The sequence below is a fragment of the Clostridiales bacterium genome, assembly GCA_018333995.1.
GTDB lineage: Bacteria > Actinomycetota > Coriobacteriia > Anaerosomatales > SLCP01 > JAGXSG01.
In genome coordinates this window covers 1-57671 of record JAGXSG010000003.1, presented here as the reverse complement: position 1 = coordinate 57671, position 57671 = coordinate 1, and the positions used below count along the sequence as shown (strand labels likewise).

General features: G+C 65.1%; 50 protein-coding genes and 1 tRNA gene (1 of these 51 running past the window's edge). 41 read left to right on the top strand and 10 right to left on the bottom strand.

Annotation, left to right across the window (positions count from 1 at the left end):
- Positions 1–2336, top strand: partial view of a cell wall-binding repeat-containing protein gene (locus KGZ40_00955; protein MBS3956092.1) — the 3' portion only. It extends 166 nt beyond the left edge of the window; 2336 of the gene's 2502 nt are visible here — the last part of the coding sequence; the start codon falls outside the window, past its left edge; it ends in the stop codon at positions 2334–2336.
- 6 nt (positions 2337–2342) lie between these two features.
- On the opposite strand, the gene KGZ40_00950 is transcribed toward KGZ40_00955, so the two are convergent.
- The 4 genes from KGZ40_00950 to KGZ40_00935 form a co-directional block, all read right to left on the bottom strand.
- Entirely contained in the window at positions 2343–3140 is a 798-nt protein-coding gene (locus tag KGZ40_00950; GenBank protein ID MBS3956091.1) for a tetratricopeptide repeat protein, read from the bottom strand.
- Between the two features lie 71 nt (positions 3141–3211).
- A complete protein-coding gene (locus KGZ40_00945) occupies positions 3212–4438 on the bottom strand; it encodes a NapC/NirT family cytochrome c (GenBank protein MBS3956090.1) in 1227 nt (408 codons plus the stop codon).
- A 13-nt stretch (positions 4439–4451) separates the two neighbouring features.
- Complete coding sequence (locus KGZ40_00940; protein MBS3956089.1) at positions 4452–5456, bottom strand: hypothetical protein; 1005 nt, start codon at positions 5454–5456, stop codon at positions 4452–4454.
- Entirely contained in the window at positions 5449–6177 is a 729-nt protein-coding gene (locus KGZ40_00935; GenBank protein MBS3956088.1) for a hypothetical protein, read from the bottom strand. Before KGZ40_00935 ends, KGZ40_00940 begins: the two co-directional genes overlap by 8 nt.
- Before the next feature lie 205 nt (positions 6178–6382).
- Here KGZ40_00935 and KGZ40_00930 point away from each other — a divergent pair, with 205 nt between their 5' ends.
- The 29 genes from KGZ40_00930 (at position 6383) to KGZ40_00790 (ending at position 38006) form a co-directional block, all read left to right on the top strand.
- A complete protein-coding gene (locus tag KGZ40_00930; GenBank protein ID MBS3956087.1) occupies positions 6383–7297 on the top strand; it encodes a branched-chain amino acid transaminase in 915 nt (304 codons plus the stop codon).
- 17 nt (positions 7298–7314) lie between these two features.
- On the top strand, positions 7315–8901 hold the full coding sequence (gene cimA, locus KGZ40_00925) for a citramalate synthase (protein MBS3956086.1): 1587 nt from the start codon (positions 7315–7317) through the stop codon (positions 8899–8901).
- Between the two features lie 40 nt (positions 8902–8941).
- Positions 8942–9697 (top strand): fumarylacetoacetate hydrolase family protein, encoded by a 756-nt coding sequence (locus KGZ40_00920; protein MBS3956085.1) that lies wholly within the window; start codon positions 8942–8944, stop codon positions 9695–9697.
- 130 nt (positions 9698–9827) lie between these two features.
- Positions 9828–10127 (top strand): TrpR-like protein YerC/YecD, encoded by a 300-nt coding sequence (locus tag KGZ40_00915; GenBank protein ID MBS3956084.1) that lies wholly within the window; start codon positions 9828–9830, stop codon positions 10125–10127.
- 10 nt (positions 10128–10137) lie between these two features.
- Positions 10138–13578, top strand: coding sequence for a DNA polymerase III subunit alpha (gene dnaE / locus KGZ40_00910; protein MBS3956083.1), 3441 nt, complete (start codon positions 10138–10140; stop codon positions 13576–13578).
- A gap of 133 nt (positions 13579–13711) precedes the next feature.
- Positions 13712–15001 carry an ATP phosphoribosyltransferase regulatory subunit gene (hisZ, locus tag KGZ40_00905; protein MBS3956082.1) on the top strand — a complete coding sequence of 430 codons (1290 nt, stop codon included), beginning with the start codon at positions 13712–13714 and terminating at the stop codon, positions 14999–15001.
- A 32-nt stretch (positions 15002–15033) separates the two neighbouring features.
- Positions 15034–15666 carry an ATP phosphoribosyltransferase gene (locus KGZ40_00900; GenBank protein MBS3956081.1) on the top strand — a complete coding sequence of 211 codons (633 nt, stop codon included), beginning with the start codon at positions 15034–15036 and terminating at the stop codon, positions 15664–15666.
- Between the two features lie 43 nt (positions 15667–15709).
- Complete coding sequence (hisD, locus tag KGZ40_00895; GenBank protein ID MBS3956080.1) at positions 15710–17017, top strand: histidinol dehydrogenase; 1308 nt, start codon at positions 15710–15712, stop codon at positions 17015–17017.
- Positions 17018–17028: 11 nt separating this feature from the next.
- Positions 17029–18159 carry a histidinol-phosphate transaminase gene (gene hisC / locus KGZ40_00890; protein MBS3956079.1) on the top strand — a complete coding sequence of 377 codons (1131 nt, stop codon included), beginning with the start codon at positions 17029–17031 and terminating at the stop codon, positions 18157–18159.
- A complete protein-coding gene (gene hisB, locus KGZ40_00885; protein MBS3956078.1) occupies positions 18156–18749 on the top strand; it encodes an imidazoleglycerol-phosphate dehydratase HisB in 594 nt (197 codons plus the stop codon). Before hisC ends, hisB begins: the two co-directional genes overlap by 4 nt.
- 38 nt (positions 18750–18787) lie before the next feature.
- Positions 18788–19381, top strand: coding sequence for an imidazole glycerol phosphate synthase subunit HisH (hisH, locus tag KGZ40_00880; GenBank protein MBS3956077.1), 594 nt, complete (start codon positions 18788–18790; stop codon positions 19379–19381).
- Between the two features lie 3 nt (positions 19382–19384).
- Positions 19385–20116 (top strand): 1-(5-phosphoribosyl)-5-[(5-phosphoribosylamino)methylideneamino]imidazole-4-carboxamide isomerase, encoded by a 732-nt coding sequence (gene hisA, locus KGZ40_00875; protein ID MBS3956076.1) that lies wholly within the window; start codon positions 19385–19387, stop codon positions 20114–20116.
- A 7-nt stretch (positions 20117–20123) separates the two neighbouring features.
- Positions 20124–20939 carry an imidazole glycerol phosphate synthase subunit HisF gene (hisF, locus tag KGZ40_00870; GenBank protein MBS3956075.1) on the top strand — a complete coding sequence of 272 codons (816 nt, stop codon included), beginning with the start codon at positions 20124–20126 and terminating at the stop codon, positions 20937–20939.
- An 89-nt stretch (positions 20940–21028) separates the two neighbouring features.
- A complete protein-coding gene (gene hisI, locus KGZ40_00865; GenBank protein MBS3956074.1) occupies positions 21029–21292 on the top strand; it encodes a phosphoribosyl-AMP cyclohydrolase in 264 nt (87 codons plus the stop codon).
- Positions 21282–21623, top strand: coding sequence for a phosphoribosyl-ATP diphosphatase (gene hisE / locus KGZ40_00860; protein ID MBS3956073.1), 342 nt, complete (start codon positions 21282–21284; stop codon positions 21621–21623). The genes hisI and hisE overlap by 11 nt, the downstream gene beginning before the upstream one ends.
- A 606-nt stretch (positions 21624–22229) precedes the next feature.
- Complete coding sequence (gene trpE / locus KGZ40_00855) at positions 22230–23720, top strand: anthranilate synthase component I (protein MBS3956072.1); 1491 nt, start codon at positions 22230–22232, stop codon at positions 23718–23720.
- The gene (trpD, locus tag KGZ40_00850) at positions 23717–25468 is read left to right on the top strand and encodes an anthranilate phosphoribosyltransferase (protein MBS3956071.1); all 1752 of its coding nucleotides are present in this window, start codon (positions 23717–23719) and stop codon (positions 25466–25468) included. Before trpE ends, trpD begins: the two co-directional genes overlap by 4 nt.
- Positions 25465–26292, top strand: a complete 828-nt coding sequence (locus KGZ40_00845) for an indole-3-glycerol-phosphate synthase (GenBank protein MBS3956070.1) — start codon at positions 25465–25467, stop codon at positions 26290–26292. The genes trpD and KGZ40_00845 overlap by 4 nt, the downstream gene beginning before the upstream one ends.
- Positions 26293–26320: 28 nt before the next feature.
- The gene (locus KGZ40_00840) at positions 26321–27667 is read left to right on the top strand and encodes a TrpB-like pyridoxal phosphate-dependent enzyme (GenBank protein ID MBS3956069.1); all 1347 of its coding nucleotides are present in this window, start codon (positions 26321–26323) and stop codon (positions 27665–27667) included.
- Between the two features lie 24 nt (positions 27668–27691).
- Positions 27692–28336 (top strand): phosphoribosylanthranilate isomerase, encoded by a 645-nt coding sequence (locus KGZ40_00835; GenBank protein MBS3956068.1) that lies wholly within the window; start codon positions 27692–27694, stop codon positions 28334–28336.
- Positions 28333–29571 carry a tryptophan synthase subunit beta gene (gene trpB / locus KGZ40_00830; GenBank protein MBS3956067.1) on the top strand — a complete coding sequence of 413 codons (1239 nt, stop codon included), beginning with the start codon at positions 28333–28335 and terminating at the stop codon, positions 29569–29571. Before KGZ40_00835 ends, trpB begins: the two co-directional genes overlap by 4 nt.
- Complete coding sequence (gene trpA / locus KGZ40_00825) at positions 29558–30364, top strand: tryptophan synthase subunit alpha (GenBank protein ID MBS3956066.1); 807 nt, start codon at positions 29558–29560, stop codon at positions 30362–30364. The genes trpB and trpA overlap by 14 nt, the downstream gene beginning before the upstream one ends.
- 309 nt (positions 30365–30673) lie before the next feature.
- On the top strand, positions 30674–32257 hold the full coding sequence (locus KGZ40_00820) for an NAD+ synthase (GenBank protein ID MBS3956065.1): 1584 nt from the start codon (positions 30674–30676) through the stop codon (positions 32255–32257).
- Between the two features lie 141 nt (positions 32258–32398).
- A complete protein-coding gene (locus KGZ40_00815) occupies positions 32399–33340 on the top strand; it encodes a hypothetical protein (GenBank protein MBS3956064.1) in 942 nt (313 codons plus the stop codon).
- A gap of 47 nt (positions 33341–33387) precedes the next feature.
- Positions 33388–34269, top strand: coding sequence for an acetyl-CoA carboxylase carboxyltransferase subunit beta (locus KGZ40_00810; GenBank protein ID MBS3956063.1), 882 nt, complete (start codon positions 33388–33390; stop codon positions 34267–34269).
- Entirely contained in the window at positions 34266–35234 is a 969-nt protein-coding gene (locus tag KGZ40_00805) for an acetyl-CoA carboxylase carboxyltransferase subunit alpha (GenBank protein ID MBS3956062.1), read from the top strand. The genes KGZ40_00810 and KGZ40_00805 overlap by 4 nt, the downstream gene beginning before the upstream one ends.
- Positions 35235–35277: 43 nt before the next feature.
- Complete coding sequence (locus tag KGZ40_00800; GenBank protein ID MBS3956061.1) at positions 35278–36516, top strand: 6-phosphofructokinase; 1239 nt, start codon at positions 35278–35280, stop codon at positions 36514–36516.
- A gap of 74 nt (positions 36517–36590) precedes the next feature.
- Entirely contained in the window at positions 36591–37142 is a 552-nt protein-coding gene (locus tag KGZ40_00795; GenBank protein ID MBS3956060.1) for a class II aldolase/adducin family protein, read from the top strand.
- Positions 37143–37211: 69 nt separating this feature from the next.
- Complete coding sequence (locus tag KGZ40_00790; protein ID MBS3956059.1) at positions 37212–38006, top strand: TIGR00730 family Rossman fold protein; 795 nt, start codon at positions 37212–37214, stop codon at positions 38004–38006.
- A gap of 23 nt (positions 38007–38029) precedes the next feature.
- Here KGZ40_00790 and KGZ40_00785 read toward each other — a convergent pair.
- Both KGZ40_00785 and KGZ40_00780 read right to left on the bottom strand, forming a co-directional pair.
- A tRNA-Leu gene (locus KGZ40_00785) sits at positions 38030–38116 on the bottom strand.
- A gap of 53 nt (positions 38117–38169) precedes the next feature.
- The gene (locus KGZ40_00780; GenBank protein MBS3956058.1) at positions 38170–39531 is read right to left on the bottom strand and encodes an HD domain-containing protein; all 1362 of its coding nucleotides are present in this window, start codon (positions 39529–39531) and stop codon (positions 38170–38172) included.
- A gap of 109 nt (positions 39532–39640) precedes the next feature.
- Here KGZ40_00780 and KGZ40_00775 point away from each other — a divergent pair, with 109 nt between their 5' ends.
- The 8 genes from KGZ40_00775 (at position 39641) to KGZ40_00740 (ending at position 49800) form a co-directional block, all read left to right on the top strand.
- Entirely contained in the window at positions 39641–41080 is a 1440-nt protein-coding gene (locus KGZ40_00775) for a histidine kinase N-terminal domain-containing protein (GenBank protein ID MBS3956057.1), read from the top strand.
- Positions 41081–41124: 44 nt separating this feature from the next.
- The gene (locus KGZ40_00770; GenBank protein ID MBS3956056.1) at positions 41125–41658 is read left to right on the top strand and encodes a response regulator; all 534 of its coding nucleotides are present in this window, start codon (positions 41125–41127) and stop codon (positions 41656–41658) included.
- Between the two features lie 84 nt (positions 41659–41742).
- Complete coding sequence (gene mgtE / locus KGZ40_00765) at positions 41743–43080, top strand: magnesium transporter (GenBank protein ID MBS3956055.1); 1338 nt, start codon at positions 41743–41745, stop codon at positions 43078–43080.
- Between the two features lie 243 nt (positions 43081–43323).
- Complete coding sequence (locus KGZ40_00760) at positions 43324–44661, top strand: hypothetical protein (GenBank protein ID MBS3956054.1); 1338 nt, start codon at positions 43324–43326, stop codon at positions 44659–44661.
- Positions 44662–44705: 44 nt separating this feature from the next.
- The gene (locus KGZ40_00755; GenBank protein MBS3956053.1) at positions 44706–45860 is read left to right on the top strand and encodes a glutamine amidotransferase family protein; all 1155 of its coding nucleotides are present in this window, start codon (positions 44706–44708) and stop codon (positions 45858–45860) included.
- A 2-nt stretch (positions 45861–45862) separates the two neighbouring features.
- Positions 45863–47374 (top strand): alpha-hydroxy-acid oxidizing protein, encoded by a 1512-nt coding sequence (locus KGZ40_00750; protein MBS3956052.1) that lies wholly within the window; start codon positions 45863–45865, stop codon positions 47372–47374.
- A gap of 15 nt (positions 47375–47389) precedes the next feature.
- Positions 47390–48211, top strand: a complete 822-nt coding sequence (locus KGZ40_00745) for a hypothetical protein (GenBank protein ID MBS3956051.1) — start codon at positions 47390–47392, stop codon at positions 48209–48211.
- A 437-nt stretch (positions 48212–48648) separates the two neighbouring features.
- A complete protein-coding gene (locus tag KGZ40_00740; protein ID MBS3956050.1) occupies positions 48649–49800 on the top strand; it encodes a Fic family protein in 1152 nt (383 codons plus the stop codon).
- A 225-nt stretch (positions 49801–50025) separates the two neighbouring features.
- Here the strand turns inward: KGZ40_00740 and KGZ40_00735 are convergent, their stop codons facing one another.
- Both KGZ40_00735 and KGZ40_00730 read right to left on the bottom strand, forming a co-directional pair.
- Positions 50026–50367 carry a nucleotide pyrophosphohydrolase gene (locus tag KGZ40_00735; GenBank protein ID MBS3956049.1) on the bottom strand — a complete coding sequence of 114 codons (342 nt, stop codon included), beginning with the start codon at positions 50365–50367 and terminating at the stop codon, positions 50026–50028.
- A gap of 5 nt (positions 50368–50372) precedes the next feature.
- A complete protein-coding gene (locus tag KGZ40_00730; protein MBS3956048.1) occupies positions 50373–52340 on the bottom strand; it encodes a DUF2075 domain-containing protein in 1968 nt (655 codons plus the stop codon).
- Between the two features lie 147 nt (positions 52341–52487).
- Here KGZ40_00730 and KGZ40_00725 point away from each other — a divergent pair, with 147 nt between their 5' ends.
- From KGZ40_00725 to KGZ40_00715, 3 genes are all read left to right on the top strand, one after another.
- Entirely contained in the window at positions 52488–53423 is a 936-nt protein-coding gene (locus KGZ40_00725; protein ID MBS3956047.1) for an HNH endonuclease, read from the top strand.
- 115 nt (positions 53424–53538) lie between these two features.
- Entirely contained in the window at positions 53539–54957 is a 1419-nt protein-coding gene (locus KGZ40_00720) for a hypothetical protein (GenBank protein ID MBS3956046.1), read from the top strand.
- 97 nt (positions 54958–55054) lie between these two features.
- On the top strand, positions 55055–55504 hold the full coding sequence (locus tag KGZ40_00715) for an ATP-binding protein (GenBank protein ID MBS3956045.1): 450 nt from the start codon (positions 55055–55057) through the stop codon (positions 55502–55504).
- Positions 55505–55513: 9 nt separating this feature from the next.
- Here the strand turns inward: KGZ40_00715 and KGZ40_00710 are convergent, their stop codons facing one another.
- On the bottom strand, positions 55514–56605 hold the full coding sequence (locus tag KGZ40_00710) for a helix-turn-helix domain-containing protein (GenBank protein MBS3956044.1): 1092 nt from the start codon (positions 56603–56605) through the stop codon (positions 55514–55516).
- The gene (locus KGZ40_00705; protein MBS3956043.1) at positions 56595–56930 is read right to left on the bottom strand and encodes a hypothetical protein; all 336 of its coding nucleotides are present in this window, start codon (positions 56928–56930) and stop codon (positions 56595–56597) included. The genes KGZ40_00710 and KGZ40_00705 overlap by 11 nt, the downstream gene beginning before the upstream one ends.
- Positions 56931–57671 lie beyond the last annotated feature (741 nt).

Genomic DNA, 57671 nt, shown 5'->3' with positions numbered 1-57671 from the left:
CACTTGCTGTCACGTCTGCGGGCACGGTTGTCGCGTGGGGCTCGAACGATTCAGGGCAGGCGGTGGTTCCATCCGGATTGAGTGGTGTGATCGCCGTGGCGGCTGGCGGTTCGCACTCGCTCGCGCTCACGTCCGCGGGCACCGTCGTAGTGTGGGGCGCGAACGATTCGGCGCAGGCAACGGTCCCTCCGGGCCTTAGCGGCGTGATCGCCGTGGCGGCTGGCGGTGAGCACTCACTCGCGTTGAGATCAAACGGCACGGTAGTCGCGTGGGGTGCAAACGATTCACGTCAGTCGAGTGTTCCAGCGGGTCTTAGCGGTGTTGTGGCGGTAGCGGCTGGAGACAAACACTCTCTGGCCCTCAGGTCAAACGGCACCGTTGTCGCGTGGGGCGACAACAGACATGGACAGTCAAGCGTCCCAAGCAATCTGGTCGGCATAGTCTCGGTCGCGTGCGGACACAGCCACTCGCTCGCTCTGAGATCAAATGGAACGGTCATAGCGTGGGGTTTGTCGGAAAACGGGCAGACAAGCGTGCCATCAACTCTGAGCGGAGTGGTCGCCATCGATGGCGGGGCCCGCTACTCGCTCGCGCTCACTGAGTCTGGCACGGTTTTCGCCTGGGGAGGTCGCTGGCGGAACCCTCACACGGGTGTCACGCAGACCGACCCGGCAGCGATCGTGCCTGCTGCGCTCGGTCCGGTTAACGCGGTAGCCGCTGGTGCGATGCACTCACTGGCGTTGAGGAGCGACGCAACGCGTGTGGGGTGGGGTGATAACAGCTCGGCGCAGGCGTTTGGGCTCGTGTCCGCAGATCCGCCGACCCTGACTCGCAACGTGCCGCTCGACACGGTTTTCTCACTCACGTTCAGCTCACACATTCACAGCGGGCCGCGTTTCACGGACGTGGTCTTGAGAAACCGCTCTGGCGTGCCTGTTTCGATCACGGTGTCGCTCGCCGGTGACACCCTGACGGTGGATCCGGTCCGTCCGCTTCTAACAGATGAGATATATACCCTCTCGGTACCCGTTGGCTCGATTACCGACACGTTCGGTCTGCGCCACTTTGGCACTCTTTTCGATTACCACACGCCCGACACTCTCGCCCCACTCGTGGTTTCCTCCACACCGGCGAACGGCGCGAACGCTGTTCGTCCCGACACGCCGGTAATACTTTCCTTTAACGAGATGATCGTGCAGGGGGCGAACTTTAACGTTATCACTTTGTCAACGGCGCAGGGCGATCGGATCGATTGCCGCGTCGACCTCCATAGCGAAGGCAGGGTAGTCGTTTTGCCCCGCGCACAGCTAGACCCTCGCACCAGCTACACGCTCAATCTCCCGCAAGGCGCGGTGAACGACATGTCAGGCAACGTGTTTGCCGCCGCACACACCATGAGCTTTACCACTGGAGTGCGTGTCGTGCGCATCGCAGGCACAGACAGGGTCAGGACCGCCATCGAGATATCGAAGAGCGGGTTTACCACAGCGCCAACCGTCGTGCTTGCGACTTCACAGAACTTCCCTGACGCGCTTGCCGCCGCGCCGCTCGCACGCGCGCTGGGGGCACCGATTCTCCTCGTGCCAGCCACGACCTCACTTCCCGCCCACCTTATGGCTGAGATCACCCGGCTGGGTGCCACACGTGCGGTGATCGTGGGCGGCACGGGAGTAGTGTCTGCCGGGGTGGCAGGCCAGCTTTCCAACGCGGGCATCACTGTCACGAGGATCGCCGGTGAAAACCGCTACGACACCGCCGCCCGGATCGCGCTCGAGCTTGCCCGCGTACGGGGAGTGAGCGGGTTTGCGACCGCCTATGTTGCCACCGGAGAGAACTTCCCCGATGCGCTCGCAGCGGGCGGGGTAGCGGCGGCGAGGGGCGTGCCCGTTCTCTTGACCCGCCGCGATACGCTTCCCGCACAGACTAGCGGGGCTCTTTCGACGCTCGGAGTGACAGAGACGATCGTGCTTGGCGGAACCGGGGTCATCACGGAGGAGGTCGAGGCTCTTCTGACGTCGCCCGTCAGGATTGCCGGAATCAACAGATATGCGACTGGTATTGCTGTAGTGGAGCACGCGCTTGCGAGCGCTGGTTTCACAACGAGTGCGGTATACATCGCGACAGGGCGCAACTATCCTGACGCTCTTGCTGCCGGTGCCGTCATCGCGGCGGCCAGGCACCCGCTCGTCCTCGTGCCAGACACCATCCCAGTTCCCTCGGTGGTCACCGGGTTTCTCGGGTCGCGTTTTTCCACGATCAACCAACTCAACGTGCTCGGTGGGACGGGGCCGGTTCCTGAAGTTGTGGCCACAGAACTTCGCCTCGCCGCGCAGTAGGGGGTTTTAAGGCCCGGTGTGCGTGGTCTGCGCTGGCGGTGAGTCCGGTTCGTCTTGCTGTGGGGTCGCGAATCCAGGGCCGTAGGCGTATCTCTGATCGAGTTCTGCCGCCGCCCGGAAATCCAGCGACGCGTCGTAATCGCGGCCAGCCTCCAGGTACATTGCCGCCCGGTTGGCGTAAGCGGTGGCATACGATTCATCGAGTTCGATCGCTTTTGAGAAATCAGCGAGCGCTTCCGTGCGAGCTTGGCCTATCCGGGCTCGCAGGATCTGGCCCCGGTTGTTGTAGGCCACTGCGGAAGCGGGGTCGAGCTCGATTGCCTTGCCGCAGTCAGCGATGGCAAGTTCGAGGTCACCTTTCTCCTGCAGAGCGAACCCCCGGTTGGTGTACGCTGCGCTGTCACCGGGGTTGATTTCGATCGCTCGCGTATAGTCCGCGATTGCTCCTTCCACATCACCGTCCCGGTGACGGAGTATCCCCCGGTTGTTGTAGGCCAGACCGTTGTCCGGATCGAGGTCTATCGCCCTCGAGTAGTCCTCTGCTGCCTCAGCCAACATGCCGGTGTTGTGAAACGCGACGCCGCGCTTGTAGTAGGTAGCAGCGTTACCGGGATCGAATTCGAGAGCCTTCGAGTAATCCTCGGCCGCTTTGTCGAACTGCTCAAGCTCCGCGTAGGCGAGTCCTCGCTTGAAATATGCGTGCGGGTTCGCGGGATCCAGAATCACCGCTTTCGTGTACTCCTCGATCGCCGCGCCAAACGCGCCTTCTTCGAAGTGCGCGTCACCGTTCATCAGGTGTTCCATTGTTTACTCCTCTTCTGCTGGTTTCTGGCCGGTCTGTCTGGTGATCTCGAACGTCTGGACACGCTCCATCGTTACTGTTGCGGTACGGGAAACAGGTCTGGGTCCCGGTAATCGGGGACGATGAACGGCCGCTGCATCACGGCGGGAGGAGCGGTTGTGGCCGACCGGTACTCGTGACATGCCGATGTGCACTTTCTCGCGGTATGACAGAAACCGACGCAGCTTGCGGCCTCAAAGCGGCGATGAGACCAGTACACGTCTTCGTCGCGGCCGTGGACTTGGATTCGATGGCACCGTCCGCAAAACTCGTCACCCTGGGTGAACGGGCCCGCCGCTGAGTAGTGGCAACGCCAGCACACCTGCTTGTTGGTGAACGCCGCCGCCCTGCCGTGGCTTACCACCTGGCGATCCGCTATCCAGTCGGGGGGATGGGGCATGGTCACTCCGTGGCATGGCAGGCACTCTCTGCTCTCGTCATGGCAGCCGTAGCAGTAATTCCACGCGATGTCGATCGCATGCTGCGCGGGGAAGGTCCTCTCGGCGGGGCGAGCGCCGTCGCCCACGTCCCTCGTGTGGCAGACCGCGCACTCCGCTCTGGCCTGCACGCCGTCATGGCAGTGCATGCAAATCGACATCTGCGGTTCGCGCGCGGGCGTCACCACGCCAGGATGTCCGACCTGGTTGTGGCAGTCGACACAGCGGGAGTCACCCGTGGCGATCTGCGCGTGGTTCACACGGATGTAGCCCACCGTGATCGTGCCGTCTGTCACGGCGCGGTGGCACCTCAGACACGACGCGTCGACTACGCGTCCGTCCATCAGCTCGTTGCGAGGAGGCTCTTGGACCTCGAGGTACTCGCGCACCCAGCGCGAGAAATCGATCTTCTGGCTCACGTACCCGCTCAGTCCCGGCTCCATGTGGCACTTCACGCACCTGACCGTCTGGTGCGCGGTCTCATCGAGCGCCCGGCGCTCCCTGCCCTCTGAGTGGCAGTTGAGGCAGTTGGTCTCGGCCTCCGTGTAGTACGTGATGGGAATCATCAGCGTGACAAAGAAGACCAGCAGCACGAACCGGCTGATCCAGCGCTCTCTGCGCGTGGCGGCGACGCGTATCCATGTGACCTTGTTGCGTTTGCGGCTGACGAGCATGTAGATGGAAAAACCGAGCGCCGCCAGGAACGCGAGGAACACGAGCAGGATAAGCAGTACGAGCAGCGTCACCGTCGGATTGGCGGCGGGCGACACGACCGCCTGCTGCAAATCGAGCAGCAGGATGTCGAGGGCGTCACGCCAGGTCATGTCGCTGAGCTGCCTATTCAAGTCCCAGCCGATCTCTCAGAGTGGAGAGGATGTCTGGCGGGATGCCAGGATGCACGTGCTGGGTGTGGCACGCGGTGCACGTGGTGTCTTGGTGACACCGAAGACACCGCTCCTCCGTGCCGGGTGACGTCTCTAGGTGGCCGCGCAAAAATCCTTCCGGATGGGGCATCTCGACTTGGTGGCACGCAAAGCAGAACTGCTCGTTGTCGTGACAATCGAAGCACACCTGCCGGGCTTCCGGCGCGAGTACGGCGTTACCGTGGCGGGCGAGATAGCCGGAAGGATGCGGCAGTTCGACGCCGTGACACCTCGCACAGTACGAGGGGACGTGGCAGATGTTGCACGTGGCGAGCTCGCCCATGCCGTGTAGCGAGCGCCAGTTGGCGCCGTGCGTGAGCCGCCACTCGCTCACGTAGTGCGGACGGGCCTCCCGTTCTTCCGTATGGCAGCTCTCGCAACGGGCGTTTTCAAGCGTGTTGTGGCACGAGAGGCACACGAACATGTCCGGGCGGCGTTCCGCGGCACCTGAAAGCGCGTGACCGGTTGTCGAGTGGCAGTCGGTGCACTGATACCCGCCAGCGATCTTTTGCTGGTGGCTGATGCGGACTCCGGTGGGGGCTGAGAACGTGGAGGCGATCTCCATCGTGTGACAACCGGCGCAGGTGGCGTTGGTGACCACGGTGCCCCCGCTGGGCCTGAAAAGTATCTGGGAGGTGACCATGCGCGCGTACCGGACTCGGAAATCGAGCCGGTCTGCCAGCGTGGTCCCGCTGTGACACGCGTTGCACGAGAGATCAGAGTGAGCGGCCGCTTGATGTGACGCGCGCGTGTCTGAGTGGCATCCTCGGCACGTGATGGTCAGGGGTGCCGCGCTCATGGTGGTGAACCCATAGATGACCGCGGCCAGCACGGCCGCTTTCACCACGAAGACAGCGCGGTCCTCGAGCGCGTGGCGCTTGCGTCTACGCTCTCGTGCGCGCTCGTCTAAGCTACTCACCGGCGGATCCCTGGTGGAGATGATCGATGACTTTCGTTGAGAGCGCTTGACCGTGGACCCTCAGCTGGTCGCGGTGGTCGACCGGTACGCCGCCGCGCGAGTACGTCGCGTAGGTGATGAGGGAGAGCGTCCCCTTCTGGTGGCCCACAAAGTAGCGGGCGCGGTTTGAGTCGTAGCCCATGTACGCGAGCGCGGCGCTCTCTCCTACAACCGTGACGACGGCTTCAAGCGGGAAACCGGCTGCGGTTCGCTCCACATGAAGCCGGGCGTTTTCTTCAGAGTCCCACAAGGTGAGGAGAGCGTACACGTTGAGGGGCGAGGCGAGTTGCAGGTGCATGTCTTCTGGCTCGTAGACGGCTTCCGCCTGAAGGCCGCCGCCGTACGGCGTGTCTTGGTATGCCCTGGTGGCGTAGCCGGTCAGCGAAACGGGGAGCAGCGTGAAGAGCGGCTCTTCAGGTGGCTCGACACGGGCCGTGTCCGCTGGCAGGTTGGCGACCGGACGGGTGCCGGACTCCGCGGCGATGCGTGAGTCCTCGAATGCGAATGACACCAAGAAGAGCAGGAACGCAAGGACCGCGAGCGTGCTGAGCGCGATCAGGGTGCGGCGCCGTTTGTCCTCGCGCTCGAGCGCGAGCTGACGCTCGGACTTCGCGGGCTGCGGCTCGTGCTGCGGTCCGGGGACGTGCCCCGCCTCTGTGGGGCGCTCCGAATCTGGCTGCATGGTGAGTGATATCACATCCAAGGGTCACAGAGGCGGGCATGATGGGTTCGCTTCGCAGTTGATGAAAAGTATATCAAACCGCCCGCCGTTCTCTGGCAGCTGGCGGGAGACAGCCGTCGGGAGCCGTCGGAAGGCCCCTTACATCGAGCGCCCCCGCTCGCGTACACTGATACGCACACTCGTTGACGCGGAGAGGGGTGCGCAGATGACACTGCCCAAAGTCGACAAGATTTGGATGGATGGCACGCTCGTCGATTGGGACGCGGCGCAGGTGCACGTCCTCACTCACGCGCTCCACTACGGTTCCGGCGTCTTTGAGGGTATCCGGTGCTACGCGACTCCTGACGGACCAGCGGTCTTCCGGCTTACCGAGCACATGGAGCGCTTCGAGCGCAGCGCCCGGATGCTGCTCATGACACTCGGCTACTCGGTCGAACAGACGGTCGAAGCCGTGCTCGAGACCATCCGGATCAACCGTCTGAGCTCTTGTTATATTCGCCCGATCGCGTTTCGGGGGTACGGGGTCATGGGTCTTGACCCGATGCCCGCTCCGGTCAACGTGGTAATCGCCGCGTGGCCGTGGGACACCTACCTCGGCGAAGACGCGCTCGCAAACGGCGTTGCGGTAGGGGTCTCCAGCTGGCGTCAGCGCGGGATCAACTCGACTCCGCCGGCGGTCAAGGCAACCGGCCAGTACATCAACTCTTCGCTCGCGCGCGTGGAGGCGAACCGTCACGGTTACGCCGAGGCGATCCTGCTTAACGAAGAGGGCAGAGTGTGCGAGGGTACGGGCGAGAACCTCTTCATCGTCAAGAAGGGCGTGATCCACACGCCGCCCGTCTCAGATGGCATCCTTGAGGGCATCACCCGCGACAGCATCATGACGCTCGCGCGTGACAAGGGCATCGAGGTCCGTGAGACGTCGCTCGTGCGCACGGACCTCTACACGTGCGACGAGATGTTCATGACAGGATCGGCCGCGGAGGTCGTGCCGGTTCACTCGGTCGACGGACGTGAGATTGGAAAGCCCGGTCCGATCACCCTCGGTCTGCAGGAGAGCTTCTTCCGTGTGGCCAAGGGCGAGGACGCGGCGTATGAAGCGTGGCTCACCCGCGTGTGAGGCCAGGGAGGGCAGCGATCGTGGTCACCCTTTACGACACGACACTAAGAGACGGGACCCAGCGCGAGGGGCTCTCGCTTTCCGTCGACGACAAGCTCCGCATCGTGCAAAAGCTCGACACGCTCGGCATACACTATGTCGAAGGCGGCTTCCCGGGATCCAACCCAAAAGACGCCGAGTTCTTCGAGCGGGCGCGCGAGCTTGAGTTGGAGACAGCGGCCGTGTCAGCTTTTGGCTCGACGTGCCGCAAGTACACCGCGCCCGAGGACGACGAGGGTCTATCCGCGTTGCTCGCAACCGGATGCTCGGCGCTCTGCGTCTTTGGCAAGGCGTGGGACCTCCACGTCACCGAGACGCTCCAAACAACGCTCGAGGAAAACGTGCGGATGGTGCGCGACTCGGTCGCCTACCTCAAGGCGGCGGGCCGTACCGTCTTCTTCGACGCCGAGCACTTCTTCGACGGCTACGCGCACAACGCCGACTACGCGATCGAGGTCGTGCGCGCCGCGGCTGCGGCGGGCGCTGACGCGGTCGTGCTGTGCGACACCAACGGCGGCACCCTGCCGCACGAGGTTTTGCGGGCGACGGGAGTGGTGGCCCTTGAGGTCGACGCCCCGCTCGGCATACACGCGCACAACGACGGTGGATGCGCGGTGGCGAACTCCCTGCTCGCCATCGAGGCCGGATGTACGCACGTGCAGGGGACGATCAACGGCTACGGCGAGCGTGCGGGTAACGCGGACCTGACGGCGATCATCCCCGCGCTCGTGCTCAAGATGGATCGCCCGTGCATCTCGCGTGATCAACTCAAGCTTATCACCGAGGTGGCGCACTTTGTCGCCGAGACCGCCAACGTCGCCCCCGACCCGCACCAGCCCTACGTGGGCGCGAGCGCGTTCGCGCACAAGGGAGGCGTGCACGCGAGCGCGGCCGCGCGGCTGCCGGAAGCCTACGAACACGTTGGCCCGGCGGCGGTGGGCAACCTCGCTCGCGTGGTCGTGAGCGAGCTCGCCGGTCGCGCATCGCTCACGATGAAGGCGGCAGAACTCGGCATCGATCTGACCGGGGAACCGGCGGTCACCGGAGCGGTGCTCGACAGCGTCAAGGAACTCGAGCACAAGGGGTACTCCTTCGAGACCGCCGACGCGAGTCTTGAGATCATGCTCAAGAAAGGCATCGGCTCGTACGAGCCCTCGTTTACGCTGGAGTCGTTTCGCTGCATCATGGAGAAGCGCGAAGACGGGCGCGTCATGACCGAGGCGACGATCAAGTTGCACGTCGCCGGTCACCGCTACATCGCCACCGCCGAGGGTAACGGCCCCGTCAACGCGCTCGACAAGGCGCTGCGCATCGCGATAGGCCGCTTCTACCCGCGCCTCGACGAGTTCGAGCTCACCGACTTCAAGGTCCGTGTGCTCGACGAGAAGAAGGGCACCCGTGCCGTGACGCGCGTCCTCATCGAGACATCGGACGGGGAGAAGAGTTGGGGAACGGTGGGGGTCTCGGAGAACATCATCGAGGCGTCGTGGGAGGCGCTTGTCGACTCGGTCGAGCACGGACTCGCACATCCTCGGCAGGAAACCCGGGTTCTCGATGGAAGTTAGCTCCCAAGAGGATCCCGTCGAGCGGGTCAAGAGGTGTGGCATGAGGGTCGTTCGGTTGCTTGCGGATGGCGACTGCCGCTGGGGGCTTGCCGACAACACCACGGTGACACTCATCTCAGACGAACCGTTTGCCCGGTGGGAGCGTGAGGCGAGCATCGCGCTTGCCTCCGCGGAGCTGATCGCGCCGGTTGCTCCCACCAAGGTAGTGTGCGTGGGCGTGAACTACCGGGCGCACGCCGAGGAGCTCGGCCACGTGGTGCCCGACGAGCCCGTGTTGTTTCTCAAGCCCCCAACGGCCGTGAGCGGTCCCGGCTGCGCTATCCGGATTCCGCCGGGAGTGGGGCGCGTCGATTACGAGGCGGAGCTTGGCGTTGTCATCGGCAGGCGCACGCGCCACGCCACACTCGAGGATGCGGCCGCGAACATTTTAGGCTACGTGTGCGCCAACGACGTCACCGCCCGCGACCTTCAGCGCACGGACGGCCAGTGGACGCGCGCCAAGAGCTTCGACGGGTTTTGCCCGCTCGGCCCGTGGATCGAGACGGACGCCGATCCAGCCGACCTGCTTGTCGAGTCGTACGTCAACGGCGAGCGGCGCCAGTCGTCGCGAACGAGCGACATGATCTTTAGCGTCCACGAGATCGTGAGCTTTGTGAGCGGCGTGATGACGCTCGTGCCCGGCGATGTGATCCTGACCGGCACGCCCGCGGGCGTAGGGCCGCTCGCTTCAGGCGACACCGTCGAGGTGCGCATCGAGGGCGTGGGGAGTCTCGTCAACCCGGTTGTGCTGGGCTGATCGCAACCCCGTGCCGCCCGTCTCGCGCGAACAGCCGTTCGGCTATCCACAGGCCCCAAATGTCGGCGCTCCGTGCTATGCTGACCACATCATCTTGTGTTCACCATCGACGGGGGAGCGACACACCGACATGCCCGCGGACCGCTTGAGAACGCCGGAGGTCGACGAGTTGCTCCAAGCGTTCCTCGCGCTCGAAAACGCGGAGGAAACATACGCGTTCCTGCAAGATGTGGCCACAATCAAGGAGATCCAGGACATGGCTCAGCGCTTCCACGTGGCCGCGTTGCTCGCCTCAGGCGAGCACTACAACCACATCCGGGACGTGACGGGTGCCTCGGCCACCACCATCAGCCGGGTGAGCAAGGCGCTGAACTACGGGGCTGACGGATACCGGACCGTACTCGCCCGTCTTCACACCGAAAAGCGGTGACCGCCTCGCTATGTCCTTTGTCCACCTTCACACTCATACCGAGTATTCGCTTCTCGACGGAGCGGCGCGCGTCAACGACCTTGTAAGGGCCGCTGCGGCGTACGGAATGCCCGCGCTCGCCATCACCGACCACGGCGGGATGTACGGCGCGGTTGAGTTCTACCGCGCCGCGAAGGAGGTGGGCGTCAAGCCGGTCATCGGCTGCGAGATCTACTTCACCAAGGGCTCGCGGTTCACCCGCGAAGGCAAGCCCGACCTCTACCACCTGCTTCTTCTCGCCAAGAACGCGACTGGCTACCGCAACCTGATGGCGCTCGTGAGCGAGGCGTCGGTTGGCGGCTTCTACTACAAGCCTCAGGTAGACCTTGAGTTGCTAGAACGGTACGCCGAGGGCCTCATCGGGACAAGCGCGTGCATGAGCGGCATCGTGAGCAAGTCCTTCGAGCTGGGCATGGCTGAGGAGGCTCGCGAGTGGGCGATGCGCTACGCGCGCGTCTTTGCGGATGGGGATTTCTACCTGGAGATCCAAGACCAGGGACTTGCCGCCGACAACGGCGTGACTCAAGCCCAGATCACTCGCGAGACCGCTTCTCTCGCCGCCGAGCTCGGGCTGCCGCTCGTCGCCACCAACGACGTCCACTACACCGCCAAAGAGCACGCTGCGGCTCAAGACCTGCTGCTTTGCATCGGGACCGGCTCGACGCTCGACGCGAAGGGGCGCATGAAGTTCTCGTGCGATGAGTTCTACCTCAAGTCGCCCGGTGAGATGGCCGAGATCATGGCGGCGTACCCGGAAGCGATAGCCAACACGGTAGAGATCGCGAATCGATGCGACGTCGAGATCGAATTTGACCGGCTCGTCTTCCCGCGTTTCGAGGTTCCTGGCACGCACTCGGAAGAGTCGTTCCTTGAGGCCGAGTGCCTCGTGGGCCTCGTGCGCCGCTACGGCGACCCCGTGCCGCCCGAGGCGATGGAGCGCCTTAAGCGCGAGCTTGCGGTCATCAACGGCAAGGGGTATGCCGCGTACTTCCTCATCGTCGCTGACTTTGTGCGGTGGGCAAAGGAGTGCGGGATTGGCGTGGGGCCGGGGCGCGGAAGCGCGGCTGGTTCGATCATCGCCTACGCCCTCGGCGTCACGAGTCTCGATCCCATCGAGCACGGACTGCTCTTCGAGCGCTTCTTGAACCCCGAGCGTGCCGAGATGCCCGATATCGACATCGACTTCGATGACGAGCGCCGCGGCGAGGTCATCGACTACGTCCGCGACAAGTACGGCGAGGACAAGGTCGCGCAGATCATCACGTTTGGCACGATGAAGGCGCGGGCAGCGGTACGCGACGCGGGCCGTGTGCTCGGCTATCCCTACGGGGTGCCCGACAGGATCTCGAAGATGATCGTAGATGACCTCAAAGCGACCATCGACTCCTCGCTCGCGCAAAACCCGGAGTTCAGGGAGGATTACGGCTCTAACCCCGACACCAAGCGCATCGTGGACGCCGCGCGCTCGCTGGAAGGGATCGTGCGTGGCGAGGGCGTGCACGCCGCGGGCGTCGTCATCTGCCGCGACCCGCTCTTCTGGCACACGCCGGTCAAGCGCGACACCAAAGGCGACGCGGTGGTCACGCAGTACGACGGCAACGTCATCGCGGATCTCGGCCTGCTCAAGATGGACTTCCTCGGCCTGCGTACCCTCACCGTCATCGCGCAGGCGGTGCGAAACATCGCCGAAAATCATGGCACCACGATCAAGCCTGACGAGATACCGCTCGACGATGAGCCAACCTTCGAGATGCTCCGCCAGGGAGACACCGTGGGCGTGTTCCAGGTCGAGTCGCCGGGCATGCGGGCGCTGTTGCGCGACATGAAGCCCACCTCATTCGCCGACATTGTCGCGCTGCTGGCGCTGTACCGTCCCGGGCCGCTTGGCTCAGGCATGGTCAAGGACTTCGTCAACCGCAAGCACGGACGCGCGGAGGTCACCTACTACGACGACCGCCTCAAACCGGTTCTCGAGGAGACGTACGGAACTGTCGTCTACCAAGAGCAGGTCATGCGCATCTCCATGGAGATGAGCGGTTTTTCGGCGGCGAAAGCGGACAAGCTGCGCAAGGCGATGGGCAAGAAGGACAAGAAGGTGCTCGACGCGCTCAAAGCCGACTGGGTCGACGGCGCGCGTGCGCAAGGCTACGACCCCAAGCTTGCCGCCCGGATGTGGGAGGACATCGAGAAGTTCGCCGAGTACGCGTTTAACAAGAGCCACTCGGCCGCCTACGGCCTCATCACGATGCAGACCGCCTACCTCAAGGCGCACTATCCTACCGAGTACATGGCGGCGGTGCTCACCTCGTACGCCGGCAAGACCGACAAGATCGTCAAGTACGTCGCGGAGTGCAACCGCGCCGGCATGCGCGTGCTCCCGCCCGACGTCAACTCGTCGGGCCTCGACTTCACCGCCGTGCCGGAGGGCATCCGGTTTGGCCTCGCTGGCATCCGCGGTGTGGGCGCGGGGGTCGTCGAGTGCATCATCGCCGCCCGTGAGGAGGGCGGGGCGTTCACCTCGCTTACAGACTTCTGCACGCGTGTCGACCTGACCGCGCTCAACAAAAAGGCGCTCGACGCGCTCATCAAGGCGGGGGCGTTTGACTCGACAGGTTATACGCGCAAGCACCTCACCTCACTGATGGACGCGTGCGTTGATTCGGCCCTCAGGCGGCAGCGCGATCAGGCGGCCGGACAGGTCTCGATGTTTGACATGTTCACCGCCGAGGAGAGCTCGGGCTTCTCCGATCACGCGCCGCCGCCCAACGGCGACGAGTGGGACAAGAAGCTGCTGCTCGCGTTCGAGAAAGAGATGCTCGGCATATACGTCTCGGACCACCCGCTGCGCGAGATCGCCGACGCGATCGCGCATGCGCGCACGATGAGTCTCGGCGAGATCGACGAGGCGCCAGACGGCGCGACGGGATGGTTCGCTGGCATCGTGACTGGAGTTGCGCGCAAGCCCACCAAGCGAGGCGGAATGATGGCGATACTGACCTTCGAGGACCTCGAAGGGTTCACCGAGGCGGTGCTCTTCCCGCAGGTCCTTGAGAGGGCGGGGATTGTGGCGTCGGTCGACGCGGTCTTGCGGCTCAAGGCAAAGATCGAGAACTCAGATCGCGGTGTGAAGCTCATCGTGCACGAGGTCCAGCCCTTCGACGGGGCCGCGTTCGCGCCCCCTCCGTCCACGGTGGTCGTGCGGGCCTCGGAGGACGTGCTGCAAAACGGGCGCGCGGATCGGCTTCGGCGCATCGTGGAGATGTACCCCGGCCGAGACGCGCTCCTTCTCGAGGTCTGCTGCAATGGCGTGACCAAGACGTTCCAGATGCCCGCCGGGATCGATGCCGGCGCCTCCGGGCTCCACGCTGAACTGATCGAACTCTTTGGGGCGGCGGCGATCAGCGAGCGGTAGTGGGAGGAGGGCGCTGGCGCGAGTATCTGTGCGCGGACACCTGGGCGCTACATCGCTCTAGCACTACAGCACTCTACTGTGATAGAGTGTCGCCCGAGACCGCACACGGCAACTGACGCCGGGAGGAGGAATCGTGCAGCCAATCACACCACGGGGATTTCGCGACGTGCTCCCGCAGGAGGCGGCGGAACGCGCCGTCATCGCCGACACTCTCTCGGGCGTGTTCGACGCATGGAGCTACGGTCGAGTCGAAACACCGGTCGCCGAAGAGTACGAGGTGCTCGCGGCGGGTACCGGCTCGAGCCTGGAAGGACGAGCGTTTCGCCTCTTTGACACTGACGGTGTTCTTCTGTCGCTGCGCCCTGAGATGACGGTGCCGATCGCGCGGCTCGTCTCCTCCCGTCTGCGCGACACGCCCGGGCCGCACCGCCTGAGCTACGTCGCAGACGTCTTTCGCGAGCACGTTTCGCTGCGCGGACAGGCTCGGCAGTTCACCCAGGCCGGAGTCGAGCTCGTGGGAGCGGCTGGTCCCGCCGCGGACGCAGAAGTCCTCACCATGCTCGCCGAGTCTCTCGACGCGACCGGCGCGCTCCGCTACACGATCGCGCTGGGTACGGTCGCGGTCTTGCGCGCCCTCCTCGAGGCGTCCGGCGGGGATGCGCAGTGGCGCTCGGCCGTCCTTGCGGCGGCCCACGAGCGCAATCTCGTGGAGATCGAGCGCCTGGCGGTGAGCGGGGGCATCGAACCCGCTGTGGCCGAGGCCATCCGGACCGTGCCGCGTATCCGGGGTGGCATGGAAGCGATCGAGCGGTGCCGCGCGGTTGCCGGGGAGTGCGGCTGCACCGAGGCGCTCGACGAACTTGGCACTCTGTGGGAGCTTCTCGAGTCGACGGGGGCCGCCGCGCGCGTGACCGTTGATTTTGGAGTGATGCGCTCCTTTGACTACTACACCGGCGTCGTTTTCGAAGTCTTGGCGCCCGGGCTCGGGCTCGCGATAGGCGGGGGTGGCCGCTACGACGCGGTCCTGTCGGTCTACGGCACGCCCGCTCCGGCCGCCGGGTTCGCGCTTGGCATCGAGCGGCTCCACATCGCGCTTGCCGAGCAGGGAGTGAGCATCCCGGTGCGCGGACTCGACACGCTCGTGTGCGGCACCGTTCCCGCCGAGGTCTTCGCGGCGGCGGCGCGGCTGCGCGCTACGGGATTGCGTGTGCGTATCGCCCCGGGGATGTCCGCGCCCGACGCTGTGTGCGCCGCGCGCGCGGCCGGCGCGCGCGAGGTGGTGCTCGCCGAGGGCGGCGAGATCGTGCGCCTCGACGCCGATGCCGATGCCGACGCCGACGCCGACGCCGATGGCGACGGCGCGTGCGCCGAGGTGTTGCCCGCACCGGCTAGCACCCCCGCGCCCGGCGGAGGTGCGCGATGATCGCCAGGAGCGCCGCGCAGCGCTCAGGCCGCATGTGCTTCGCCGTCCCCAAGGGTGCGCTCTTCGACGATTCGCTCCGCGTGCTGAGATCTGCGGGTGTCGACGTCGGGCGGCTTGCCGAAGCGGGCCGCCAGCTCATCGTGACGGCGGGCGAGATCGAGTTCGTGATCGCGAAACCCACCGACATCCCGGCCTACGTCGCCTATGGCGGGGTCGACGTCGGGATCGTTGGCAAGGACACGCTCGTTGAAGCCGGTCTCGCGCTCGTCGAGATGCTCGATCTGGGCTTCGGCGAGTGCAGGTTCGTTGTCGCGGAGCCGTGCGATTCGGAAGCTGAGGTTGCCAGACACTACCGTCACCTCGGCGTCATCCGAGTCGCGACCAAATACCCGCGCATCACCGAGCGGCACTTCGCCGCGAAGGGTGTGCAGGTAGAGATCGTCAAGCTTCACGGCAACATCGAGATCGCACCGCTGATCGGGCTCGCCGATCAGATCGTCGACATCACCGCCACCGGCACGACCCTGCGCGAGAACAACCTGCGTATCGTCGAAGACGTGCTTCCTTCGACCGCGCGCTTTGTCGCCAACCCCGCGAGTCTGCGCACCGATTCCGCCCGGATCACCGATCTGGCCGAGCGTCTCGCCGCCGTGGGGCTAGAATAGAGACGGCGCCTGCCGCCCCGACCTGAAAGGGGTACACCCCGACATGTTGCGAACCATAATCCTTGAACGCGGAAAGCGCCTTGCGGAGTCAGATATCGTGCGCTCCGGGGGTCTGGACGCCGAGGTTCTTGGCGTGGCGGCCAGGATCGTCGAGGCGGTCCGTGAGCGCGGCGAGGCGGCTGTGCGAGAGTACACCGAGAAGTTCGACGGCGCCGTCCTCGATACCCTGCTCGTGACACCTGAGGAGATCGACGCCGCCGTCGCAATGGTGGGCCGCGAGTTCCTCGACGCGATCTCGTTTGCGGCGGGCGCGATAGCCGAGTATCACGAGCGCCAGGTCCCGCACTCGTGGTTCACCACACAGGAGGGCGGCATCTTCCTCGGCCAGAAGGTCACGCCCCTTCGACGCGTGGGATGCTACGTACCCGGAGGCCGCGCGTGCTACCCGTCGAGCGTGCTCATGACGGCGATCCCTGCTCGTGTGGCGGGGGTGGACCAGGTTGTGATGGTCGTGCCGCCGGCACCGGACGGCACCGTCAATCCCTACACGCTCGCGGCGGCCGCGGAGGCCGGGGTGGACGAGATCTACAAAGTTGGCGGCGCGCAGGCGGTGGCGGCGCTTGCCTTTGGCACCGAGTCGATCCCGCGGGTCGACAAGATCGTCGGGCCGGGAAACGCCTACGTGACCGCTGCCAAGAAGCTGGTTATGGGAGACGTGGGAATCGACATGCTCGCTGGTCCTAGCGAGATCTGCGTGCTCGCCGACGACACCGCGCTCCCGGCGTTTGTCGCCATCGACCTCATGGCGCAGGCCGAGCACGACCCGCGTGCGGCGACCTACCTCGTCACCACGGAGCCTGACCTTCCCGCGCAAGTCGAAGAGGCGCTCGCCGTGCTGCTCGCCGACTCCCCGCGTCGGGAGGTGACCGAGCGCGCGCTTCGTGACAACGGGCTCGTCGTGGTGTGCCCCGACATCGTGGCGGCGCTCGACACCGTCGACCTGATCGCCCCCGAGCACCTCGAGATCCAGATGGCCGAGGCGTTTGAACTTCTCGGCTCGGTGCGAAACGCCGGCGCGATCTTTCTTGGCCACTTCACGCCTGAGACGATCGGCGACTACGTGGCCGGACCCAGTCACGTGCTTCCTACCGGCGGCACCGCGCGCTTCTCGAGCCCGCTTGGCGTAGAGGACTTTGTCAAGAAATCCTCAGTGCTTTCGTACTCGTACGAAGCGCTTGCGCTCGACGGCCCCACCGCGGCGCTCATCGCCGACGCCGAGGGCCTCGACGCCCACGCTCGCGCGGTGCGCCTCAGGCTTGCCGCGATGCGCGAGATCGCCGAGGAGGGGTAGACGTGAACCGCATCCGACCGGCCAGGCCGGAGCTTGAGCACCTGGTCCCGTACGACGCCAAGGACATCAAGGTCGACGTGTCGCTTGCCGCCAACGAGCATCCGTCGAACCTGCCGGGCGAGATCATCGAGAAGCTCTCGGCGCGCCTCAAAGAGTTTCCCTTCAACCGCTACCCCGATCCGATGGCGAGCAGGTTGCGCGAGCTCATCGCCGAGGCCAACGGTCTCGAGCCCGCAAACGTGCTCGTGGGCAACGGTGGAGACGAGCTCATCTTCGACCTTCTGCTCGCGTGGGGAGGGCCCGGCCGCACGCTGCTCGATATGCCGCCCACCTTCACCATGTACGGTATCGACGCCCAGGTCACGGGTACGAACCTTGTTCGTGTCCCGCGCACGCCGGAGTTCGCCCTTGACGCGGACACGATCCTTGCGCGCCTTGCCCCAGGTGACATCGACGTTGTGATGATCGCGCACCCCAACAACCCCACGGGCAACATCGCGCCGGAGACCGTGCTCATCGACATCTTGAACGCGACCGACGCTCTCGTGCTCGTCGACGAGGCGTACTTCGAGTTCAGCCGTCACACGATGCGCCCGCACATGGAGCGTCACCCCAACCTCGTCATTTTGCGTACGTTTTCCAAGGCGTTTTCGCTCGCGGGCCTGCGCGTCGGGTACCTGCTCGCGCACGAGGACGTGATCCGCGAGCTCACCAAGGTGCGCCAGCCGTACTCGGTCGACGCGTTCGCCCAGTGGGTGGCGGCGACGGTCTTTCGCGAGCGGGTCGTCTTCCAGCAATCTATCCGCGACCTGATGCGGGGCCGCGACACGCTCATGCACGGGCTCACGGCGTTCGAGGAGGTCACGGTCTTTCCCTCCGAGGCAAACTTCGTGCTGTTCAGGGTCGAGCACGCCTCGGCGGTCTGGCGGGACCTGCTGCACAACCACTCTGTGCTTATCCGCGACTTCTCGCGTACGCCGGGACTTGAGGGTTGCCTCCGCGTGACGGTGGGAAGCGACACGGAAAACGAGCGATTCATAGAGGCGGTTGCCGAGATTCTCGCCGGGAGGCGCGCCTCGGCGATCTTAGGGAGCGGCGCGCACGTGCGCCACGGAATGGTAGGGGAGTTGGGCTCAAGATGACGCCAAGGACAGGCTCGATCACACGCACGACCAAAGAGACCGGCGTCACCGTCGCGCTCGACATCGACACGCCCGGCGCATCGAGCGTCGATACGGGCGTGCCGTTCTTCGACCACATGCTCGACGCGCTTGGGCGCCACGGTCTCATGACGCTCTCTGTCGAGGCGGCAGGAGATCTGGCGGTCGACGCGCATCACACCGTGGAAGACGTGGGGATCTGTCTTGGTGCCGCTCTCGCCAAGGCGCTCGGAGACAAGGCGGGTATCCGGCGCTACGGCTCGGCGGCCATCCCAATGGACGAGGCGCTCGTGCTCGCGGCGATTGACATCTCCGGGAGAGGAGGACTCACCTACGACGTCGAGCTGCCGATCGAGTTCATCGGCACGTTTGAGACCTCGCTCGCTCGCGAGTTCTTGGCCGCGTTCGCCGCCAACGCGGGCCTTACGCTGCACGTTCACAAGCTCGCGGGAGACAACGCGCACCACATCGTGGAGGCGGCGTTCAAAGCGGTCGCGCGCGCGCTTGCTGATGCCGTCGAGGTGGATCCGCGCATCGGCGGCACGGTGCCCTCGACCAAAGGGGCGCTGTGAGCGCAGGCGCACCCCGCATCGCCCTCATCGACTACGCGATGGGAAATCTTCGCAGTGTGCTAAAGGGCTTCGAGCACGCTGGAGTTGCTGGCGTCTTTGTCACCGGCGATCCGGCCGAGGTCTCCTCGGCCCACGGAATCGTGTTGCCGGGTGTGGGCGCGTTTCGTGACGCGGCGGCGAACCTTCGCGCCTCTGGAGTGTGGGAACTCATTGCCGAGCGGGTGGCGGCGGGCACGCCGTTTTTGGGGATCTGCCTGGGGATGCAGCTTCTCGCAGATGTGGGCCTCGAAGATGGCGAGCACGAAGGTCTCGGAATCGTGCCGGGACGCTGCGAACGGTTGCCAGGCGGTGTGAAGGTGCCGCACATCGGATGGAACACGGTGAGCTACCCGCGTGAAAGCCGATTGTTCGAGGGGATCGCCGAGGCGAGCGCGTTTTACTTCGTGCACTCATACCACGTCGTTCCGGAAGATACTTCCTGTATTATCGGAGCGAGCGTATACGGAATTCCGTTTGCGGCGGCCGTGGGTTCCGGTGGCACGTATGCGGTGCAGTTCCACCCGGAGAAGTCCTCCGCGGCGGGGCTCGCCGTACTCGCGAATTTTGGCCGGATCGTCTTGGAGGGTGCGTGACACATGCAAATCTTTCCCGCAATCGACGTCCTCGACGGCAGGGCCGTGCGCCTGAGGCAGGGCTGCTACGATCAGGTGACCGTGTACAACGAAGATCCCGTCGCGCAGGCGCGCGAGTGGGCCGAGAGCGGTGCTGAGTGGCTCCACGTCGTCGACCTCGACGGTGCGCGTGACGGAGTGCCCGCCAACATCGAGGTCATCCGCCGTATCGCCGCCGAGGTCGATGTACCGGTCCAGACTGGCGGCGGGATCCGTTCGATGGCGACGTTTGCGGCCCTCATGGATGCCGGCGTCACGCGGTGTGTGCTCGGCACGACCCTCGTGACGAGCCCGGAGTTCGTTGCCGAGGCGTGCGCGGCGTACCCGGAGGCGGTGGTCGCGGGCATAGACGCGCGCGACGGAAAGGTCGCGATCGAGGGGTGGCGTCAGGGCACCGAGCGCGGCGTGCTCGAACTCATCGGCGAGCTTGAACTTCTTGGCGTAAAGCGTGTCGTTTATACAGATATCTCGCGTGACGGCATGCAGGCGGGTGTGAACTACGGCGCGTACCGCGCTCTGGCAAACCAAATCGACATTCCCCTCATCGCTTCCGGCGGCGTCTCAGAACTCGACGACATCCGGGATCTCGCCTCGCTCGGCTCAGTGGTGGAAGGCGTCATCGTGGGCGTGGCGCTCTACGAACGGCGCTTCACGCTGCCAGAAGCGATCGCCGTGGGTTACGGAGTGGAGCCGTGACGCTGCCGTGTTGATGAAGCGCGTCATACCCTGCCTCGACGTGCACGACGGGCGCGTGGTCAAGGGTGTCAACTTCGTTGACCTCGTCGATGCGGGCGATCCCGTTAAACTCGCCGCGTTCTACGACGCGGAGGGTGCCGACGAGCTTGTCTTTCTCGACATCACCGCAAGTCACGAGGAGCGCCCGGCGATGCTCGAGGTCGCTGCGCGAACTGCCGAGGAGGTCTTCATCCCGTACACCGTCGGCGGCGGGATGCGCTCGGCGGCCGACATCCGCGCGATGCTGCTCGCCGGCTCCGACAAGGTCTCGCTCAACTCCGCTGTGGTGCGCGAGCCGGGACTCATCACCCAGACGAGCCGCATCTACGGGTCGCAGTGCATCGTCGTGGCGATCGACGCGCGGCGTGTTCCCGGCGGGCGGGAGCGCTGGGAGGTCTTCATCAATGGCGGGCGCGTTGCGACCGGTCTCGACGCCGTCGAGTGGGCGCGCGAGGCCGAACGTCTCGGTGCCGGGGAGATCCTGCTCACGAGCATGGACCGTGACGGCACCAACGACGGTTACGACATCCCCCTCACGCGCGCAATCACCCGCGCGCTTTCAATCCCCGTCATAGCGAGCGGCGGCGCGGGAGAGCTCGATCACTTCGCCGAGGTCATCGCCGAGGCGGACGCCGACGCGGTGCTCGCGGCGAGCACGTTGCATTTTGGCACGTTCAGGATCACCGACATCAAGCGCCACCTTGCTTCCCACGACATACCGGTACGCAGGGTCGAGGTCGCCGAGGAAGCGCGTTCACCCGTGGAAGGAGTGTGGGTCAGGTGAGTGAGTCCGTCCGCATCGAGGACTTGAAGTTCGACGACAAGGGCCTCATCTGCGCCGTCGTGCAGCAGCACGACACCGATGAGGTGCTCATGGTCGCCTACATGAACGACGAGGCGGTCCGCCGCACGCTCGAGACAGGCCGCACGTGGTTTTGGAGCCGCTCGCGCCAGGAGTACTGGTGCAAGGGTGAGACGTCCGGCAACACCCAGCAGGTCGTCGAGGTGCTCGCCGACTGCGATGCCGACGCGCTCCTTGTGCGCGTCTCCCAGCAGGGCGTGGCGTGCCATACCGGCGAGCGCACATGTTTCTACCGTCCGCTTGCAGCCGAGGGGGACGCTCCCCATGAGCGATGACACCGTCAGCTCCTCTTTTGCCACGCCGAGCCCGGCCGAGCCCCTGCGCATCGGCCCCGTTCTCGAGGAGCTCTTCGCCGTGCTCGAGCAGCGCAAAGCCGAGATGCCCGAGGGCTCCTACACGAGCGCGCTTCTCGCCGGCCCGCAAGAGAAGCTCCTCAAAAAGATCGGTGAGGAGGCCGCCGAGGTGATCATCGCCGCCCGCGACCGCGACACCGAGCAGCTGCGTTACGAGATCGGCGATCTCGTCTACCACCTGCTCGTCGTGATGGTGCGCGAGGGTGTTTCGCCCGACGAGCTTGCGGCCGAGCTCGCGAGCAGGCGGAAGTAGGGGGCGCGCGGAGGAGATACATGAGCGTCCCGGTGCTGCTCGACACCCGCCATGAGCGCATGCCCTACGAGGAGTTGCTCCCGATCGTACACCAGATTAGGCGCGCTCAGGCGGAGCTTCGCTGATCGCTGTGCAGAGGCGTACCGGGCGTGAGTGCAACGTCCGATACTGATTCGGTACGCGAGCGATTTGCACCCCGTTGCGTCACGATGCTACACTCGCGCCTACAATCGGATACGCGCCGATGACGGGGAGTAGTACTCCGGTCAGCACAGTGTAGAGAGTCGGGGATGGTGGAAACCCGGCCTGGGCGACCGGCAGGAATGGACCCCTGAGGCTCCGGAGCAACGGCGGCGACGCCTACTAGTTCCGGCGGACTCCCACCGATACAAGGGACCGGGTATTCGGACGGAGCGCCACCGCGAACGCGGCGCGGTCGTCCACGTACTGTCAGGACAAGTGGTCCCGCCGCACGGTGGCGGGGCAACAAGGGTGGCACCGCGAGATGACCTCTCGTCCCTTGGGGATGAGGGGTCTTTGTGTTCTCTCGGCAGGTTAGGGGCCCCGCATCTCTCAGGTGAAACGTGCCGAGAAGGAGTGCGGGGCATGATCGTGCCGAGCAGAGATGAGTTTGTGCGGTTGGCGGAGGACCACGACGTGGTCCCCGTGGCGCGCGAGGTCTACGCCGACCTCGCGACACCGATCAGCGCGTTCATGGCGCTCGCCGAGGGCGCGGAGCACGCGTTCCTGCTTGAGAGCGTCGTCGGGGGAGAGCGGCTCGGCCGCTACAGCTTCCTGGGTGTGGGCGACCGCGAGGTCGTGAGCGCGCGCGGGAGCGAGGTCGTCGTGGAAAACGGCGGCGTGAGCGGCGAGCAGGCGGATGACCCGCTGCGCGTGGTCGCCCGGAGACTCGACGCGGGACGCGTGGCGCGGGTGCCGGGATTGCCGCTGTTTGTGGGCGGCGCGGTTGGCTACGTTGGCTACGAGGCCGCCACCGCCTTCGAGAAGGTCCCCCGGCACGCGACCGATGAGCTCGGCGTGCCCGATCTCGTCTTCATGATGGCCGACGTCGTCGTGGCGTTCGATCACGCGCGCCGCGTCATGCAGGTGATTGCGCCGGTGAGGCCCGGGGGTGCGCCGGAGGCCGCGTACGACCGCGCGCTCGGCCGCATTAACGGCTACCTCAGGCGCATTGACGAGGGGCCGCGCGGCGCGGAGCTTGGTAGCGTGGGCGTTACCGCCGAGGTCCCGCTCACCGAGCACACGTCGCGCGAGGAGTTTCTCGGCCAGGTCAGGCGCGCCAAGGAGCACATCGCGGCGGGCGACATCTTCCAGGTCGTGCTCTCGCAGCGTTTCAGCGCCCCGTACGACGGCGATGGCGTTGATCTCTATCGCGTGTTGCGCGCGGTGAACCCGAGCCCGTACATGTTCTACCTGCGCACGCGTGACGTGACGCTCGTGGGGTCGAGCCCCGAGCCGCTCGTGCGCGTGGAGGGCAACACGGTACTCACGCGCCCGCTCGCGGGCACGCGCCCACGCGGCGCCGATCTCGCCGAGGATGGCCGCTTGCGCGCCGATCTGCTCGCAGACGAGAAGGAGCGCGCTGAGCACGTCATGCTTGTCGATCTCGGAAGAAACGATCTCGGGCGCGTGAGCGTGCCGGGCAGCGTTTCCGTGGACGAGCTCATGGAGGTCGAGTACTACAGCCACGTGATGCACATTGTCAGCAACGTGACCGGCGAACTCGCGCCGGGCAGGGACGCTGTCGACGCGCTTGAGGCGACGTTCCCGGCGGGGACGGTTTCGGGCGCGCCCAAGGTCCGCGCGATGGAGATCATCGCCGACCTTGAGCCCGCGGCGCGTGGACCGTACGCCGGCACGGTGGGATATTTTGGGCTCGACGGGGCGATGGACATGTGCATCACTATTCGCACGTTCGTGCTCGCTGGCGGGCGCGCCTACCTGCAGTCTGGTGCGGGCATCGTCGCCGACTCCGTCCCAGAGCGCGAGTACGACGAGTGCCTGTACAAGGCGCGTGCGCTCCACAAGGCGCTCAAGTTGGCCGCCGGGATGCGCAGCGAGGGAGGTGCCGCGTGATCCTCGTCATCGACAACTACGACAGCTTCACCTACAACCTCGTGCAGCTTCTCGCGGCGCTCGGCGCTGAGGTCGAGGTGCGCCGCAACGATGAGATCTCCGCAAGAGACGCCCTTGCGCTTGGCCCCGTGGGCATTGTCATCTCGCCCGGTCCCGGCACCCCGGATGACGCGGGTGTTTCTCGCGATGTCGTGCGCGCCGCGGCGGGGGCCGGCGTGCCGCTCCTCGGCGTGTGTCTTGGCCACCAGTGCATCGCCGATGTCTACGGCGGCACTGTGTGCCGAGCGCCGGTGCCGGTTCACGGCAAGACCGACGAGGTGCACCACGACGCCACCGGACTTTTCGTCGGCATCCCGAGCCCGTTCACCGCGACGCGCTACCACTCCCTTTGCGTCGAGGTCGAGTCCCTGCCCGATGCCCTTGAGGTGCACGCGCGCACGTCCGATGGAGTCGTGATGGCGCTCACCCACCGCGAGCTGCCGCTTTATGGCGTGCAGTTCCACCCTGAAAGCGTGCTCACCCCCGAGGGCGCGAAGCTGCTCGCGAACTTCCTCGTGCTCGCGGGTGAGCTTGCCCCCGCCGAGCCCGCCGCGCCCGCCGCGCAGCCCGCCGAGTCCGCGCTTGGGACCGCGAGCGTGGACGCGCCCGCGCCCCCCGCAAGCGCCCCGCGGACCGATACCGCTCGCGCGATCGCCTCGGCCATCGGGGCGGTGAGCTGCGCAGCATCGCTCACCGAGGAGGACGCGTACGCGGTCATGGGCGCCATCATGGACGGCGACGCGACGGACGCGCAGATCAGCGCGCTCATCGTGGGGATGCGCATGAAGGGCGAGACCGCCGATGAGATCGTCGGCTTCGCGCGCGCGATGCGCGACCGCGCCACCGCGGTACGGCCCGTCGTCGAGCGCTACATCGACACGTGCGGGACCGGTGGCGACGGGCTTGCGACCTTCAACATATCGACGACGACCGCGTTTGTGGTTGCTGGCGCGGGCGTGGCGGTCGCCAAGCACGGCAACCGCGCTGTCTCGAGCGCGGCGGGCTCGGCTGATGTCCTTGAAGCTCTCGGTGTCGACGTATCCCTCGACCCGGTGCAGATGGCTCGGTGCGTGGACGAGTGCAACGTGGGCTTCCTGTTCGCGCCCTCGCTACACGCGAGCATGCGGCACGCGGCCGGTCCGCGGCGTGAAATTGGCATCCGCACCGTTTTCAACGTCCTTGGCCCGCTCACCAATCCGGCCGGTGCGCGCCGTCAGCTCCTCGGCGTCTACGATGCGCGTCTCGCGCCGGTCATGGCCGAGGTCGCCGGGCGTCTCGGCGCCGAGCGGGTGCTCGTCGTACACGGGTACCCCGGTCTCGACGAGGTCTCGACGCTCGGCCCGACCACCGTGGCCGAGTATGACGCGGACGCAGGCGGGGTGCGCACCTACGAGGTCACGCCTGAGGAGGTCGGCATCGCACGAGGTACGCTTTCTGGCATCACCGGCGGTGATGCGGCCGCAAACGCGGGCATTCTGCGGTCCGTACTCGAGGGCGCGCACGGACCGCACCGCGACATCGTGCTCATGAACGCCGGAGCGGCGCTGCTTGCCGCCGGCGCGGCAGACGATCTCGCGGCCGGTGTGGTCGCCGCACGCGAGTCGATCGACTCCGGACGGGCGCTCGCGGCCCTCGAGTCGCTCGTGGCTGTTTCGCGGCGGCTCGCCGTCACGGCGGCGCACGGTTCCGGTGCGGGAGGCGTACGGTGAGCGACTTCCTCACAGAGATGATCGCGCGACGCACGGCGCGCATCGCAGCCGAGTACGGCGCGCTGCCTGCAGCCGATCGCGAGCGGCTCGCGTGTTGCGCGCGCGCTCCGCGTCCGTTCGCCGCTGCGCTCACCGAGCGCTCCGATGTCGCCGTGATCGCCGAGGTCAAGAAGGCCTCTCCGAGCGCCGGGCCAATCGCGCCGGAGTGCGAGGCGTCCAAGCAGGCGCTCCACTACACGGACGGAGGAGCGGCCGCCATCAGCGTGCTCACCGAGCCGGAGGTCTTCGCTGGGTCGTTCGCGGACCTCTCGGACGTTGCGGATGCGGTTGAGGTGCCGGTGCTCGCCAAGGACTTCGTGGTCGATCCGGCACAAGTCTTCGCCGCCCGCGGTCACGGCGCGGACGCCGTGCTCCTCATGGTGAGCGTGCTCGGCGAGGAGCGCCTTTGCGACTACCTCGACCTTGCGGCGACGCTGCACCTCGAGGCGCTCGTGGAGGTCGTCGACGAGACCGAGCTCGCCATCGCGCGCAGGTGTGGCGCGACGCTCATCGGCGTGAACGCGCGCGACCTGCGCACCCTTGCGGTCGATCCCGCACGTGCCCGCCGGGTGGTCTCGGCGGCAGCGGAGCTACCCGGCGTCACCGTTGTCGCGGCCAGCGGCACGCGCACGCGAGCAGACGTGGAGGCCGCCGCGGCCGCAGGCGCCCACGCGGTGCTCGTGGGCGAGACGCTCATGCGCGCGCCGTTTCCGGAAGACGTGCTTGAAGAGTTGACGGGTGTCGCACGAGGCGCCGCCCGCGTAGATATGCCAGCCCATACCTGACCGGCACAGCGTGAAGGAGGAGATCGAGATGTCAGACCGCACCAAGTTCGTGCTCGACGAGAAGGACATGCCAACGAGTTGGTACAACATCATCCCTGACCTGCCCGCCCCGCTCGCACCGCCGCTCCACCCGCAGACCGACGAGCCGATTGGCCCCGAGGCGCTCGCCCCGCTCTTTGCGATGGAACTCATCAAGCAGGAGATGTCGCCGGAGCGCTACATCGAGATTCCCGAGGAGGTCCAAGCGGTCTACAAGACGTACCGTCCGAGCCCGCTCAACCGCGCGCTCCAGCTCGAGCGCGACCTCGGCCTTCCCGAGGGGGTGAAGATCTACTACAAGTACGAGGGCGTCTCGCCGGCGGGGAGCCACAAGCCCAACACCGCTATCCCGCAGGCGTTCTACAACAAGCTTGAGGGCATCAAGCGCATCTCGACCGAGACCGGTGCTGGTCAGTGGGGCAGCGCAATGTCGATCGCGTGCGCGCTCTACGACATGGAGTGCACCGTTTACATGGTGGGCATCTCGTATGACCAGAAACCGTACCGTCGCATCCTCATGGAGACCTACGGCGCCGAGGTCATCTCCTCGCCCAGCACCCGCACGAACGCGGGCCGCCATGTGCTCGACGTCGATCCTTCATCGCTCGGGTCGCTCGGCATAGCGATCTCTGAGGCGGTCGAGGACGCAGCGATGCGTGAGGACACCCACTACTGCCTTGGCAGTGTGCTCAACCACGTTTGCCTGCACCAGACGATCATCGGCGAGGAAGCCATTTTGCAGATGGAGATGGCCGGCGTTGAGCCCGACGTCGTGGTGGCGTGCGTGGGCGGCGGTTCCAACTTCGCCGGTATCTCGTTCCCATACTACAAGCGCCGTCTCGACGGAAAGTCGAACGTGCGCCTTGTCGCAGTCGAGCCGAAGGCGTGCCCCACGCTCACCGCGGGCGAGTACCGCTACGACCTCGGCGACGAGGCAGGCATGACGCCCAAGATGCTCATGTACACCCTCGGCCACGATTTCGTGCCCGCTGGCATCCACGCAGGCGGACTGCGTTATCATGGCGATTCGCCACTCGTGTCGATGCTTGCGAAGGAAGGTGCGATCGAAGCGGTCGCCGTTCACCAAAACGCGTGCTTCGAGGCGGCCGTGCGGTTCGCGCGAGCCGAGGGCATCTTGCCCGCGCCGGAATCGAGCCATGCCATCCGCGTGGCGATCGACGAGGCGCTCGCAGCGCGTGAGGCGGGCCAAGACCGCACGATCCTGTTTTGCTTGTCGGGCCACGGCCACTTCGATCTGGCGGCATACGAGGCGTACAACAGCGACAAGCTGCAGGACTACGATTTTGCCAACGGCGCAATGTGCGAGAGCGCGTGAGCGTCGTGCCGGGAAGGGAGTGACGTGCGTAACGTCAGGACACGGGTCAAGATCTGCGGTCTTACCACGCCGCAAGACGCGGCGAGAGCTGTGCGCGCCGGGGCTGACGCCGTTGGCGTAGTGCTCACGGATTCGCTCCGGCAGGTCACGATCTCCCAGGCTGAGGCGGTGTTCGCGGTCGTGCCGCCGTTCGTGGCGCGGGTTGGCGTCTTTGTGGACGCGCCCGCGCACTTCGTTGCCGAGGCGGTCGGGAGGCTTCACCTGGCGGCCGTGCAGTTCCACGGCGCTGAAACACCCGAGATGTGCGTCGATGCTCCCGCTCCCGTGGTCAAGGCGGTGCGGGTCGGCCCCGCGTTTGATCCAGCGAGTCTTGAGGCGTATCGCGGGAGCGTTGCCGCGCTGCTCCTCGACACCTTGGTTGAGGGCAAGGACGGCGGTACCGGACGCACGTTTGCGTGGAACAGCGTGCTTCCGCTGCCCGATTGGATACCGGTGGCGGTCGCGGGTGGTCTTACGCCAGCAAACGTCGGCGATGCCGTGCGAACGCTGCGCCCCTTCGCGGTCGACGTCGCCTCAGGCGTGGAGGAGCGTCCCCGCTACAAAGACAAACTTGCGCTACATGCGTTCGTCGCCGCTGTTCGAGCGGCCGATGAGGAGGAGAGAGTATGAAAGAGTCGTTGCTCCCCTCGGCGGAGTCCGCGTACTCGAGTCCCGACGCGCAGGGATTTTTTGGACCGTACGGCGGCACGTTCGTGCCTGAGACGGTTGTGCCCGCGCTCAATGAACTTGCCGAGGCGTTCTCGCACGCGCTTGAGGACCCCGCGTTCGCCGGGGAGTTTGGCACGTTGCTGCAAGACTACGTGGGCCGTCCCACACCGCTCTACCGTGCTGACCGGCTCGCTGAGGCGACCGGGCTCGGCCGCGTCTACCTCAAGCGCGAAGACCTCACGCACACCGGCGCGCACAAGATCAACAACACCGTGGGCCAGTGTTTGCTCGCGCGCCGCATGGGCAAGTTCCGGGTCATCGCCGAGACGGGAGCTGGCCAGCACGGAGTGGCGACCGCGACCGCGGCGGCCCTTTTCGGCCTGGAATGCGCGGTGTTCATGGGTACTGAGGACATGCGCCGCCAATCCCTCAACGTCTACAAGATGCGGCTGCTTGGCGCGCAGGTCATTCCCGTGGCGGAGGGAACTGGCACGCTCGCCGACGCTGTCACCGCCGCGCTCCGCCACTGGGTCGAACGCGTCAACGACACCTTCTACGTTCTCGGCAGCGCGGTCGGGCCGCACCCGTACCCGGCGATCGTGCGCGAGTTCCAGAAGGTGATCGGCGAGGAGACGCTCGTGCAGCTCGAGGGGCGGCTCGAGCGCACGCCCGACGCTGTCGTCGCGTGTATCGGGGGCGGCTCGAACGCCATCGGCATGTTCTACCCGTTCCTGCGCGCCCTGTCGGCGAGCAAGCGCCCGCTCCTTGTGGGCGCGGAGGCGGCCGGGCTCGGCGTCGACACCCACAAGCACGGCGCGGCGCTCACCAAAGGCTCGCCCGGCGTGCTGCACGGCTTCTACAGCTACCTGCTTCAAGACGACGCCGGCAATCCGCTTGAGGCGTATTCGATCTCGGCCGGGCTTGACTACCCCGGTGTGGGACCTGAGCACAGCTATCTCAAAGATGAAGGCCTCGTACGCTACGAAGCCGTGACCGATGCCGAAGCGCTCGAAGCATTCGCCCTGCTCACGAAAACCGAGGGCATCATCCCGGCGATCGAGAGCAGTCATGCGCTCGCGATGTTGCCCAGACTCGGGGCCGAGCTTGGTCCTGAGGCGATCGTGGTGGTAAACGTGTCTGGCCGGGGCGACAAAGATATGGACATCGTGCGGGAGGCGGGTCTTGGCTCTGGATAACCAGCATGCCGTGGTTGGCCTCAGCCGCGGTTTTACGGCAGGGCGAACCGCGCTCATCACCTACCTGATGGCCGGTTTTCCCGACCGTGCGACGTCGCTCGCGTCATTGCGCGCCGCCGCGGCCGCCGGAGCTGACGTTATCGAGCTCGGAGTGCCCTACGGCGACCCCGTCGCGGACGGTCCTGTCATCGCAAGCGCGGCGGGCATTGCGCGCGAGCACGGGTTTGGCCTCGCCGAGACGATCTCGCTTGCTGCCGAGTTCATCGGCGGATCGACACCAGACGCGCCTGCGCCGCCGGTAGCGCTTATGACGTACCTGAACCCGCTCATGCGTTTTGGACTTGCCAATGCCGCCGAGGCGATGCGGGCGGCGGGCGTGTCGGGCGTCATCGTGCCGGACATGCCGCCTGAGGCCGCGTTGCCGTGGCGTGACGTCGCGCACGGCCTTGACACCGTGTTCCTTGCGGCGCCGACATCCACGCAGGAGCGGCTTGCGGTGATCGGCTCGGCCTCCGAGGGGTTTGTCTACTGCGTCTCTTCGACCGGCGTCACGGGAGAGCGCGCCGAGCTAGCCCCTGGGCTTGCGGAACTCGTCGTGCGCGTGAAAGCCGCTACGGCGCTGCCGGTGGCGGTGGGGTTTGGTGTCTCGACGCCCGCGCAGGCGGCTGCTGTGGGTGTGGTCGCAGACGGCGTCGTGATCGGTTCTGCGATCGTGGCGCGGCAACGCGATCCTCAGACGGTGGGAGAGTTCGTACGCGAGCTTGCCGCGGCGCTCAAAACGGCCGTCCGGTAGGCGTCTTCGCTACCGGGCAAAGTGGTGGACCACCCTTACTTTGTAGCCGGTACCGTTGCACTCCGGGCACTTGAGGTGCTTTGACGCGCCCGTGTCCGTCCTAACGGCCACGTACTTGTCGCCGCGGCATCGCGGACATATCTCCTTACGCACCATCCCGCGCCTCCATCGTCGGGACAGGTAGTATCTGCCCGTTTTATCGGCATATCGCCGGGCTTGTTTGAGCCACATCGAACCACGTGAGCAAGGACCGCGCCTGCGGGGTGCTATCCTTTCAACGTCAGCACCCAACATGCCGAGAGGGGCACCGTGCGTATCGCGCTCGCGCAGGTGAACGCAGTCGTCGGGGACATCGAGGGAAACGCCGTCCGTGTTGTCCGGGCGATGCACCGCGCCCACGGGGCCGGAGCGGACCTCACCGTCTTTCCCGAGCTCGTGCTGACCGGATATCCCCCGGAGGATCTGCTTGCGCGAGCACACTTCGTCCACGACAACCTTGAGGCGCTCAAGGGAGTGGCGGCGCAGTGCGCGGGCGGCGCGACGCTTGCCGGGTTCGTCGACGCCGATGCGGGAGTGCTCTACAACGCTGCCGCGCTGATCCGTGACGGGGCCGTTGAGCACGTCTACCGCAAGCGGATGCTTCCCAACTACGGGGTCTTCGACGAGGAGCGCTACTTTGAGCCCGGCGCTTCCGTGTCGCATGTCGCGGTCGCAGGCGAGACCGTCTCGGTGACGGTGTGTGAGGATGTCTGGATCCCCGGGGTGGCCGCTGAGGCCGCCCGAGACGCACGCGTTCTCGTGAACCTCTCGGCTTCGCCGTTCCACACAGGAAAGGGTACCGACCGTGAGGCGATGCTGGCCGCACGAGCCGCCGAAAACGGCGTGTGGCTCGCGTTTTGCAACCTCGTGGGCGGTCAGGACGAGCTCGTTTTCGATGGCCGCTCCGTGCTCATCGACCCGTCGGGTACCGTGGTCGCGCGAGCGGCGGCGTTCGCGGAGGACCTGCTGATCGCCGACATCCCCGGCGGCGGCCCGATCGCGCAACTCCCAGACCGCGACGAGGAGGTCTACGCGGCGCTCACCCTCGGCCTGCGCGACTACGTCGAGAAGAACGGTTTTCGCGAGGTCGTTGTCGGGTTGTCCGGAGGGATTGATTCGGCGCTCACGGCGACGGTCGCTGTTGACGCGATCGGCGCAAAGCGCGTGCACGGCGTGACGATGCCGTCGCGCTACTCGTCTTCAGGCAGCGTGGAGGACTCGCACGCGCTCGCCGCCAACCTCGGGTTCGAGTGCCGCGAGCTTCCGATCGAAAGACCCTTCGCCGCGATGCTCGACGCACTCGAGCCCCACTTCGCGGGCTACGATCCTGACGTGACCGAGGAGAACCTCCAGGCCCGCGTGCGCGGGATGTTTCTCATGGCGCTGTCGAACAAGTTTGGCTGGCTCGTGCTCGCGACCGGCAACAAGAGCGAACTCGCGGTGGGCTACTCGACGCTCTACGGTGACATGGTTGGCGGGTTCGCGCCGATCAAAGACATCTTCAAGACGCGCGTGTGGGAGCTCGCACGCTGGCGCAACCGCGCCGGCGAGGTCATTCCGCGCTCGACGATCGAGAAGGTACCGAGCGCCGAGCTCGCCGCCGGTCAGACCGACTACGACACGCTGCCTCACTACGACGTGCTCGACGCGGTCCTTGCCGATTATGTCGAGCGCGATTTCTCTCGCGAACGCATCATCGCCGCCGGTCACGACCGTGAGGTGGTCGAGCAGGTGTGCCGCATGGTCGATGGCGCTGAGTACAAGAGGCGCCAAGGGCCTGTTGGCATACGGGTGACCCCAAAGGCGTTTGGCAAGGACCGCCGGATGCCGATCACCAACCGCTACGAGGGGTAGGGGCGGCGTGGGCGTTACGTTGGCGCCGTCGCGTCGCGTCTAGAAAACCCCGCCCCGTTCGACTACATTGAATAGGAGCGCGCCTGCCCCTGCGGGCGCGCTGTATCCCGGAGCCTGACCATAGACCAGGAGGGGTTTTCCATGCCGAGTATTACCCGTGACCAGGTACGTGTTCCGGCCGATGTGCCTGCCGAGGCACGCGAGACCTACATCGACAACTACATGGCCGCCACCCGCGGCACTGGCCGCCTTATGCTCTTCGCCTGCGACCAGAAGATCGAGCACCTAAACGACGACTTCTACGGCGAGGGCATCTCGGCGGAGGACGCCGATCCCGAGCACCTGTTCCGCATCGGGTCGCAGGGCACGATCGGCATCCTCGCTGGACAGCGCGGCCTCATCGCCCAGTACGCCGCCGACTACCCGGACATCAACTACCTCGTCAAGATCAACAGCAAGACGCACCTCGTCAAGACGAGCCAGGAAGACCCGTACTCGCCGCAGCTCTACGACATCCAGACCGCCATCGACCTTCGCGACAACGGCGTCAACGTCGTGGGGCTCGGCTACACGATCTACATCGGCTCGGAGTACGAGGCACAGATGATGGCGGAGGCCGGCCAGCTCATCGCCGACGCGCACAGTGTCGGCATGCTCGTCGTGCTGTGGATGTACCCTCGCGGCAAGGCTGTGGCTGACGAGAAGGACGCGCACTTGATCGCCGGCGCCGCCGGTGTCGCCGTGAGCCTCGGCGCTGATTTTGTGAAGGTCAATCCGCCTAAGGGCAACAGCGCCTTCTCCTCAGCCGAGCTCCTGAAAGAGGCCTCGCTCGCTTCAGGCCGCACAGGTCTTGTGTGCGCCGGTGGATCGACCGTCGATGCCAAGACGTTCCTCACCCAGCTCTGGGAGCAGATCCACGTGGGCGACGCGACCGGGAACGCCACCGGCCGCAACATCCACCAGCGCCCGCTCGGCGAGGCGGTGCGTCTCACCAAGGCGATCAGCGCGATCACGCTCGCCGACGCGTCCGCTGATGAGGCGCTCGAAGTCTTCGAGGGACGGGCGGACTTCACCATCTCGTAGCGCAACCGCGCGCGGGCACCGATGCGACACAGGGGACGGACTTGTCCATCTCAGATTGGTTCAAGGCACGCGAATCAAGTCGCTACACGACGCCGCGTGCCTCAGAGGCGTCGCGAGCGGACGTGCCCGAAGGCGTGTGGGTAAAGTGCGTCGGCTGCAAGCGCATCGTCTACGAGGGCCAGCTCATCGAGAACGCCCGCGTGTGCCCTCACTGCGGGCACCACTTTGCGATGACCTCCGCCGAGCGGATCGCTTTTATCGCCGACCCCGGCTCCTTCGCGGAGATCGACGCGGCCCTCACCTCGACCGACCCGCTCGGCTTCACCGCCGCCAAGCCCTACGCCGCGAGCCTCGCGGGCGCGCGTGAGAAGTCCGGGCTCGCCGAGGCGCTCGTGACGGGCAGGGCGACGGTGGCGGGCCACCAGGTGGTCCTCGGCGCGATGGATTTCCGCTTCATCGGGGCGTCGATGGGCTCAGCGGTGGGCGAGAAGGTCACTCGCGCTTTCGAGCTTGCCGTCGCGGAGCGGCGCGGCGTCGTGTTTGTCATCGCGTCGGGCGGAGCGCGCATGCAAGAGGGCATGCTCTCGCTCATGCAGATGGCCAAGACCGCCGACGCGGCGCGCAGGCTCTCAGAGGCCCGGCTGCCGTACGTCTCGGTGCTTACCGATCCCACGATGGGCGGCGTGACCGCGAGCTTCGCGGTGCTTGCTGACATCATTTTTGCCGAGCCGGGCGCGCTTATTGGCTTTGCCGGGCCGCGCGTCATCGAGCAGACGATCCGCCAGAGCGTGCCCAAGGGCTTCCAGTCCGCCGAGTACCTGCTTGCGCATGGCATGGTCGACGACGTTGTTCCGCGCGGACAACTTCCCGCGCGGCTCGGACTCGTGCTCGACTACCTTGCCGGAGCCAACGGCGGTGGTGCGCGATGACCCGCCGCTTCACGATGGAGTTCGAGCGCCCACTCGCGGAGCTGGAGGCCAAGCTCGAAGGTTTGCGCCGTATCGATGTGACCGCCAACCCGGAACTCTCGGGCGAGGTGGAAGCTCTCGCGAAGCAGATAGAAGAGCTCCGCGAACGGACGTACCGGGACCTAGCGCCGTGGGAGCGCGTCCAGATCAGCCGTCATCCGGACCGGCCCAAGACGCAGGAGTACCTCGACACGCTCTTCACCGACGTCGTAGAGCTCCATGGTGACCGGCTCTTTGGGAACGACGAAGCGATTATCGCCGCGCTTGCGACGATCAGCGGCGTGCGAACGGTAGTTCTCGGACACCGTAAGGGTAAGAACACGCGCGAGAACCTCGCGCGCAACTTTGGCATGGCGCACCCTGAGGGCTTTCGAAAGGCTATCCGCGCCATGCGCCTCGCCGACCGCTTCGGGTTGCCGATCGTCACGTTTATAGACACGCCGGGTGCGTACCCCGGTATCGAGGCTGAGGAGCGCGGTCAGGCGTGGGCGATCGCGGAGGCGCTCAGCGTGCTCGCGGGAGTGCGCGTCCCGGTTGTCTGCGTAGGTATCGGCGAGGGCGGTTCGGGCGGCGCGCTCGCGATCGGCTTTGGCAACCGGCTCATCATGCTTGAGAACTCGTATTACTCGGTCATCAGCCCCGAAGCGTGCGCCTCGATCCTCCACAAGGACGCGAGCAAGGCCGCCGAGGTCGCTTCGTGTCTCTCGCTGACGGCGGACCGCCTCGTCGGCCTCGGTATCGCCGATGAGATCGTCGCCGAGCCTCTTGGCGGCGCGCATCGCGATCCGGCTGGCGTGATGGGTGCGGTCAAAGAGCGCGTCGTAGCCGCACTCAGGGATCTCTTGCCGCTCGACGCGGAGGCGCTCGTCGCCGCACGCCACGAGCGAGTGCGCCGGGTCGGAGTCATCGAGGAAGGCGCCGGGTAAGTACCATCCGACGACCTGAACTGCTCGTGTGGAGGTGTGTTCTGTGAGTCATTCGCACGATATCAAGCGCGTCGGCATCTTGTTCTCTGGCGGTCCGGCCCCAGCGGCCAACGCGGTCATCTCTGCCGCGGCACTGAGCTTCTTAAACGCAGGCGTGTGCGTCATTGGCTTTCTCGACGGTTACGAGAACCTCGAGCGGCACTCGGCCACCACGCCTCTCGTGGAAGGCACGCACTACCGGTGCCTGAAGCGTGACGACGTCTCGCAGATTCGCAACCGCAAGGACATCGTGCTTTGCACCTCGCGCGCGAACCCCGGCAAGCGGATAGAGTCCTCAGCTGACCTCGTAGACATGGAGAAAAACGCGAGGCTAAGAGCGGTATTCGACGCGTTTGACGCGCACGAGATCGACGCGCTCGTGTCCATCGGCGGAGATGACACGTTAAAGACAGCGAACTACCTCTACACGATGCAAGGACTCATGCCTGAGCTCAGGCGCGTGCGAATCATCCATCTGCCCAAGACGATAGACAACGATTACTTCGGGATCGATTGGACGTTCGGGTTCTTCTCGGCGGCGCACTACGCGGCGGGCGAGATAAGAAACCTCGGGGCTGACGCGCGCTCGACAAAGGTCTGGTACGTCCTCGAGCTCATGGGCCGCAAGGCGGGCTGGCTCACGTACGCCTCTGGCATCGCGGGCGAGGCGACGCGGATGCTTTCCGTGGAGGACTTCGACGGCGACTTCGATGCGCGGTCGGTCGCGCGGGATCTAGCCGAGCTCATCGTGGCGCGTAAAGCGGACGGTCGCGAGTACGGCATTATCTGCGTGGCCGAGGGTCTCGCCGATCGCCTGCCCGACGACCAGCGTCCTCAAAGCGTTGATGAGCACGGCAACGTCACTCTCGGCGCGGCGCAGGTAGGCCGGTTGCTTTCGGGCGAGATCGAAAACGCGTACGAGACGATCACCGGGGAGCCAATCAAGGTCCGCCACAAGCAGATCGGGTATGAGACGCGCTGCGCAGAGCCGAGCGCGTTCGACGTGCTCTTGGGCACACAGCTCGGGTTCGGGGCGTTCCGTGCGCTGGCCGAGGAAGGCTTGAGCGGTCACATGGTGAGCGTCGAGAAGCAGCTCGAGCTTACCTACGTGCCCTTTAGCGACCTGATCGATCCGGCAACGCTCAAGACGCGCGTCCGGATGATCGAGCGGGGGAGTGATTTTTACCGGCTCGCGCGTGCGCTCGAATACCAGCAATCCGGCCACGACACCGTGGAGTGCTAAGGGCCGACGACTTTGGTGGAGGCGGAGGCAGAGGCGCCCCTGAAGGAGGATGCGTGGAACGGCTCGACCCCATCATCGACGCGGATGTTCGTGAGCGGTTTTCTGCGGTAGGGCGTGACCTCTTTTTGACTGGAGCGATCTCGAGTCATGGCGGCAACCTCTCGGAGCGCCACGGCGGTCGCATCTTCATCACGAGACGTGGCGCGATGCTCGGGCGTCTGGGCGACCTGGACGTCGTGTGGACGCGGACGTCCGCGTGCGATCGCGATGCCGAGTGCTCACGCGAGCTCGTCGTGCACCGCGCGCTCTACGAGGAGACAGCTACGCGTGCGGTCGTGCACGCGCACCCCGTTCACACGATTGCGCGCTCGATACGCTATGACGTGATCACGCCTGTCGACTCAGAGGCGCTCTACGTGCTCGGTGGGGCCGTCCCGGTGGTGCGCGCCGCTGAGACGATCGGCTCGGCTGAAGCGGCTTCGTTACTTGCCGAGGCGCTCGCTGGGCATCCCATCGCAGTGCTCGCGACACACGGAGTGTTTGCGATCGGCGCAACGCTCGAGGAGGCGCTCTATCACGTCACGTGCCTCGAAGCGGCGTGCCGCGTCCTTGACCTGTTGGAGTAGCTCGCGTAATGGCTCACCGGTCAGCCGGTGATAAATCGCAGACCGGATCTATCACAGTGAGGAGGCGCGGTGAACGCGGACAGCGGATCGTACGAGGCGTCCCGACGTGACCTGCCGCTTAGCAGGGCGCTCCAGAAGCCGTCCTTGCTCGAGCAGGTCAAAGGCACCGAGGCCGAGTTTCTGCGTGGCAAGCGCAAGCACTCGGACAACGTCGAAAGCGCCGTGCGCTACTTCCTGGAGTTCTTGCGAGGATTTGAGTTTCTCTCGATTGAGGAACCGACAGTTACCGTGTTTGGCTCGGCACGCTTCGAGGAGGGCCACCGGTACTACACACTTGCGCGCAGCCTCGGCGCGGCGCTTGCCACGCGCGGATATGCGGTAATGACGGGGGCGGGACCCGGCGTGATGGAGGCGGCGAACCGCGGTGCGAGAGAGGCCGGCGGACTCTCGATCGGCGCGAACATCCATCTTCCGTTCGAGCAGCACGCCAACCCGTACGTCGATCGCCTCATCGAGTTCGAGCACTTCTTTGTGCGCAAAGTGATGCTCGTGAAGTACTCATGCGCGTTCGTCATCCTGCCCGGCGGGTATGGCACGCTCGACGAGCTCTTTGAGACGCTCACGCTGATGCAGACCGGCAAGATCGACGGGTTCCCGCTCGTGGCGCTGGGCTGCGACTTCTGGGAGCCGATGATCGATTTCTTTCAAGCGCGGCTCGTGGCTGAGGGGACGATCGACGCGAGCGACATCGACCGGATATTTATGACCGACTCGGTTGACGAGGCGGTCGACTATATCCGCGACCATCCCCGGAGCTGTAACGGCAACACCGGCGGGGCAGCGTCCGAGCCTTCGGCGGGCTGAGCGCTGTGCGCACTGCTCGTACATGGTGCCCGGGGCGGGAATCGAACCCGCACTCCCTTTCAGGAACCGGTTTTTGAGACCGGCGCGTCTGCCTGTTCCGCCACCCGGGCACGGTGCGGCACGTGTGCCGCTCGCCGATTGTACCGAAGCGGCACGGATGCGCCTAGTTGATCCCGACACGCTCCTTGCGTGTACGGCCGCGGCCTTGCTCGGCGATCGGATCGGCGCTCTGAGCGGTGACGCGGTCAGGTGATCTATAGCCGATTACTTCGATGAACGCTTGCACGACTCTGCGATCGTACACAACGTCCGCCCCGCGGATGAGTTCCGAGACCGCGTGATCAATGCTCATTGCGGGCCGATACGGCCGCGGACTCGTCATCGAGCTGAACGAGTCGGCAACCGCAAGGATGCGCGCTCCAATCGCGATCTGGTCCCCGACTAGCCGCCGCGGATACCCGGACCCGTCGAGGCGTTCGTGGTGGTCGCGGATCGCCTCTTGCACGGTGGGCGAGAACGCGGCGTTGCGGGCGACGTACGCGCCTTTTGCGGGATGGAGCCGGATCTGGGCGGTCTCCTCGGGTGTGAGGGGACGCTCTGCCAAGATGATCGAGTCGGACACCTCGAGCATTCCGACATCAGCGAGCATCGCGGCGATCCGCAAATCGCTGAGCGTCCGCTCCTCGAGGCCGAGCCGCCCGCCCACCGACACGACGTGCTCAGCGATCAGCGCGCTACGGCGCCGGTACTCCGGAACCCGGCTGTCGATGAGGGTCGCCAGCGTGCGAAGTGTGCCAGCGAGCTGGGTACGCGCTTCGGCGAGAAGGAGCTGGTTTTCCTTGGCGAGTTCGATGATCCGGGCGACGAGGCCGAGTCCTTCGAGGTGGTCCGGGTCAAACGGTTCGCCGGATTTCCAGAGGCACAATACCGAAGCCAGCTCGCCTCGGATGCGCAGTGGCACGGCGAGCGCTTCTGAACCGGTCTGCGTGTTCGAGATCTCAATCGGCTTTCCGGCGCGCACCGCGTCGAGAGCGACCTGGAGCGCAACGGTGTGCGCGGCGGAGTACTCAAGCGACTCGTCAGCAAAAAGCGTCACCTCCTCACCCACGACGGCGGCGGCTTCAGCACCAAAATGCTGGGCTGACTCTCGGAGAACGCGCTCGAGCGCGTCGGTCTGAGTAAGCGATGTCATGACCTCGGCTACGTGTTGGGCGTAGCTGAGGCGGCCGAGGGCGGAGGTGATCTCACGGTTCGCATCTTCGAGTCGCCGGTGGGCCGCCAGGAGTTCACCTCGCAAGCGGCGGCGCTGATCGATCATGTACAAGATTATGGCGAGCAGCAGGCCGGTGAACACGGTTCGGAATACGTGATCCGTAAATAGCCACGCGTCAGGGACGGGCGTGCTGGTAAGCAACATGAACAGCAAGACACCACTGATGGCGATAAGCGCGACGATGACCACGTAGGAGAGCGCGTTCAAGTGACGTTCGCGCTGGAGCGTGCCGTTGAATCCGTCTGTGCGCACGGGCGTCCTCCTCATCGGCCGACCATACTGGGTGTATCGGTGAGTGGATGACGAAAGGTCACCACATCCGGACGAACGGCTAGTTGTCGATGCGCGATATACTCGGCGCATGTCAGACACCGTCGAAAATGCCGTCTCAACCGCCAGACACGCCGAGGCGATCGAAGCGAACCTGCAGCTCATCGCCGATCTCGGCTACGCTGACGCGACTCTTGCGCTTGCCGGACCGGGGGGTGTTCTTACGGTAGTTGCAGACGCGCGTCCGATGACGGCGCCGACTACCTCCCGCGCGACTCGGGAAGGACTCGCGCTCCCGCCTGAGCGCGAACAGGAGGCGTACGAGGCGCTGCAAGTTGGCGTACCGGTGGAAGGGACGCGCCGCCGCACGACAGGCGGCATCTCGTACGTGACTAAGAGTTACCCCGTCCACGCCCCGTCGGGCGAAGTGTTTGCTGTGGTGATTCGCGATATCTCGCTACAGGTGCTCGAGGCGCCAGGCACGATGGAGCGCCGGTTCATGGACGCGGTTGAAGAGGTACTCGGAATCCTTGCGCGGATGCCGTTCACGACGACTCACGGCGAGACGTTTGCGACGGGCCGCCGGGCGGGTGACGGCGTGCTGAGAATCGACGCGGGCGGCACGGTGGGATACGCGAGTCCCAACGCTGTCAACATCATGCGGCTCGCGGGGGTGGAGGGGAGAGTGACCGGCATGCCGGCCACACGTTTGCCAGGCGGCTTGGTCGCGCTCGCGCCTGTCCTGCTCGATCGTGCCGGCCGGGCGGCGCACACTCAGGTCGAGGTCGGCGCCCGCGTCCTCGACTACCGGGCGATGCGCCTCGACCACGGAGCGCTCGTGCTCGTCGAGGACCTTACCGAGGCTCACGCTCGCCAGCGCGAGCTCGCGGTTAAGGAAGCGACCATACGCGAGATCCACCACCGCGTGAAGAACAACCTGCAGACGATCGCGAGCCTGCTGCGCATCCAGGCCCGCCGAACCGAGAGCGAGGAGGCACGCCGTTCGCTCGCCGAGGCGGTCGAGCGCATCGCGTCTATGGCGGTGGTCCACGACATGCTTGCGATCTCGGCGGGAGACGAAGTCGACTTCACCGCAGCTGCTCATATCGTGGTGGACATGGTGGCACGCGGACTGCTCGGCCCACACTCAGCCGTGATTGTAGAGGTTGAAGGTGAGGCCGGCACCGTTGCAGACCGCGTTGCGACCTCGCTCGCGCTCGTCGTCGCCGAACTCGTCCACAACGCTATCGAGCACGGGATGGGCGACGGCGCCACCGGTGCGGTGACGGTTTCACTGCGGCGATCGCCCGCAACGCTCATCGTCGCTGTCCGCGATGAAGGCCGCGGATTGCCGCCTGGATTCGACGAGGGTGCGACGGGCAATCTGGGGTTGGCTATCGTTCGCACGATCGTGCGTGATGATCTCGGCGGGACCCTGACGTTTAGCTCGGATCGCGGCACAAAGGTGACGGTATGCGTCCCCCTGCGTGCGTCCGGCGGCACGGCGGCTGATGCCGCCAAGGAGGAGTGAGGTCCGTGCGCGTGCTGATAGTCGAAGACGAGGCCATCATCAGGATGGACCTGCGTGAGATGGTAGAAGAGGACGGTCACGAGGTCGTGGGCGAGGCCGCGGACGGACGCGCCGCCATCGAGATGGCGCGCTCGCTCGCCCCGGACGTCGTGTTCATGGACATCGAGATGCCCGTGATGAGCGGGCTTGCGGCGGCGGCCGTGATCGGGGATGAGCGCATAGCGCCGGTCGTCATGGTGACGGCGTTCTCGGGATCAGCCCAGGTCGAGGAGGCGTGCCGTGCGGGGGCGATGGGCTACCTCGTCAAGCCGTTTTCCAAGGCCGACGTCATTTGCGCGATGCACGTCGCGACCGCGCGTTTCAAGGAGGCGAGTCAACTCGCCGAGGAGGTTTCTGACCTTACCGAGCGGCTCGCGACGCGAACGTTGCTTGACCGTGCAAAGGGAGTGCTGATGGCGCGCGGGATGACCGAGCCTGAGGCGTTTGCCCGCCTACAGCGGCTCGCGATGGACCGGCGGATCACACTGAAGCAGGTTGCTGACGCGATTCTTCTCGCGGAGGAAGCGCAAGAGGGGTAACCTTGAGTGCTGGAGGGTGATGCGGGGTGAGGTAAGCGGTCGAGAGCGAGAGGAGGGTGGCGCATGCACACCGAGACGAGCAGCATCGAGGAGGTGCGTGACGAGGTACGCGCCCTCGTAGACGTTCATGACTGGCTCGCGGTACGCCGCCTGCTCGCCGAGCTCTCAGTACCCGAGGTCGCGGACCTCCTGCTCGGCGTGGAGATGCCCGAGCGCCTGCTCGTCTTCCGGCTGCTCCCGCGCGATCTGTCGGATGAAGTCTTTTCCTACCTTGACGGCCACGACCAGGACGTCATTCTCGGCGGACTTACCGATCGGGAGACACGCCGCCTGCTCGCCGCGATGGCTCCGGACGACCGCACGGAGCTCTTCGAGGAGCTTCCAGGCGAGATCACGCAAAAGCTCCTGAACCTTCTCGGCGCGGAAGACCTCGCTGAGGTGCGCCAGTTGCTCGGTTATCCATCGGAGAGCGTTGGCCGCCTCGCGACGACCGACTACGTTGCCATCCGTCCCGAGTGGACCGTCGCTCACGCGCTTTCGCACGTGCGGGAGCGGGGACGCGATTCCGAGACGATCGACGTGCTCTACGTGATCGGCAGCGGCTGGCGTCTCGAGGGCGTGTGCGAGTTGCGGCGGCTCATCCTCGCCGAGCCCGAGCAACGCGTGGTTGATGTCATGGAACCGGTGCACGCGAGTGTCTCGGCGTTCGATGACCAGGAAGAAGCGGTGCGCGAGATGCGGCGCCACGACACGATCGCGCTTCCGGTCGTGGACTCGGCGGGCGTGCTCATCGGCATCGTGACCGCCGATGACGTGTTCGACGTCCTCGAAGAAGAGGTCACCGAGGACATCCATCGCACCGCGTCAGTCGCCCCGCTGCGCCAGAGCTACCGTCGTTTGAGCATTCGGGACCTGTACGGCAAGCGGATCGGCTGGCTTGCGATCTTGTTGTTCGTGAACCTCTTTTCGTCGTCTATCGTTGCGGCGTACGAGACGATGCTTACGGAAGTGATCGCGCTTGCCTTCTTCATCCCGATGCTCATCGCCTCCGGGGGCAACACCGGGTCGCAATCGGCGATGCTGATGGTACGCGCGCTGGTGACCGACGATGTCGCCCTTGACCAGTGGTTCACGACGTTTCTCAAGGAGATAGGGGTCGGCCTCGCCCTCGGAATCACGCTCGCTGGCGGAGCTTTCTTCCTCGGAATGTTCCACGGCAACGTCATGATCGGCGTGGTGGTGGCGATCTCGATGGCGGGCATCGTACTCGTGGCGAACCTGTTTGGCATGTCTCTGCCATTCTTCTTTACAAGGATTGGCTGGGATCCCGCGGTTGCGTCGAGTCCGATGATCACGTCGATAGTCGATGTGACCGGACTGCTCATCTACTTTTTCGTCGCCTCCCGGCTGCTCTCGCTGTAGCTGGTAGGGAGCGGGGGAGTTCGAGTAGGGCGAGCGCGGGGCACCTGTGCAGGGCGCTCGTGCAGGGCACCTGCGCTTCCTTGGCGGCACGCTGCGTGCTACACTGTCCGCAGACGGCACAACGGCGTGTCGACTTCACATTGTGACGAGCGATGAAGCTCGCCCGGCCCACCAAGGGCTGTGGCGGGCTTTTTGTATTTCCGGGGCCGCCCGGGTGTCTCGGCTGGAGAGAGGGTGCGCGACATGAGAGAGTTCGCAGCGTTCTGGGGATGCACGATCCCGGCGCGCTTCCCGTTCATCGAGAAGGCGACGCGTGTGGTCTTCGACGACCTCGGCGCCACCGTGCACGAGCTTGCAGGCCACACGTGCTGTCCGGAGGGCGTCCTCGTCAAGGCGAGCGATGAGCGCGCGTTTTTTACCGCAGCCGCTCGCAACCTCGCCATCACCGAGCAGGCCGAGCTCGACGTTGTGACCCCGTGCAACGGCTGCTACTCGACGTTCAAGGAGGCGCAGAGCCATCTGCGCACCGGGTGGCGCGAGCGCGAGGAGATCAACGAGCGCCTCGCCACAGAAGAGCTCCACTACAGCGGCTCGAACAAGGTCGTGCACTTCGCCGAGTGGCTCGTCGACGAGATCGGCACGGGGCTTGTGGCATCGAAGGTCGTCAAGCCGCTGTGGGGGATGCGCATCGCCGTCCACTACGGCTGCCATCTGCTGCGTCCGCAGCCGGCCGTGCGTTGGGACGACCCGCTGCACCCCACCAAGGTCGAGGCGCTCATCACCGCGCTCGGCGCGCGTGTGGTCGACTACCCCACCAAGATGCAGTGCTGCGGCGGCGCGCTCGACCGCGTAGGCGAGCGGGAGACCTCGCTCGCGTTCGCGCGGCGCAAGCTCGCCGACGTGCAGCGCGAGGAGGTCGACGCACTCGTGGTGGTGTGCCCGAGCTGTTTCCAGCAGTTCGACCTCAACCAGGCAGCGCTGCAGCGCGGTAACGAGGATATCCACGTGCCCGTCCTCTACCTCGCCGAGCTTCTCGCCCTGACTTACGGTCACGAGCCCGAGGAGTTCGGTCTTTCCATGCACCGCGTCTCCGTCGAGCCGTTCCTCGCGCGCTGGGGTTCTCGCACGGTCGATAGGATCCGCCTCGCGGAGCACTTCGACGTCGCTCTTCTCGGCACGTGCTACTCGTGCCAGGCGTGCAAGGATGATTGCCCGGTCTGCAAGGTCGACACCTCGTTCGCGCCGACAGAGATCATCGGCGATCTCGTGCGCGGACATCTCGACGAGGTCGTGTCCGACGGCCAGCTCTGGAAGTGCCTCGAGTGCTACACCTGTCAGGAGCTGTGTCATTCCGGCATCGGCATGGCCGAGACGTTCAGGCAGCTCAAGGAGCTCGCGATAGCGGCGGGTAGCGGGCCGGAGTCGGTTACCTCGGCGTACGAGACGTTCCTTAAGACCGGAACGCTCGGCAAGCCCAAAGAGTCTGCGCGCAAGAAGCTCGGACTCGCACCACTGCCCGCCACCGGCGGTGACGCCGTAGCGCGGCTGATCGGCCGCCACTTCGAGAACGAGGGAGAGTAGAGATGGCTTTCGAACCGCTACTCGAGCGGATGCCCACCACCAGGATGCCGGCGTTCACGGACCGCGAAGGCACGTGTGCTAGCACGCGTCCCGCGTACGGTGCCGAGGCGCCTTACAAGATCCACGGCGGGTGCGGACTCATGGGCATCTGTGACGAGTCCGGCGGACTTATGAGTGGCAAGGTCGCAATTCGCGCGATGGCCGTGCAGCGCGACCGCGGCAACGGGCTTGGCGGCGGATTCGCGGGTTATGGCATCTACCCCGAGTTCCCGGACCACTTCTGCTTCCACATGATGTACCACGACGAGCGGGCGAGAAATGACGCAGAGACGGTTCTGCGCGCCAATTTCCAGGTCGATCTCGCCGAGCCGATGCCCACGCGCCGCGTGAAAGGTATCAGCGACGCGCCGCTGCTGTGGCGCTACTTCCTCGTGCCCAACGCGCGCAAGCTCGAAGAGGCCGAGATGACGCCTGAGGACTTCGTTGTGCACGTGGTCATGCGCGTCAACTCCTCGGTCGATGGCGCGTTTGTCGCGAGCAGTGGCAAGAACATGGGCGCGTTTAAGGGAGTGGGCTTTCCCGAGGAGATCGGCCACTACTACCGGCTCGACGAGTACCAGGGCCACACGTGGGTGGGGCACAACCGGTTTCCCACCAACACGCCGGGCTGGTGGGGCGGCGCGCACCCCTTCACGCTGCTCGACTGGTCGATCGTGCACAACGGTGAGATCTCGAGCTACGGCATCAACTCGCGCTACCTCGAGGCGTTTGGCTACACGTGTTCGCTCGGGACCGACACCGAGGTCGCCGCGTATCTCTTCGATCTGATGCTGCGGCGCCACAAGTTGCCCATCGAGCTCGCGTGCAAGGCGCTCGCGAGCCCGCTGTGGTCCGAGATCGACCGCATGCCGCCACAGGAGCGCGCCGTCATGCGCGCGTTGCGCGCCGTCTATGGCCCGGGCATGCTCAACGGTCCGTTCGCGATCGTGCTCGGCTTCAACGGCGGCATGGTGGCGCTCAACGACCGCATCAAACTCCGCCCGCTGGTTGCCGCCCGCCAGGGCTCGGTGCTCATGGTCGCCTCGGAAGAGAGCGCTATTCGCGAGGTGCTCGACGCGCCGGACCGCGTCTGGGCGCCCAAGGCCGGCGAGCCGGTTATCGCTCGCGTCGAGGTCCGCGAGACCGTAGGAGTGAGCTAATCATGCCGCAGACTCTGATACAACCCGAGTTCAAGGTCCACATCGACTACGACAAGTGCCACAAGTGCGGCCGGTGCGTGCAGCAGTGCGGGTGGAACGTCTACTCGTTCTCCGAGCGTCCCATCCCGGACGACGCCAAGTGCCGCGCGTGCCACCGCTGCGTGACGTACTGCCCGGCGCACTGCATCACCATCAAGAAGAACGATCTTGCGATGCGCGAGAACGCCAACTGGTCACCGGGTCTGCGCACCGCCATCTGGCGCCAAGCCGAGACGGGTGGCGTTATGCTCACCGGCATGGGCAACGACAAGCCCTACCAGAAGATATTCGACCACCTTGTGCTCGACGCGTGCCAGGTCACCAACCCCTCCATCGACCCGCTCCGAGAGCCGATGGAGTTGCGGACGTACCTGGGCCGCAAGCCGGACTCGGTAGAAGTGGTCTCTGACGGCAACGGCGGCTTCCGCCTTTCAGAAAGCGACCAGATCGCCAAGAACATCGAGCTTGCCACGCCCATCGTCTTCTCGCCGATGAGCTACGGCTCGGTCTCGCTGCCCGTGCACCGCTCGCTTGCGATGGCTGCCGAGCGGCTCGGTATCCTCATGAACACCGGCGAGGGCGGGCTGCACGCCGACCTCTACCCGTACGCGGATAACGTCATCGTGCAGGTGGCCTCGGGACGCTTCGGTGTGAGCCCGGAGTACCTGAACCGCGCGGCCGCCATCGAGATCAAGGTGGGGCAGGGGGCAAAGCCGGGTATCGGCGGGCACCTGCCGGGCGAGAAGATCGACCGCGAGGTCTCGGCCACGCGGATGATCCCGCAGGGCTCGGACGCGATTAGCCCCGCGCCGCACCACGACATCTACTCGATCGAGGACCTGCGCCAGCTCATCTACTCGATCAAGGAGGCGACCGACTACAAGCCGGTTGGTGTGAAGATCGCCGCCGTGCACAACGTCGCCGCGATCGCGAGCGGCATTGTGCGCGCCGGGGCAGACTACGTCTACCTCGACGGTTTTCGCGGCGGCACGGGAGCGGCGCCACAGATCATCCGCGACCACATCGGCATACCGGTGGAGATCGCGATCGCGGTCGTGGATCAGCGGTTGCGTGACGAGGGCATCCGCAACCAGGCATCTATCGTGGTGGCCGGCTCGATCCGCTCCTCGGCGGACATGGCCAAGGCCATCGCGCTGGGGGCCGATGTGGTGGCGATCGGCTCGGCGGCGCTGATGGCGCTGGGGTGCCACATGTGCCAGGGGTGCCACACCGGCTCGTGCTCGTGGGGGCTCACCACGCAAAAGCCCGAGCTCACGCGGCGCGTCGACCCCGAGTGGGGTGCCGAGCGTCTCGTGAACCTCGTCAGCGCATGGAGCCACGAGCTGCAGGAGATACTCGGCGCGCTCGGCGTGAACGCGGTCGAGTCGTTGCGCGGAAGCCGCGAACGCTTGCGCTCGATCGGACTCGACGAGCAGACGTGCAACATCCTGGGCGTCAAGCCCGCGGGACTTTAGAGGAGGCGTTGGCAGATGGCAGCGGTCAAAGAAGCAGCCGGGCCCATCCAGGGCTACGTGCAGGTTGAGCCGGAGGTCACGTTCGATGGTGACACGGCGACGATCGACGCGAAGCGGGTGTACTACAAGCAGGTAAACGCTGCCGTGCGCACCGCGATCGACGCGGGCGCGAAGACGGTGCGGCTGCTCGGCGTGAACGGGCAGCGCTACATCGGCACGGGATTGAGTGCGAAAGACGTGCACATCGAGGTGCACGGCACGGCGGGCCAGGACCTCGCGATGTTCATGGACGGGCCCGTGGTCGAGGTCTTTGGCAACGCGCAGGACGGCGTGGGTAACACGATGAACGCCGGTAAGGTGATCGTTCACGGGGACGCAGGCGACGTGCTGGGCTACGGCATGCGCGGCGGGCGAGTGTTCGTGCGTGGGGATGTGGGCTACCGCGTGGGCATCCACATGAAGTCCTACGAGGGCAACGTGCCCGTGATGGTCTGCGGCGGCAAGGCGCGCGACTTCTTTGGCGAGTACATGGCCGGCGGAATGCTCGTGTTACTGGGCATGGACTCGCGCATCGAGGGCCCGCCGGTGGGCGGCTATCTGGGCACGGGCATGCACGGCGGTGTGATCTACGTGCGCGGCGAGGTCGAGCCGTGGCAGTGCGGGAAAGAGGTGGGGACGTTTGCGGCGGGTGAGGCCGATATGGCTGCGCTGCGGCCGGTGGTCGAGGAGTACTGCGAGTGGTTTGGGATGGCTGCCGAGGAGGTGCTGTCGGTACCGTTCACGAAGGTGGTGCCGGTCAGCCATCGGCCGTATGGGAAGCTGTATACGTACGTGTAGGTGGGGGGTCAGGGGCCCGGGGAGTTCTCAGGCTCAGACAGTCCTCGCTGCGTAGGGCCGCCCGGTGGGCGGCCCTTCTTGCTGCGGAACTCGCCTGAGACCTCCCCGGCCCCAGCCGTCGGTGCGCCGTGCTTACGCAGACTGCGTGTCAGCTGGACATCGCAGAGGATGAGGAGAGACGGGAACCTGACGCTGCTTCTGCAGTCGGGCTACGACTCGGAGGACGTGCTGTAGAGTCTGCTGGCCGACTATCCGGACGGGGTTGTTCGTGGCGCGGGAACCGCCGGTGCCGGACAGGGGGGGGCGCTGGTCGCTCGATCACCTGTTCCTCGACCAGGATGCGATTCCCCGCGGCTGACGCACTCACTATTCAAGATTAGCAGACTAAGGTTTAATAGTGTTGAGCGTTAGTAAACTCTCATTCATTGGAGCGAGTGGTGCGCAGGGGTCCAACCGGAAGGTTCGAGAAGACAGTCTACGGTGGCGAGGAGGTTCGAGCCTTCGTCCCCGCCGCGTTGCCGCCCGATCCGCCGCTTGATCTTGCTGTACTGCAGATGCCACTCGAGCGCGCATCGCTCGCTGTCGGCAGGCTCGACAGCGTGTCGACCCTCCTGCCCGACACAGGACTGTTTCTCTACACCTATGTGCGCAAGGAGGCCGTACTTTCGTCTCAGATCGAGGGCACGCAATCATCCCTGTCGGACCTTCTGCTGTTCGAACTGGAGGAGGCACCCGGTGTCCCGATCGATGATGTCGTTGAGGTGAGCAACTACGTTGCCGCCCTGGAGCATGGGATGAGGCGCCTGAACGACGGATTCCCGATTAGCTCTCGGCTGCTCCGTGAGATTCACCGGACTCTCCTTTCCCGGGGCCGGGGAAGCGAGCAGGATCCGGGGGAGTTCCGACGCAGCCAGAACTGGATCGGAGGCACGCGTCCAGGCAATGCTCTGTACGTGCCACCGCCGCATGATGAGGTCGGCGCATCTATGGGGGCACTGGAGCAGTTTCTTCACGCTGAGGACGATGGCGTACCGGTGCTCATCAAGGTAGCGCTTGCTCACGTGCAGTTTGAGTCGATCCATCCGTTTCTGGACGGCAATGGCCGCGTCGGGCGGCTGTTGGTCACACTCTTCCTGTGCGCAACAGGACTCCTTCGAGAGCCCCTTCTCTACCTGAGCCTGTATCTGAAGCAACACCGTGAGGAGTACTATCGGCTGCTCATGTCATGTCGCGAACAGGGTGATTGGGAGACGTGGATCACTTTCTTTCTTGAAGGTGTTGAGGCCACAGCAGATGACGCCGTCCGGACCGCCCGCAGTCTTGTAGGGGCGTTTGAGGCGGACGCGGGACGCATTCGTGAACTCGGGAGACAGGCAGGCTCGGTGCATCGCGTTCACGAGGCGCTGAAGGCCCGGCCGGTGGCTGCTCTTCCCGAAGTCGTACAGTGGACTGGGCTTTCGTACCCCGCCGCGGCATCTGCTATGGACAAGCTCGGTGAACTGGGAATCGTGCGGGAGCTTACCGGCAAGAAGCGCAATCGGGTGTACGCTTACTCGAGCTACCTCGACCTGCTATCAGAGGGGGTGTGATGATGGCGCTGTATTAGAGGGAAGCGCTTCAACTGAATCGCCACGTTGTTGGCTCGACTCAGGGGGTCTGATGTCATATCACGAAGAGTACTGTGCCGAATGTGACGCTCCGGTTGATCCTGGTTGGCCGCGATGCGCTTCCTGCGGAGTGTCGCGACAGGCACCAGAGTGTCCTGCTTGCGGTCGGCCGCCTGGGCACGGGCACGCACGGTGGCGTGATGGGGACTACAGCTCCGTGTACTTGTTCCGCTTCCCGCGTGCCTTATCCGCCGGGTACTTCGCATCATTCGCTGCGAGCTTGCGTTCGATAGCGGCAACCGGGTCGATGCCGGTGTCGTGTGCGAGCAGGAGCGCGTAGATGAGCACGTCGGCAATCTCGGCCTCGATCTGGTCACGGCGGCGGGCGACATCTTCGGTGATGGTCTCGTCACTGCTCCACTGGAAGCACTCAAGCAGCTCCGCGGCTTCAATCGTGATCGAGGCTGCGAGGTTGCGCGGTGAGTGGTACTGCTTCCAGTCGCGTTCGTCACGGAATTCGACGATGCGGCGAGTGAGGTCGTTGAGCATAGGTATCAGCCCTCCAGCGGGTCTTGGGTAGTGGCGGCGGCCAAGCCTTCAGCGGCTATGGGTGGCGCGGTGGAGACGGGCACGTAACCAACACCTACCCCGTCTGGCACCTGCTTCCGCATCCACTCCGCCAACGCTGCATCCGTGCAGAACACGAAGCACCCCTTCATGCCACGCGTCATGAGCACGCGGTAGGTGTTGCGAATCAGCTCGTCTGCGATGCGAGCGGCGCGTTCGGAATCGTCCCTCGCGAGCTTCTTGATACCTTTGAGCGAGGAGTCCATCTTCGAGCGCGCGGCGGCGTCGGTGACGATCCGGCCGTCCTCGGATCGCATGTCGTCGCCGACGATCACGCCCACGTAGTCGAACTCAAGCCCCTGGCAGGTGTGGATGCAGCCCACCTGATCGACCGAGCCCTCGTCGATCGCCCACGTGGGCGTCGAGCCGAGGTTCCACGACCGCTTGTAGCCGTGCTGCGGCATGTCGATGTCGTGGTGGCCGGGGTCGGAGCGCTTCGAGCCGTCCCAGTCCCAGCAGTAGCCGGCCACGACACGCGACTTGTTGGCGGTCTCGTTCAGTCGCTCGATCTCGGCGTGCATCTCGTTTGGGTCGTCGAAGACGCGGAAGTCGTAGTCGAGGTTCGTGATCTGCTCCTCGGCAGGACGGATTCCCAGGACGTCGTCGAGCCACGTGAGGTAGCCCTCCGAGCCGTTGCAGCGGAACTGCGAGAACAGGTCGGTCTCGTGGACGTGCGCGCTGAGTGCGAGGGCGTGCGCGTGGATGTCGGAGACGGTCCCGGCATCGCGCAGGGTCACGCGCTGACTCTCATCGATGAAGAAGACCGTGAACCGCGCCGCCGAGATGAGTTCCTTGATCTGGTTCTCGCCGAGGTTGCCGTACATGCCCGACTTCTCGTTCAGGCGGTGGGCTTCGTCAACCACCAGCGCGTCGAAGGCTTCTGCAGTCAGCTCGTGGAACGCGCCCGAGCCACGGAACAGATTGTCGATGTAGGCTTTGGTGCGCTTGCGTGCGCGAAGCAGCGCGGAGTAGGCATTGCGCGGTGCGGCGTTCTTGGAGACGTACTGCACGACCATGTTCGCCGCAGTAAGGCGCACGAGTAGGTTTACGGCTACTACGGACTTACCCGTGCCCGGGCCGCCTCGGATGATGAGTACGTGCTTCTCGCCGGTGCGCTGCGCCTCGTGCGCGAGAGAGACGGCTTGCTCGAAGACGACCTTCTGGTCGTCGATCATCACGAACTCCTGGTTGCCGTCGAGCATGCTGGAGAGCGCATCTTGCAGTGACTTCGACGGGCGCAGCCGACCGCTCTCGATGTGGTAGAGCACCTGGCCGTCGTCGGCGTGGGTGATGTGACGGCAGATGAAGTCCCGTAGCGCGAGCGCATCACCGTGGCAGAACGCAGGCGCGCGCTCGAGGTATTCGAGGTACGCGGGGTCGAGGAGGGGGTCGTAGCCCTCGGCGGCGCGATAGTTGTGCAGGTATGCGCAGGGAATGAGTTCGATCTGTGCGTCACGGACCGCCTCGTTGTAGTCCTCGATCATCCGCGCGTACGACCACGCCTGATACGAGGGGTGAGAGACCTCGCGGTGCGCGCCGCCGACGAAGGTTCGGATGATCGCGTCTTTCTCCGGGACCGCTTCAAGTTCGCTCCACTGCTTGAGTTCGACGATGACCGCCGAGTCACGCTCGTCGTCGTGTCTTCCAGTGAATAGGAAGTCGATGCGGCTGCTCGTGTATGGCACGCCGAACTCGATGGCCACGCCGCAGCCACCGGGAAGGGCGTCAGTGTTGAGTACGCGATACATGTACTGCATCGAGTTGCGCCAAGACTCCACCTCACGGGGGTTGGCGCGATGAACCTTGCGCTCGAATGCTGCCGTGATGTGGTCGACGATGGCGTCGCGGTCCACATCATCCATGAACTCCTGCTTGGTGGCCTGGTAGACGAGCATCGGCGGCTCCCGAGGGGACGGGTTGTGGGTGCGCTCAGGGTAGCAGAATGGGCGAGCGAGCCTCAGGTGGAGCGGGCAGTTGGTCGGCGCACTCATGCTATCCTCCTCCGCAGAGGTGTGTAGCGGACGAGGCGCGGGGAGGCCTCCATGCGGGGCTACATCGGCAACACCGACTACGAGTGGTACCGGTTCCTCGGCAGCCAGCCCTCGCTCGACGAGGTCAACTTCTGGCAGCCGTCAGGCGGCCGAGGTTTCAAGGCGATCCGGCCCGGTGAACCGTTCTTCTTCCGCCTGAAGGCACCGCACAACGCCATTGCCGGCTTCGGCTACTTCGCCCGGTTCAGTGTGCTGCCTGCGTGGCTTGCGTGGGAGAGCTTCGGGATCACAAACGGCGCTCGTGACTTCGACGAGATGCGTGCCCGCATCGAGTGCTACCGTAGGCGCAACAAGAGTGTCCCGCCCGAGCGCCCCGGCGACTACCACATCGGTTGCATCATGGTCGCGAGTCCGATCTTCTTCCCTGAGGCCCTCTGGATTCGTGAACCGGATGACTGGGCTCCCAATATCGTGAGCGGTCGAGGCGAGGATCTCACTACAGGCGAGGGACTGCGGATCTTCACCGCATGCCTCGAGCGCTCCGCCGGGCTGGGCGGACAGCTAGGCATTGCCGAAGTCCCCGCCGACCGCTACGGCGAACCCGCGCTCGTTGCACCGAGGCTCGGCCAGGGCATCTTTCGCGTGTCTGTCCTTGACGCCTATGATCGCGCGTGCGCGGTGACCGGGGAGCATTCGCTGCCCGTGCTCGAAGCCGCACACATCAAGCCCTACTCGGCGGGCGGCACGCATGACGTGTGCAACGGTTTACTCCTGCGCAGCGACATCCACAAGTTGTTTGACCTCGGTTATGTGACCGTCACGTCGGAGTACCGCTTCGCTATCAGCGATGCATTGTATGACGACTTCCACAACGGGCGTACCTACTATGCTGAGGCTGGCCGGCAGCTCTACGTGCCAGCCGCACAGGAGTTGCAGCCGGACCGTGAACTGCTCGCGTGGCATGTGGAGGAAGTATGGCGGGGGTAGGGTCACGAGCGGGGCGGGAGCCGCGTTTCGGCTGGAGCGCAATCTGCGTTTCGTCGACACAGGGGGATGTCGGATGGACTTGTACGAGAACACAAGCGCTGGACAAGGGAGTGGGATGCAGCAGATCGGCACGTACGTTGATGGCCGGGAGTTGACGTACGACCACCTCAGCGGGGCATTCGCCATCGGCGGGACTTCAGTAACGCTCGAACAGGTGCTTGAGTACGACGCGTTCGATCAGATTGCGTGGCTCTCGGAAGACATGCGCGTATGGGCGATTTCTCTTCGGGTGGACGAAAACGCGAGTGCAGAGATTCCAGATTGTCGCAGCGGCAGACTCCTTGGCTTCAGGTCGCGGAGTCCGGTCAAGATGGTGCTTGCATTGGCATACTACGTGTTCTGGCTGCTCTTCACGCTCTTCGCGGTTTTGCCATCCGCATCGCCCTCAGCCGATGCTCGAGACATCTTCCTTCAGGTGCTCAAGGGCGTGATGCTCTCCCTCTTGCTGATAACTCCCGCGCTCGCGCTGTCGGATTTCGGCTACAGGGAAAGACTTCCTCTCTTCAAGCGAAGGAACGTGCTTGCTAATGCCATCGGGTTCGCTACGTGTTTGATTCTGTTCTTCGTGAGCTTTGCTGTTGCTGACTCGCTGCACTCGCCGTCGTATAAGGCAGAGGCTGAAGCGCAACGGCTTGCGCAGCAGCAGGAGCAGGAACGGGAGCGGGCCGCCCGTCTCGAGAGAGAGGAACAGCAACGGCTCGCAGATCAAGAGCGACTGGAGGCTGAGAGCATTGCAGAGCAGGAGAGGCTCGAGGCGGAGCGAGTCGCGACAGTTCAGAAGGAATCGGCTGAGCGAGAGGCTGAGCTCGCGCAGGAGAAGAGGCGGGCCGAAGAGGAACGGGCAGCACAAGATGAGGCCGAGCGACAGGCGGCTCTCGAGGCAGTTCGGGGGACGGAAGAGTATCAGCGGTTGACGTCAGGCGGGATGTCTGACGTCCAGGCGCGAGCGTTCATCGACGTTGCACACGTCGCTGGCATCAAGTACATCGGCGAGGTTGTCGGGCGAGATGCCACCGACGAGGGTGATACGTTCCTGGTCGAATCGCGGGACTCGATGGTCGGCGTGCGTTACGGTGTGATGTTTCGTGGAGACGAGGTCTCGGAAGTGATGGACGAGAATCTCGATAAGCTGTACTCGGGCGGTAAGCGGAACATTGACTACGTGTACTGGGACGATGTAGGCGGTCCCACGGAGATTAAAGCCCGCACGGAAATCCTGATCAAGGCAATCTTGAAGTCTCCCAGCACTGCGAAGTTTCCGGGCAGCTTCCTGAGCCCCCTCGACGGATGGGGGTTCGAGAAGGAATCCGGAGAGGTTCGTGTATCCGGCTATGTGGACAGCCAGAACTCGTTCGGGGCGATGCTGCGGTCGCAGTTTGTGGTCATGTATCGCGTGGGCGTAGGTGAGAAACGAGGATCGATCACGCCGGTCTACGTCAATTTCGACGGGCAGGTCGTACTCGATGATCGCTAGTCGAAGACGATTGAATCAGACCGTTCTTTCGATCGTAGGAGGCTGCCGCTCTGGAGGACGTCGGCTACTTTCTCGTCGAGCTCGGACATGATGACGCTTGGGGATACGCTCACTACCACGCCACGTCCCCAACCGCATCGATGGCTCCGGCGCACCCTCGCTCCCCATCATCAAGCAGATCGCCACCGAGGGCCGCAAGTACGGCATGGGCCTCGTCTTCATCTCGCAGCGCCCGAGCCGCATCGACGCGACCGTGCTCTCGCAGGCCAACAGCTTCCTCGTCCTGCGCATCGTCAACCCCAACGACCAGCGCTACATCCGCGACGTGGTCGAGACGATGGGCGAGGACGAGGCGATGACGCTGCCCAATCTCAACACTGGAGAGGCGCTGCTCTCCGGACTCTTCACCCGCATCCCCGTGATGGTGCGCGTCGAGAAGAGCCGAAGCGAAGGCAAGCACGAAGAGGACGACTTCCTCGCCGAGGCGGCCCAGGCCGAGCAGCCACAGATGGCCGCCGAGGAGGGTGCGGGGTGGAAGTCCTCATAACCGCAAGAGCTAGCCGGTCCAATCCAGCTTCGTCTTGAGGGCGTTCATGTGGCTGAACGGAATGACCCCCTCGCGCTGCAGTCGTCCGACTAAGATGCTCGGTGCGATTCCGATCTCCTCGGCGAATGCCTTCACGCTGGTCTTGCTCAGGCGACCGGGTTGCGACCTGAACGCTTCGTAGTTCTCGGGCGGGATCAGGAAGTCGGCGGCGAATGCGTTCGCTCGTTCCTCGGCTAGCGGGTCGCCGTTGAGGTCAGAGATGCGACCGCTGCGCCGTTCGTCCAGGAGCACGTGTCCCGCCTCGTGGAAGAAGCTGAACCACAACTGGTCATCGGTTTTGTATCTGAGACCAAGCTGAATCACCGCACGTGACCGGTTAGCCCACCAGCTGACCGCGTGACAGCGGGTCCTGGGTAGATCGGGCACGAACACGACGGCGACACCGGCGGCGGCGCAGCGTTTCACTATGATGGGCTGCCACTCCTCCGGGTGCATACTGGTCGCTGAGCGCAGTTCACCAAGAACTTCGCGGAACGCCGCCTCGTTGAACGGTTCGGTGCGAATCCCTTCCGCCTGGCGCTCTCCCGCGCGCAGCCATGCGGTGATGGCGGGCGTCTCGGCGGTGTAGGCCGTGCTCATTCGTGCGGCGAGCCGCTTATCCGCGCCCCAGTAGTCTTGGTAGGCATCGATCGTGGCGACACCGAAGTAGCGGAGGAGCTCCTCGGCCTGCTCGGCTGAACCGGTTTCGCGCGCGATCCAGCCGTGCGATTCCATTACTTTGAGTGGAAACGACTTCGCCCACTCGGCCTGTGCCGCCGCATCGGTCTTCTGGCGCTGATGTGCAAGTGCATCGCGGTAGATAGACTCGAGCTTGTTCCAGAATGATGACGGGACTCCAAGAACCCTCTCCAGCTCGATAGCAGTGTCATGCGTGAGCGAGGCCCTGCCGTTGACGAGCTGGCTCACGAACTTCTCGGTCTTGCCTAGGCGCACGGCGAAGTCGGCCTGCAGGATTCCCCGCTCTTCGAGAATCTCCCGGATGGTCTCTCCTGGAGCGACAGGCAGGTCGGTTCTAGGGTCGTAGGTGTACTTAGTCGCCATGGTAGTCCGTTACCTCCAAGATGGTGATCGCCGTGACAGCTGTCCAGTCGAGGCCGCCATCGTCTTTCGTAGGGGGAGGGTCATCGTGCGGCCGAAAGACGAGACGGACGTTGCCGGTGATGCTGACCGCGAGTTGACCAGCCCTGTCACCTTTCAGTTCGTGACATCTGCCCGGAGCGAAGCGCATAACCTCGAGGGTGTCAGCCGCTATCAGCTCCAGTATGCGGCGGTGGATCTTCTCGGCGAGGGCGCCATACTCTCGCACCCTCCGTTTGTGCTGGGTGAGGGTGTCAGCGAGCTTCTTCGTGGCGTAGTCGACCTCCATGAGACCTCGTCCCCGGACTTTACCGATATGGTAAAGGTACAAGAGTTTACCGGATTGGTAAAGGACAATCCCGAAACTTGCTGCCTCGTGGAATAAGTACCACTCGGATTAGTACTTGCTGCGCGAAGGCGCAAGAATGCGCTCAGCCTATGGGCCTCGGGTGGGGAGTGAGCGACGGGAGTTGAGGAGCCGTCTTCTCGGCCGAGCAATGCGATAACCGTAGTGACTGTGTACCGACCGAGTGCCCGGCGCTGGCACGAGGGCTTCAGGAGGCGGCGATGAAGTGCGCTGTGTGTGCGGCCGGCCCGACCGTTATGGGGACGACAACCGTCACCGTCGACGGGACCGGACCACGATCGTCCTCAGGGAGGTCGAGCGCATCGTGGAGGAAGCGGTCACGTCCGGTGTCGAGATTGTCGTACGCGACTTCCCCGTGAGGTGTTAGGCAATGTCGTCCCTGGCGTGGATATACTCATCTTGAGATTGCGGTGCGCCCTTGCGGGGGTCACATGAGCGCAAAAAGCGCGAGGCCGCTGCTTTCCTCGAACGAACCGTCCACCTTGCGGCTTCGGCCCATCTGAGTTCTTCAACGACCTCGCAAGTAGGATTATGCGCCATCCCGGGCGAGAAGCAACGGAAATCGTGAGATCCGCGCACCGATGTGACAAGCGGTCGATCGCAGCGTTTGTGCGGTCTGAGCAGGGCGGCTTGTCCACACTATCCCCAGAATCCACAGGACGA

Excerpts from the sequence above, each read along its gene's own strand:
- KGZ40_00710 (MBS3956044.1), bottom strand. The coding sequence starts at position 56,605 with ATGGCGACTAAGTACACCTACGACCCTAGAACCGACCTGCCTGTCGCT.
- hisA (MBS3956076.1), top strand. The coding sequence starts at position 19,385 with ATGCAAATCTTTCCCGCAATCGACGTCCTCGACGGCAGGGCCGTGCGC.
- KGZ40_00735 (MBS3956049.1), bottom strand. The coding sequence starts at position 50,367 with ATGCTCAACGACCTCACTCGCCGCATCGTCGAATTCCGTGACGAACGC.
- KGZ40_00815 (MBS3956064.1), top strand. The coding sequence starts at position 32,399 with ATGCCGAGTATTACCCGTGACCAGGTACGTGTTCCGGCCGATGTGCCT.
- KGZ40_00775 (MBS3956057.1), top strand. The coding sequence starts at position 39,641 with ATGTCAGACACCGTCGAAAATGCCGTCTCAACCGCCAGACACGCCGAG.
- hisE (MBS3956073.1), top strand. The coding sequence starts at position 21,282 with ATGAGCGATGACACCGTCAGCTCCTCTTTTGCCACGCCGAGCCCGGCC.
- KGZ40_00950 (MBS3956091.1), bottom strand. The coding sequence starts at position 3,140 with ATGGAACACCTGATGAACGGTGACGCGCACTTCGAAGAAGGCGCGTTT.
- KGZ40_00930 (MBS3956087.1), top strand. The coding sequence starts at position 6,383 with ATGACACTGCCCAAAGTCGACAAGATTTGGATGGATGGCACGCTCGTC.
- KGZ40_00840 (MBS3956069.1), top strand. The coding sequence starts at position 26,321 with ATGTCAGACCGCACCAAGTTCGTGCTCGACGAGAAGGACATGCCAACG.
- hisH (MBS3956077.1), top strand. The coding sequence starts at position 18,788 with ATGGGAAATCTTCGCAGTGTGCTAAAGGGCTTCGAGCACGCTGGAGTT.
- trpE (MBS3956072.1), top strand. The coding sequence starts at position 22,230 with ATGATCGTGCCGAGCAGAGATGAGTTTGTGCGGTTGGCGGAGGACCAC.
- KGZ40_00725 (MBS3956047.1), top strand. The coding sequence starts at position 52,488 with ATGCGGGGCTACATCGGCAACACCGACTACGAGTGGTACCGGTTCCTC.
- dnaE (MBS3956083.1), top strand. The coding sequence starts at position 10,138 with ATGTCCTTTGTCCACCTTCACACTCATACCGAGTATTCGCTTCTCGAC.
- hisB (MBS3956078.1), top strand. The coding sequence starts at position 18,156 with ATGACGCCAAGGACAGGCTCGATCACACGCACGACCAAAGAGACCGGC.
- hisI (MBS3956074.1), top strand. The coding sequence starts at position 21,029 with ATGGTCGCCTACATGAACGACGAGGCGGTCCGCCGCACGCTCGAGACA.
- KGZ40_00720 (MBS3956046.1), top strand. The coding sequence starts at position 53,539 with ATGCAGCAGATCGGCACGTACGTTGATGGCCGGGAGTTGACGTACGAC.
- KGZ40_00730 (MBS3956048.1), bottom strand. The coding sequence starts at position 52,340 with ATGCTCGTCTACCAGGCCACCAAGCAGGAGTTCATGGATGATGTGGAC.
- KGZ40_00770 (MBS3956056.1), top strand. The coding sequence starts at position 41,125 with ATGGACCTGCGTGAGATGGTAGAAGAGGACGGTCACGAGGTCGTGGGC.
- KGZ40_00920 (MBS3956085.1), top strand. The coding sequence starts at position 8,942 with ATGAGGGTCGTTCGGTTGCTTGCGGATGGCGACTGCCGCTGGGGGCTT.
- KGZ40_00915 (MBS3956084.1), top strand. The coding sequence starts at position 9,828 with ATGCCCGCGGACCGCTTGAGAACGCCGGAGGTCGACGAGTTGCTCCAA.
- KGZ40_00750 (MBS3956052.1), top strand. The coding sequence starts at position 45,863 with ATGCCGCAGACTCTGATACAACCCGAGTTCAAGGTCCACATCGACTAC.
- KGZ40_00945 (MBS3956090.1), bottom strand. The coding sequence starts at position 4,438 with ATGACCTGGCGTGACGCCCTCGACATCCTGCTGCTCGATTTGCAGCAG.
- KGZ40_00900 (MBS3956081.1), top strand. The coding sequence starts at position 15,034 with ATGTGCTTCGCCGTCCCCAAGGGTGCGCTCTTCGACGATTCGCTCCGC.
- KGZ40_00805 (MBS3956062.1), top strand. The coding sequence starts at position 34,266 with ATGACCCGCCGCTTCACGATGGAGTTCGAGCGCCCACTCGCGGAGCTG.
- trpB (MBS3956067.1), top strand. The coding sequence starts at position 28,333 with ATGAAAGAGTCGTTGCTCCCCTCGGCGGAGTCCGCGTACTCGAGTCCC.
- KGZ40_00935 (MBS3956088.1), bottom strand. The coding sequence starts at position 6,177 with ATGCAGCCAGATTCGGAGCGCCCCACAGAGGCGGGGCACGTCCCCGGA.
- KGZ40_00705 (MBS3956043.1), bottom strand. The coding sequence starts at position 56,930 with ATGGAGGTCGACTACGCCACGAAGAAGCTCGCTGACACCCTCACCCAG.
- KGZ40_00760 (MBS3956054.1), top strand. The coding sequence starts at position 43,324 with ATGAGAGAGTTCGCAGCGTTCTGGGGATGCACGATCCCGGCGCGCTTC.
- KGZ40_00745 (MBS3956051.1), top strand. The coding sequence starts at position 47,390 with ATGGCAGCGGTCAAAGAAGCAGCCGGGCCCATCCAGGGCTACGTGCAG.
- KGZ40_00755 (MBS3956053.1), top strand. The coding sequence starts at position 44,706 with ATGCCGGCGTTCACGGACCGCGAAGGCACGTGTGCTAGCACGCGTCCC.
- hisD (MBS3956080.1), top strand. The coding sequence starts at position 15,710 with ATGTTGCGAACCATAATCCTTGAACGCGGAAAGCGCCTTGCGGAGTCA.